51 protein-coding genes (1 of these 51 running past the window's edge) are annotated in these 57671 nt (G+C 31.9%); 36 read left to right on the top strand and 15 right to left on the bottom strand.

Annotated features, from left to right (window positions below):
- From M0M57_RS00260 to M0M57_RS00180, 16 genes are all read left to right on the top strand, one after another.
- Positions 1-324 carry the 3' portion of a glycosyltransferase family 2 protein gene (locus tag M0M57_RS00260; protein WP_248434298.1) on the top strand. 582 nt of this gene lie to the left of the window's left edge, so 324 of the gene's 906 nt are visible here — the last part of the coding sequence; its start codon lies beyond the left edge, outside the window; its stop codon occupies positions 322-324.
- Between the two features lie 105 nt (positions 325-429).
- Entirely contained in the window at positions 430-1875 is a 1446-nt protein-coding gene (locus tag M0M57_RS00255) for an MBOAT family O-acyltransferase (RefSeq protein WP_248434296.1), read from the top strand.
- Positions 1876-1882: 7 nt separating this feature from the next.
- The gene (locus tag M0M57_RS00250) at positions 1883-3013 is read left to right on the top strand and encodes a hypothetical protein (RefSeq protein WP_248434294.1); all 1131 of its coding nucleotides are present in this window, start codon (positions 1883-1885) and stop codon (positions 3011-3013) included.
- 133 nt (positions 3014-3146) lie between these two features.
- The gene (locus tag M0M57_RS00245; RefSeq protein ID WP_248434293.1) at positions 3147-4916 is read left to right on the top strand and encodes an asparagine synthase-related protein; all 1770 of its coding nucleotides are present in this window, start codon (positions 3147-3149) and stop codon (positions 4914-4916) included.
- Positions 4916-6010 carry a glycosyltransferase gene (locus M0M57_RS00240; protein ID WP_248434291.1) on the top strand — a complete coding sequence of 365 codons (1095 nt, stop codon included), beginning with the start codon at positions 4916-4918 and terminating at the stop codon, positions 6008-6010. The genes M0M57_RS00245 and M0M57_RS00240 overlap by 1 nt, the downstream gene beginning before the upstream one ends.
- Positions 6007-7056 carry a glycosyltransferase gene (locus M0M57_RS00235; RefSeq protein WP_248434289.1) on the top strand — a complete coding sequence of 350 codons (1050 nt, stop codon included), beginning with the start codon at positions 6007-6009 and terminating at the stop codon, positions 7054-7056. The genes M0M57_RS00240 and M0M57_RS00235 overlap by 4 nt, the downstream gene beginning before the upstream one ends.
- Positions 7056-8240, top strand: coding sequence for a hypothetical protein (locus tag M0M57_RS00230; RefSeq protein ID WP_248434288.1), 1185 nt, complete (start codon positions 7056-7058; stop codon positions 8238-8240). Before M0M57_RS00235 ends, M0M57_RS00230 begins: the two co-directional genes overlap by 1 nt.
- Complete coding sequence (locus tag M0M57_RS00225) at positions 8224-9336, top strand: hypothetical protein (protein WP_248434286.1); 1113 nt, start codon at positions 8224-8226, stop codon at positions 9334-9336. Before M0M57_RS00230 ends, M0M57_RS00225 begins: the two co-directional genes overlap by 17 nt.
- A complete protein-coding gene (locus M0M57_RS00220; RefSeq protein ID WP_248434284.1) occupies positions 9329-10480 on the top strand; it encodes a glycosyltransferase family 4 protein in 1152 nt (383 codons plus the stop codon). The genes M0M57_RS00225 and M0M57_RS00220 overlap by 8 nt, the downstream gene beginning before the upstream one ends.
- A gap of 104 nt (positions 10481-10584) precedes the next feature.
- Positions 10585-11940: a GNAT family N-acetyltransferase gene (locus tag M0M57_RS16750; protein WP_407647449.1), complete on the top strand. Its 1356-nt coding sequence runs from the start codon at positions 10585-10587 to the stop codon at positions 11938-11940.
- Positions 11924-12970 (top strand): aminoacyltransferase, encoded by a 1047-nt coding sequence (locus M0M57_RS00205; protein ID WP_248434282.1) that lies wholly within the window; start codon positions 11924-11926, stop codon positions 12968-12970. The genes M0M57_RS16750 and M0M57_RS00205 overlap by 17 nt, the downstream gene beginning before the upstream one ends.
- Positions 12971-12975: 5 nt before the next feature.
- Entirely contained in the window at positions 12976-13548 is a 573-nt protein-coding gene (locus M0M57_RS00200) for a sugar transferase (RefSeq protein WP_248434280.1), read from the top strand.
- Positions 13549-13569: 21 nt separating this feature from the next.
- Complete coding sequence (locus tag M0M57_RS00195) at positions 13570-14712, top strand: DegT/DnrJ/EryC1/StrS family aminotransferase (RefSeq protein WP_248434278.1); 1143 nt, start codon at positions 13570-13572, stop codon at positions 14710-14712.
- A 127-nt stretch (positions 14713-14839) separates the two neighbouring features.
- Positions 14840-16750 carry a polysaccharide biosynthesis protein gene (locus tag M0M57_RS00190; protein ID WP_248434276.1) on the top strand — a complete coding sequence of 637 codons (1911 nt, stop codon included), beginning with the start codon at positions 14840-14842 and terminating at the stop codon, positions 16748-16750.
- A 53-nt stretch (positions 16751-16803) separates the two neighbouring features.
- Positions 16804-17559: a polysaccharide biosynthesis/export family protein gene (locus tag M0M57_RS00185; protein ID WP_248434274.1), complete on the top strand. Its 756-nt coding sequence runs from the start codon at positions 16804-16806 to the stop codon at positions 17557-17559.
- Between the two features lies 1 nt (position 17560).
- Entirely contained in the window at positions 17561-19954 is a 2394-nt protein-coding gene (locus tag M0M57_RS00180; RefSeq protein ID WP_248434272.1) for a GumC family protein, read from the top strand.
- Here M0M57_RS00180 and M0M57_RS00175 read toward each other — a convergent pair.
- The 3 genes from M0M57_RS00175 to M0M57_RS00165 form a co-directional block, all read right to left on the bottom strand.
- Entirely contained in the window at positions 19934-20677 is a 744-nt protein-coding gene (locus tag M0M57_RS00175; protein ID WP_248434270.1) for a tyrosine-protein phosphatase, read from the bottom strand. The two genes, M0M57_RS00180 and M0M57_RS00175, sit on opposite strands and share 21 nt — an antisense overlap.
- 47 nt (positions 20678-20724) lie before the next feature.
- Positions 20725-20937, bottom strand: coding sequence for a hypothetical protein (locus M0M57_RS00170; RefSeq protein ID WP_248434268.1), 213 nt, complete (start codon positions 20935-20937; stop codon positions 20725-20727).
- A gap of 122 nt (positions 20938-21059) precedes the next feature.
- Positions 21060-22649 (bottom strand): peptide chain release factor 3, encoded by a 1590-nt coding sequence (locus M0M57_RS00165; RefSeq protein WP_248434266.1) that lies wholly within the window; start codon positions 22647-22649, stop codon positions 21060-21062.
- Between the two features lie 186 nt (positions 22650-22835).
- Between M0M57_RS00165 and M0M57_RS00160 the strand changes: the two genes are divergently transcribed.
- From M0M57_RS00160 to M0M57_RS00140, 5 genes are read left to right on the top strand one after another with little or no spacing between them, the layout of a single operon-like run.
- A complete protein-coding gene (locus M0M57_RS00160) occupies positions 22836-24803 on the top strand; it encodes a peptidylprolyl isomerase (protein ID WP_248434263.1) in 1968 nt (655 codons plus the stop codon).
- Complete coding sequence (locus M0M57_RS00155) at positions 24803-25654, top strand: hypothetical protein (RefSeq protein ID WP_248434261.1); 852 nt, start codon at positions 24803-24805, stop codon at positions 25652-25654. Before M0M57_RS00160 ends, M0M57_RS00155 begins: the two co-directional genes overlap by 1 nt.
- A complete protein-coding gene (locus M0M57_RS00150; protein WP_407647448.1) occupies positions 25638-27050 on the top strand; it encodes a peptidylprolyl isomerase in 1413 nt (470 codons plus the stop codon). The genes M0M57_RS00155 and M0M57_RS00150 overlap by 17 nt, the downstream gene beginning before the upstream one ends.
- Positions 27051-27085: 35 nt before the next feature.
- Positions 27086-28039 carry an AAA family ATPase gene (locus M0M57_RS00145; RefSeq protein WP_248434260.1) on the top strand — a complete coding sequence of 318 codons (954 nt, stop codon included), beginning with the start codon at positions 27086-27088 and terminating at the stop codon, positions 28037-28039.
- Between the two features lie 20 nt (positions 28040-28059).
- Positions 28060-29181, top strand: a complete 1122-nt coding sequence (locus M0M57_RS00140; protein WP_248434259.1) for an acyltransferase family protein — start codon at positions 28060-28062, stop codon at positions 29179-29181.
- Here the strand turns inward: M0M57_RS00140 and M0M57_RS00135 are convergent, their stop codons facing one another.
- The gene (locus M0M57_RS00135) at positions 29182-30321 is read right to left on the bottom strand and encodes a hypothetical protein (RefSeq protein WP_248434258.1); all 1140 of its coding nucleotides are present in this window, start codon (positions 30319-30321) and stop codon (positions 29182-29184) included.
- On the opposite strand from M0M57_RS00135, the gene M0M57_RS00130 reads away from it, so the two are divergent.
- The 3 genes from M0M57_RS00130 to M0M57_RS00120 all read left to right on the top strand — a co-directional run bounded on the left by M0M57_RS00130 (position 30320) and on the right by M0M57_RS00120 (position 35094).
- Positions 30320-31489: an acyltransferase family protein gene (locus tag M0M57_RS00130; protein ID WP_248434257.1), complete on the top strand. Its 1170-nt coding sequence runs from the start codon at positions 30320-30322 to the stop codon at positions 31487-31489. The genes M0M57_RS00135 and M0M57_RS00130 overlap by 2 nt on opposite strands.
- A complete protein-coding gene (locus M0M57_RS00125) occupies positions 31464-32579 on the top strand; it encodes an acyltransferase family protein (RefSeq protein ID WP_248434256.1) in 1116 nt (371 codons plus the stop codon). Before M0M57_RS00130 ends, M0M57_RS00125 begins: the two co-directional genes overlap by 26 nt.
- 247 nt (positions 32580-32826) lie before the next feature.
- Entirely contained in the window at positions 32827-35094 is a 2268-nt protein-coding gene (locus tag M0M57_RS00120) for an aconitate hydratase (protein ID WP_248434255.1), read from the top strand.
- A 76-nt stretch (positions 35095-35170) separates the two neighbouring features.
- Here the strand turns inward: M0M57_RS00120 and M0M57_RS00115 are convergent, their stop codons facing one another.
- From M0M57_RS00115 to M0M57_RS00090, 6 genes are all read right to left on the bottom strand, one after another.
- Complete coding sequence (locus tag M0M57_RS00115; RefSeq protein WP_248434254.1) at positions 35171-35812, bottom strand: lysophospholipid acyltransferase family protein; 642 nt, start codon at positions 35810-35812, stop codon at positions 35171-35173.
- Positions 35813-36766 carry a phosphatidate cytidylyltransferase gene (locus tag M0M57_RS00110; RefSeq protein WP_248434253.1) on the bottom strand — a complete coding sequence of 318 codons (954 nt, stop codon included), beginning with the start codon at positions 36764-36766 and terminating at the stop codon, positions 35813-35815.
- Positions 36759-37385 (bottom strand): CDP-alcohol phosphatidyltransferase family protein, encoded by a 627-nt coding sequence (locus tag M0M57_RS00105; protein ID WP_248434252.1) that lies wholly within the window; start codon positions 37383-37385, stop codon positions 36759-36761. Before M0M57_RS00105 ends, M0M57_RS00110 begins: the two co-directional genes overlap by 8 nt.
- A 225-nt stretch (positions 37386-37610) precedes the next feature.
- Positions 37611-37970, bottom strand: a complete 360-nt coding sequence (locus tag M0M57_RS00100) for a hypothetical protein (protein ID WP_248434251.1) — start codon at positions 37968-37970, stop codon at positions 37611-37613.
- A 71-nt stretch (positions 37971-38041) separates the two neighbouring features.
- Positions 38042-38767 carry a hypothetical protein gene (locus M0M57_RS00095; RefSeq protein WP_248434250.1) on the bottom strand — a complete coding sequence of 242 codons (726 nt, stop codon included), beginning with the start codon at positions 38765-38767 and terminating at the stop codon, positions 38042-38044.
- 81 nt (positions 38768-38848) lie between these two features.
- Positions 38849-40300 (bottom strand): glyceraldehyde-3-phosphate dehydrogenase, encoded by a 1452-nt coding sequence (locus M0M57_RS00090; protein ID WP_248434249.1) that lies wholly within the window; start codon positions 40298-40300, stop codon positions 38849-38851.
- 265 nt (positions 40301-40565) lie between these two features.
- Here M0M57_RS00090 and M0M57_RS00085 point away from each other — a divergent pair, with 265 nt between their 5' ends.
- On the top strand, positions 40566-41900 hold the full coding sequence (locus M0M57_RS00085) for a metal-dependent hydrolase family protein (RefSeq protein ID WP_248434248.1): 1335 nt from the start codon (positions 40566-40568) through the stop codon (positions 41898-41900).
- A gap of 57 nt (positions 41901-41957) precedes the next feature.
- Here M0M57_RS00085 and M0M57_RS00080 read toward each other — a convergent pair whose 3' ends face one another.
- Entirely contained in the window at positions 41958-43346 is a 1389-nt protein-coding gene (locus M0M57_RS00080; protein ID WP_248434247.1) for a S1C family serine protease, read from the bottom strand.
- A gap of 133 nt (positions 43347-43479) precedes the next feature.
- On the opposite strand from M0M57_RS00080, the gene dapF reads away from it, so the two are divergent.
- The 5 genes from dapF to M0M57_RS00055 all read left to right on the top strand — a co-directional run bounded on the left by dapF (position 43480) and on the right by M0M57_RS00055 (position 47502).
- Entirely contained in the window at positions 43480-44271 is a 792-nt protein-coding gene (gene dapF, locus M0M57_RS00075) for a diaminopimelate epimerase (RefSeq protein ID WP_248434246.1), read from the top strand.
- 1 nt (position 44272) lies between these two features.
- Positions 44273-44803 carry a GNAT family N-acetyltransferase gene (locus M0M57_RS00070; protein WP_248434245.1) on the top strand — a complete coding sequence of 177 codons (531 nt, stop codon included), beginning with the start codon at positions 44273-44275 and terminating at the stop codon, positions 44801-44803.
- Positions 44804-44813: 10 nt separating this feature from the next.
- Positions 44814-45854 (top strand): endolytic transglycosylase MltG, encoded by a 1041-nt coding sequence (gene mltG / locus M0M57_RS00065; protein ID WP_248434244.1) that lies wholly within the window; start codon positions 44814-44816, stop codon positions 45852-45854.
- Positions 45855-46760, top strand: coding sequence for a DUF2279 domain-containing protein (locus tag M0M57_RS00060; RefSeq protein ID WP_248434243.1), 906 nt, complete (start codon positions 45855-45857; stop codon positions 46758-46760).
- Positions 46761-46857: 97 nt separating this feature from the next.
- Entirely contained in the window at positions 46858-47502 is a 645-nt protein-coding gene (locus M0M57_RS00055) for a peptidoglycan-binding protein LysM (RefSeq protein ID WP_248434242.1), read from the top strand.
- A gap of 34 nt (positions 47503-47536) precedes the next feature.
- Here the strand turns inward: M0M57_RS00055 and M0M57_RS00050 are convergent, their stop codons facing one another.
- Positions 47537-47896 (bottom strand): helix-turn-helix transcriptional regulator, encoded by a 360-nt coding sequence (locus M0M57_RS00050; protein WP_248434241.1) that lies wholly within the window; start codon positions 47894-47896, stop codon positions 47537-47539.
- Between the two features lie 199 nt (positions 47897-48095).
- On the opposite strand from M0M57_RS00050, the gene M0M57_RS00045 reads away from it, so the two are divergent.
- The 6 genes from M0M57_RS00045 (at position 48096) to M0M57_RS00020 (ending at position 54832) form a co-directional block, all read left to right on the top strand.
- Positions 48096-49634 (top strand): vitamin K epoxide reductase family protein, encoded by a 1539-nt coding sequence (locus M0M57_RS00045; protein ID WP_248434240.1) that lies wholly within the window; start codon positions 48096-48098, stop codon positions 49632-49634.
- Positions 49635-49738: 104 nt separating this feature from the next.
- Positions 49739-49969 carry a hypothetical protein gene (locus M0M57_RS00040; RefSeq protein ID WP_248434239.1) on the top strand — a complete coding sequence of 77 codons (231 nt, stop codon included), beginning with the start codon at positions 49739-49741 and terminating at the stop codon, positions 49967-49969.
- 31 nt (positions 49970-50000) lie between these two features.
- Entirely contained in the window at positions 50001-50879 is an 879-nt protein-coding gene (locus M0M57_RS00035) for a hypothetical protein (protein WP_248434238.1), read from the top strand.
- Positions 50834-51343: a TlpA family protein disulfide reductase gene (locus M0M57_RS00030; protein ID WP_248434237.1), complete on the top strand. Its 510-nt coding sequence runs from the start codon at positions 50834-50836 to the stop codon at positions 51341-51343. The genes M0M57_RS00035 and M0M57_RS00030 overlap by 46 nt, the downstream gene beginning before the upstream one ends.
- Before the next feature lie 5 nt (positions 51344-51348).
- Positions 51349-53541 (top strand): peptidase domain-containing ABC transporter, encoded by a 2193-nt coding sequence (locus tag M0M57_RS00025; protein ID WP_248434236.1) that lies wholly within the window; start codon positions 51349-51351, stop codon positions 53539-53541.
- Position 53542: 1 nt separating this feature from the next.
- Positions 53543-54832 carry an HlyD family secretion protein gene (locus M0M57_RS00020; protein ID WP_248434235.1) on the top strand — a complete coding sequence of 430 codons (1290 nt, stop codon included), beginning with the start codon at positions 53543-53545 and terminating at the stop codon, positions 54830-54832.
- Positions 54833-54989: 157 nt separating this feature from the next.
- Here M0M57_RS00020 and M0M57_RS00015 read toward each other — a convergent pair whose 3' ends face one another.
- From M0M57_RS00015 to dnaA, 3 genes are all read right to left on the bottom strand, one after another.
- Positions 54990-55712 carry an SAM-dependent methyltransferase gene (locus M0M57_RS00015; protein ID WP_248434234.1) on the bottom strand — a complete coding sequence of 241 codons (723 nt, stop codon included), beginning with the start codon at positions 55710-55712 and terminating at the stop codon, positions 54990-54992.
- A gap of 1 nt (position 55713) precedes the next feature.
- The gene (locus M0M57_RS00010) at positions 55714-56178 is read right to left on the bottom strand and encodes a low molecular weight protein-tyrosine-phosphatase (protein ID WP_248434233.1); all 465 of its coding nucleotides are present in this window, start codon (positions 56176-56178) and stop codon (positions 55714-55716) included.
- A 65-nt stretch (positions 56179-56243) separates the two neighbouring features.
- Positions 56244-57671 (bottom strand): chromosomal replication initiator protein DnaA, encoded by a 1428-nt coding sequence (gene dnaA / locus M0M57_RS00005; protein WP_248434232.1) that lies wholly within the window; start codon positions 57669-57671, stop codon positions 56244-56246.

Genomic DNA, 57671 nt, shown 5'->3' with positions numbered 1-57671 from the left:
CATTACACCATAGATTACGTTGATGAAGCAGTAATGAAATATTATATCCATCCAAACAATATAAGTAAACAACATGGTGATAAATTAGAATATATGGTTGTTTTTATGGATCGTTATCGCAATGAGTTAAAGAAGCCTTCTCTGCGTTGGAGTGAAGTTAATGAAAGATTAGCCGAATTATATGCTATTAACGGTTATCGAACTAAAGCTGTGAGAACTTTTTTAATTGCTTATGTAAATAGACCAAAACGATTTTCAATTTTGGTTAAAGCCACAATTGCTCTGTTAGGAAGTAAAATGTATAAAAAAATAAGAAAGGTTTAAGTATTGATATAATTTTCAATAAAACTGACTTTAAATCCAGTTTTAAACATTTACACAGAAAAAAAAATTACGAGCAAACCTAAAACAACACAGATAAAATAAAATATGCTTTTTAATTCAATAGACTTTGCTATATTTTTACCAATAGTTTTTATACTTTATTGGTTTGTGACAAATAAAAATTTGAAACAACAAAATTTACTCATAGTACTAGCGAGTTATCTTTTTTATGGTTGGTGGGATTGGCGATTTTTGTCTCTTATTCTCTTTAGTAGCATCGTTGATTATGTAATTGGATTACAGTTATTAAAGCAAGAAAATATTACTAAAAGGAAAATACTTTTATGGACAAGCATCACCGTAAATCTTGGATTTCTAGGTTTTTTTAAATATTATAATTTTTTCTTAGATAATTTTGTTTCTGCATTCTCTTTTTTTGGTATGGAAATAAAAGCCAGTTCTTTAAGTATCATTTTACCCGTTGGAATAAGTTTTTACACATTTCAAACATTAAGTTATAGCATTGATGTTTATAAGAGAAAATTAGAACCAACCAAAGATTTCGTTGCCTTTTCGGCTTTTGTTAGTTTTTTTCCACAATTAGTTGCTGGACCAATTGAAAGAGCAACCCATTTATTGCCTCAGTTTTATAAAAAGAGAACTTTCAATTATTCAATTGCCGTTGATGGACTCCGTCAAATTCTTTGGGGGTTGTTTAAGAAAATAGTCATTGCAGATAATTGTGCTGAGTATGCAAATTTAATCTTCAATAATTCTTCAAACTACTCAGGAAGTACTCTGGCTTTAGGAGCTTTGTTCTTTACATTTCAAATTTATGGAGACTTTTCGGGTTATTCCGATATTGCTATAGGTACCTCGCGACTTTTTGGTTTTGATCTTATGAAAAATTTTAATTTCCCTTACTTTTCAAGGGATATTGCAGAATTTTGGAGACGTTGGCATATCTCGCTTTCCACATGGTTCAGAGATTATCTTTATGTGCCACTTGGAGGTAGCCGAGGAGGAACTTGGATGAAAGTTAGAAATACTTTTATCATTTTTATCGTAAGTGGGTTTTGGCATGGTGCCAATTGGACATTTATTGTTTGGGGAGTTTTAAATGCAATTTATTTTTTACCACTTTTATTAACGAATAAAAATCGAAATAACTTAGAAACAGTTGCAACAGGAAAACTATTTGCAAATGTAAATGAGCTTGGTTCTATTCTAATTACATTTGGCCTAACCGTTTTTGCATGGATATTTTTTAGAGCAGAAAATATTGCTCATGCTGTTCAATATATCTCAGATTTGTTTAAAAATCCGGATTCATTTTTATCCATTAATATATATTGGAAATATAAGAAAACTATACTTTTAATAGTCTTATTTGTTTTTATTGAATGGCTAGGTAGAGAAGGACAGTATGCGATTTCAAATTTAGGTCTAAAATGGAAACGTCCGTTCAGATACGCACTATACTATGCTATTATTATGGCAATATTTTGGTCTAGTGGTAAAGAACAAGAATTTATTTATTTTCAATTTTAAGTAACAAATGAAAAATTTTTTAAATAAAATAATAGTATTTTGTATCCCAGTATTTGTTTTTTTCTCAATTCCTTCATTATTTTTATATAAAACAGGAGAAAATTATAAATCTTTGGATGATATAATATTAAGTAAACAAGATTATCTTATTGGATATGCTTATAATGAAGATAATTATAAATATTTAAAATGTAAAGAATTGCAAACTAAAAGTAAGCAGTCAGTAATTGGATTAGGCTCCTCAAGAATGTTACAGTTTAGAGATAAAATGTTTACAAAACCTTTTTACAATGCAGGTTATACTGTGTCAAGTATATCCGATTTTGTGCCTTTTATTGATACTAATATACTAAATAATAAGCCAGAAGTACTTCTCATTACGTTAGATCAATGGATGTTCAACGAAAATTGGGATAAATTATCCGAATATAATCCTTCTAATAAATATTATCAGGTAGGTTTTAATAAAAATGCATCAATTCCAACATTATATAATGTTTGGTCTGATTTATTCAAAAGCAAATATGGATTTGAAATTCTACACAATTCTGATAAAATTGAAAACACTAAAAAAATTGGACTAAATGCAATAGTTAACAATAAAGGATTTCGTAAAGATGGAAGTATGTATTATGGTGAACAAATTTATAAACTTATTGAAAATGATAGTAGTGCCAATGATTATAATTATTCGGATACATATAATAGAATCGAAAAAGGTATTAACCGATTTGAATATGGTAAAAAGACAAATGAGAAAGCATTTATCGTTTTAGAAGATCTTTTGAAATATTGTCAAGAAAAAAATATTTATGTCATTGCTATTATACCCCCTTTTGCAAATCAAATTAACTCAAAATTAAATGAAAGTAAAAAGTATAGTTATATAGAAGATATTTTTACTACTTCAAATATGATTTTTAAAAAATACGATTTTGAATTATGGGATATGTCAAATTTGAGTAAGTATGGTTCTAACGATAAAGAAACGTTAGATGGTTTTCATGGAGGGGAAGTCACTTATTTGAAAATGTTAATTCATATGCTTGAAAACGATTCAAAATTGAACAACTATTCAAGTATTGAACAGCTTAAACTTGATTTAACAAATAAAAAAAATAATTATCAGGTATATTAAAACTATTAGTTCTTGAGAGTTTTTTAGTTTTCAAATTTATAACTAATAGAAATAAATTAAATTATCAAAAAATAAAATGTGAATTATAATAAAATTAACCTTCATGTTTTATTTAAAAAAAACAACATAAATCATGCACATTTGGATTTTAAAATATTCTGACACAAATTTCTCAACCGATTTCATTGCAAAGGCGAATGAGGTGGCAGAAAGCATAAATCAACTTAAAAACAGAAATTGTTGGCAAAAAAGTTATGGAAAGTTCCATCTACTATCATTTACCACACAATTTGACTATTCTCAAAAGAGCTATCTTCAAGAAAGAGAAAAATCTACCGTAGCCTATTCTGGTTTACTCATTGGTAAGGAAACGGCAGAAACAGATTTGAGAGATATAAAAAATATCGAAATAAATCGCCCAGAAAAATATAATGGTCAGTTTGCTTTGTTTGAACTTACAGAAAATTCATTTTCTTGTCTAGCGGACAACTTTGGTTTTCATAAAGTTTTTTATGGTCAAATTGATAACGAAATTTATGTTTCTAATTCATTAGATTTTTTAAAAAAATTAAATAAAATCAAGGTGAATTCAGATAAATTGATTCTTGATTTTTTAACAGTTCGATTTGGCGTTTATCCCGGTAATGACACAATTTTTGAAGATTTTTATACTTTGCCGGAATACGGTAGGTTGAATATAATAAAGGGGCAATTAACAGTCGACACCTATAAGCCCATTTCTGATTTGTTAGTTCCAAACGGAGATTTTGAATCTAAATTACAAGAAACTATAGCCGATTTTAAAATGGCAGCTAACTATTTGAGAAAATACCATCATACGGTAGTGCCCCTTTCAGGTGGTTTTGATGGTAGAACAATCTTGAGTTATTTTTATAAAACAGAAGGTAAGCCATTGGAAACAATGACCTACAATAGAGCGGGAAAACTAGATTTTTATATTGCAGCTAGATTAAGCAAAGCTTTTGAAGTGCCACATAGAAAAATACATATTTCTAAATCTATTGTTGATTTTGAAGCAAAAATACCTGAAGTAAAAAAAATTGATGATGATCCTTTTTACAAAGCATTTAGCGAATCAATAAAAGGTTTTTATAATCAAGGCACTTGTTTTAAAGTAAGTTTAGGCGGTAATGGTGCAGACACAGATTGGGAATTTGGAGAAAAACAACTCAAAAAATTAGATCAATCTAACTTTAAAGCATTTGTAAAGTCTTATTCAGCTCTGATAACACAACACCCTTTTCTAAATAAAGAGGTTTCGGAGCGGTTTGCTTTAAAATTGGAAAACTATTTTCTTGAAAAATATAGTGTTTTTCAAAATAAATCAAATTTCATGCAACTTTTAGCCTCTTCTTTTTTTCATCTGGAAAGATTTAGAAGTGAGCAAGGCTTTGGATATTCACAGTTTTTTAATCAAAAATATGATATTTTTCTGCCTTATGCGACTGAAAGTTTAAATCAAACGGTTTTTTTAGCATCAAAAAGACAACTAAATAGAGGGGTTCGTGATGGTATAAATTATAAAATTTATCAAACTATGACCGAAGGTAAAATGCCATACGCACCAATTTTAACCGCAGATAATGAATTTGGAAAGAATTTTATTCAAAAATCACTCAATAAAATTTTTCCCTATTTGCCCAAAATTATATGGAAACTGAACAATGGAGACACCAATGGCAATTTAAGGAAACAGTATACTGCAAAAGTAACAACTCTTTCCAGTGAATATATTCTTAAAAGTGATGAAAATGTAATTTGGAATTATTTAGATGCCTCAAAAATAAAAGAAACAATTCAACAACCCAATTATAATGGAAACTTAAACGAAGTAGCAAAAATGCTTAAGTTTATTGATGATATGAATAAAAAATCAAATTAATGATTGTCTTTTTTCTACCCAACCTCAGACCCGGAGGTGCCGAGCGAGTAATGCTTAATGTGTTGCTTAGCTATCATATAGCGTATCCGAATACTAAATTGGTTTTATTGTTAGGTGAAAAAACGGGTCCTTTACTTGCAGAAATACCCACTACTATTCCGATATACAGTTTAGGAGCGGCCAATGCAACCAAATCGATTCGTCCACTAATAAAATTTTGCAAAGAACACCAACCACAAGTTGTTTTCAGTAGTTTAGGTTCAGCTTTGGCAGCTAGTGTAGCGAAACGATTCGTTTCTTCTAAAATTGTTTTTATTAACCGTATTGGCAACACCATTGGGGCAGAAAAATTACTGTTTAAAAATCCAATTAAACGAGTAATGTATTTATTAGCTAATCGTTTTATTGGAAAAAATTCTAATCATATTGTGTTTCAATGTCATTACATGGCGAAGGATTACATCAAAGAAACAGGCGTAAACCCAAAAAATCAGAGCATTATCTACAATCCGGTTCAAGTTGAAAAAGTAGAACAACTGTCTAATGAAAAAGTAGAAAAAGAATTTACTTTTATCGCCGTGGGAAGACTTAATCCGCAAAAAGATTATAAAACCTTGCTTGATGCTTGTGCAATTTTAAAAACAAGAAATTCAACATTTACGTTAGGTATAATTGGAGATGGAAACCTAAAAGAAGAATTACAATCTCAATTAAAAAGCTTACAATTAGAAGAGAATGTATTTTTGATGGGTTTTCACGCCAATCCGTATCCTTATATGAAAAAGGCACGTTATCTCGTATCTTCTTCATTATACGAAGGATTTTCAAACGTAATCATAGAAAGTTTGTGTTTAGGAACCCCAGTGATAGCTACCAATTGTCCGGGCGGAAATGCTGAGGTAATTCACGACGGAAAAAACGGTTGGTTATGTAAAGTTCATGATGCGACAGATTTATCCAACGTAATGGAAAAAAGTTTAGACCAATCTGTTGAATTGGATACTAAAACAATTGCTGAAAATGCACAAGCTGTTTTTCATGCAGACATCATTTTCAAACGCTACGAAGAGGTTTTAAATCAGTATATTAAATGAAAATTTTATACTTTACCAAATACACCAGAAAAGGAGCCAGCAGTAGATTGCGGTCGTTTCAGTATTTTCCTTTTTTGGAAAGTCAGGGAAATCAAGTTACTGTAAAACCACTTTTTGATGATGCTTATTTGGAAAGTTTATACCAAGGAAAAAAAGATAGTATTGGAAGTTTAAAAGGTTATTTCAAACGCTTTTTTTTACTATTTACTGTGTTTCGGTATGATAGGGTAGTGATAGAAAAAGAATTATTTCCCTATATACCAGCAGTTTTTGAACGAGTATTGGCATTGTTTGGCGTTAACTATGTTGTTGATTATGATGATGCTATTTTTCATAATTATGATAGGCATCCCAATCCGGTTATACGATTTGTTTTAAAAAATAAAATCGATGTAGTCATGCAAAAATCAGGAACAGTTATTGCCGGAAATTCCTATTTAGCAGAAAGAGCTCAAAATGCCGGAGCTAAGAACGTGGTTATTATTCCCACCGTTATTGATACTAATCGTTATCAAATCAAAGAGTTTACAGATTCTAAACCATTTGTGATTGGCTGGATTGGTTCGCCATCTACATTCAAATATTTAAAACCGCTTCAACCTGTTTTTAAAAAATTAGCTCAAGATCATGCTATTGCTCTTCATATTGTAGGAGCAACAGAATCCCTTGGCTTACCTTCCATCGAAAAACATATTCCATGGAGTGAAGAAACAGAAGTAGCCTCTATTTTAACGTTTGATGTAGGTATCATGCCACTGAACGACACACCTTGGGAAAAAGGAAAATGCAGTTATAAACTCATTCAATACATGGGATGCGGAATTCCCGTAATTGCTTCTCCGGTTGGGATGAATGTGGAAGTGGTGAAAGAAGATGTTAATGGTTTTTTAGCCACAAACGAAGCAGAATGGTTAAACTCATTTTTACATTATCTTAGTAATGCTGAACAACAGCACTTACACGGAAAAAATAATAGTATATTTGTTGAGTATCACTTTAGTTTAAAAAGTGCTCAGCATAATTATTTCAAAGCAATAGCTAACTAATGGATATACTTTTTTTTATTATTATTGTTATTTTAGGTTTAGGTTTTGTGAATCTATTTAAATCACAATTACCTGATAATGAAATGAGTATTTTGAAAAAGTTGTGGTTTTTTCACATGTTAGTAGGAACTGGCTATTACTTTTTAACCAAAGATGGTGGAGGAGATGCTTGGGGTTATTGGAAAAGAGCAAAAGCGATGGATTCAGAAGATTTTTGGTTCAATTTATTAGAATCACAAGGAACCGGATTTATGAATGCCTTTAATTATTTTCCATCTAAAGTATTGGATTTAGGTTTTTTTACCAATACGATGTTTTATACTTTACTTGGTTTTTTTGGCTTTGTTTTCTTTTATCTACTTGCTTATCAGCTTATTCCTTTCAATTCAAAGTTCAAAGGATATGTTTTATTTCCTCTAGTGTTTTTTATGCCCAATTTACACTTTTGGTCTTCCGGTATTGGAAAAGATACTATTTTGTTTTTTTGTATCGGTATGTTTTGTTACGGACTTTTAAATATTACAAAACGATTACCTTTACTTCTTTTAGCCTTATTTCTTTCTTATTTGGTTAGACCTCACATAACGTTGTTTTTAGTGGTAAGTTTTGGCTTAGCCTATGTGTTTGGAGGAAAGGTTTCGGCAGGAAAAAGAATCTTCTTTTCTTTAATTCTTATTGGTGTTGGAATTGCCATCTTGCCAACTGTAATGGAATTTGCCAAAATTGAAGAAGCTACCGTAGAAAGTTTTGATGAGTTTTCAGAAAAAAAAGTAGATTTGTTAAGTCGTGGACACACCGGTTCAAGCTTAGATATTTCTTCCTATCCATTTCCTTTAAAAGTTTTTACCTTTTTGTTTCGCCCGTTGTTTTTTGATATTAATGGAATTCCTGCCGTAGTAGCTTCCTTTGAAAACCTATTACTCTTGATACTTTCGTATATCGTAGTTTTTAAAAATAATTTTAAATCAACGTTTAAAAACGCTCCATTTGTGATTAAGGGAATGCTTTTTTTTCTCATCATCGGAACATTAGCTTTCTCTCAATCATTAGGTAATTTGGGAATCATGATAAGAATGCGTAATATGTTTTTGCCCGGATTAATTATTTTTATTCTTTGGTCGTTTTCATATCAACAAGAGTTAAAAAATAAATCAAGAACTATTCAGGATGAAATTGAAAATTGATGAACATTTTTATTTTCTTCTTTTTTTAGGAATATACCATCTATTTTTTGTTTTCATTTCTTTTGATTATGTAACAAAAAATGGTGGCGATGCTTTTTTATATTGGCTTCAAACCGAATCTACTCAACATAAATCGTGGTTCGATTTCTCTAGTTATGGTACTGATGCGGTTTTGTTTCTAAATTATCCTTTTGCAAAATTACTTTCCATTTCGTTTTTTTTTGGATTTGTGCTTTATGCTTTGATAGGATTTTTTGGGTTTATACAACTTTATCGGTTAGCATTACTTATGATGAAAAGTGAGGAAATGACCAAAGCTTCAAAATACTTACTTTATGCTTTTCTACTTTTACCCAACACACATTTTTGGACGGCAATGATTGGAAAAGAAGCCATCATTTTCGCTGCTTTATCAACATTATTTCTAAAAGCCTATCAACAAAAATTTACTTCTGTTGCATTTGTTTTGTCTTTTTTAATCGTTTTTATCATCAGACCGCATTTGGCCTTTATGTTGCTTTTAACTTTGTTAATTGTACTGCTTTTTTCTTCAAAAATGAATTGGAAGCAAAAAGCAAGTACTTTTGGAAGTGTTACCGTACTATTGGGAATTAGTTTTTATATGTTTTTGCAATTATCAGAAATCAAACGATTGGATTGGAGCAGAATTAAGCGATTTAATTTAGGTTCTTTACGTTCGTTTGAAGGCTCCGGTTCCTTTGTGCCAATTGAAAATTATTCTTATCCCATGAAACTTTTTACATTTTATTTTAGACCTCTTTTTGAAAACTCGGACAACCTCATTTATTGGGTGTTGAGTGTAGAAAATAGCTTCTTACTTATGCTTCTTTCAGTAGGAGTATTTTTGGTTGTAAAATACCGTTCGATTTTCTGTAAAGATGATTTTTCAAAATTTATTATCCTTTTTTGTTTAATCGGCGGATTATTATTTACCCAAAGATATTCCGGATTAGGTATCTTTGTACGAACAAAAATAATGTTCTTACCTTATCTTGGCGTTGTATTAATTGCCTTTATCAATAAGTTTTGGAATGAAAAGTATAAGCCAACTCTTGAAAACATGACTAATGACTAAAAAAAAATTAATTCGAATTACTACTGTACCCGTTTCCTTAGACAAACTTTTGGAAGGACAGCTAAAATTCATGCAACAACACTATGAAGTTATAGCCGTTTCTTCTGAAAAAGGTTATTTAGAAAAAATTGGTAAGAGAGAGGGGGTCACCACTTTTCATCTGGAAATGACCAGAAAAATCACTCCTTTGTACGATCTTCTCGCTGTGATAAAACTTACTTGGTTTCTGCTCAAAACAAGACCTGCAATTGTGCATTCGCACACCCCTAAAGCAGGTATTGTAGGTATGATGGCCGCTTTTTTGGCACGCGTTCCGAACCGGTTTCATACCGTGGCGGGTTTACCTTTGTTAGAAGCAACCGGAAGAAAACGAAAAGTACTTGATTGGGTTGAAAAATTGACTTATGCCTTTGCAACCAAAGTCTATCCAAATTCAAAAGGCTTGCATGATATTATTTTAAAATATGATTATTGCAAAAAATCAAAATTAAAAGTATTAGCCAATGGTAGTTCTAACGGAATCAGTACTATTTACTTTTCTAACAATCATTTTTCATTTGCTCAAAAAGAGGAATTAAAAAACCAATTAGGAATTCAGCAAGGAGATTTCGTGTTTGTATTTATGGGACGATTAGTTTCTGATAAAGGAATTAATGAACTCATTTCAGCTTTCAAAAAGTTAAAAATTAATCATCCAACTGCAAAATTGTTATTGGTTGGTCCTTTGGAAAGTGACTTAGATCCGTTGTTGCCCGAAACACTTGAAGCAATAGAAAATGTAAAGGAAATTATCGCTGTAGGTTTTCAACAAGATGTAAGGCTCTATTTTTCAATCTCTACCTGTTTAGCTTTTCCAAGTTATCGTGAAGGTTTTCCCAATGTAGTGATGCAAGCCGGTGCGATGGAATTGCCTTCGATTGTCTCCAATATAAATGGCTGTAATGAAATTATTATTCACAAAGAAAATGGATTAATTATTCCTGTGAAAGACGAAAAAAAACTACTCGAAACGATGTCGGCCGTTATGGAAGATACAGTTTTATATGAATACCTTCGATCCAATGCACGTTCTATGATTGTGAATAGATATGAACAAAGAGTTGTTTGGGAAGCTATGCTCAATGAGTATAAAAAAATTGACTAATTCGTTTTCAATTTACATCAAAATAAGATAATGTTAAAGTTAAATAGGGATTATCAAGTGATATTTCACTACTTTTGCATCAAAATTGACACCTTATAAATCGTATGTATAGAACATATATCAAAGGTATTTTAGATTTTACCGCCGCCTTTGTAGGACTAATTCTACTGTCTCCGATAGTTGTTCTCACGATTATATTTCTTTATTTTGCCAATCAAGGAAAACCGTTTTTTCTTCAACCTCGTCCGGGTAAGAATGGTAAAATTTTTCATATCATCAAATTTAAGACGATGAATGATAAACGGGATGAAAGAGGGAATTTATTACCAGATGCAAAACGTATCACTAAGATTGGAGGGTTTGTTCGAAAAACATCAATGGATGAAATTCCTCAATTGATCAATGTAATAAAAGGCGAGATGAGTTTAGTGGGACCAAGACCTCTTTTAATTAAGTATTTGCCTTTTTATTCAGAAAGAGAAAGTTTGCGACATTCGGTTAAACCGGGAATAACAGGCTGGGCACAAGTGAACGGAAGAAATACTTTAAATTGGGACTCTCGTTTAGAACATGATGTATATTATGTTCTAAACTTGTCATTTCTGTTTGATGTTAAGATTTTGATTGAAACCATTAAAAAAGTGGTAAAATCAGAAAATGTAGTAGTTGATACTAATTCGTTTTTTAAAGATTTGAACGAAGAGAGAGAAATCAATTTTAAAGAAATTAAAAAACCTTATCAGTTACAATCAATTATCAAATTACATCAATTAGTTCTTAAAGGAACATTGTTAGAAAACAAGAATATTTATTATGATTCTAATTATGAAAAGTTTTTAACGAAAGTGTTTGAATTGCCAAATAATCACTTTTTTGTTGTTGAAAAAAACAGTATAATCAAAGGTTTTGCACATTTTAAAATAATTGATGATTTTATCTTTTTAAATAACATTGCAATATGCGAAGATGTAAACAATACCGGATTGGGAAAAAAATTATTATTTTATTCATATAAAAATTTAATAAGTCAATACAATCAAATAAATAGTTTTAAGTTGGATGTTTTTCAGAGTAATAAAAAAGCATTGAATTGGTATAAAACAATGGGTTTTGAAGAAGAAAACCGACATTATTGGTATCAACTTAATTCAAAATTAAATGTCTCAGGATCTAATGATTACGCAATTGTTTCTGACCAAAATGGTTTTCTTGGACTATATGATGGAGAAGTGAAATTTGGTACTATTGTGAATAATAATTTAATTTTACACCAAAGTGATTATATTTATAAAATTGATAGTAAAAGATTTGACAGTGTTTTAACAAATGATAATTCATTTATAAACAATACTTTATTTAAAGATGATAGTATAAATTATGATTTAGCTGATTCATCTATACGAATGAAGATTAGTGTAAAGAACTTAAATCAAAATTATTTTAATGAAAAACAAAATTAAATTTCAAGAAATTGAGATAGGTTCGAAGGAATGGGATAGGGTAGTTAAATCATCTCTTTTTTATGATTTTTATCAAACAGAATTATATCATAGTTTAGAAGTAAGTGAGAATGAAAAAGCTATTCTTTTGCATGGAGAATATAATAGTCAAACAATTTCTTTACCTGTAATAATAAGGAAAATTCAAAATTCAGAATATTTTGATGTAACATCTGTTTATGGCTATTGTGGTCCGATTTCTTCCCATGATTTTACGCAATTGTTAGATGAATTTGTACAACTTTACCAAACCGAATTAATCAACTTTTTTAAAAGAAATAATATAATTTCGGTATTCTCAAGGCTTCATCCTTTAATGAATCAAGTATCATTTTTTTTAAATTTCGGCAAAGTGTTGGGCATCAATAAAACAGTAGCCATTGACTTAAAAGAGCCTGTTGATATTCAAAGGCAAGGATACAGTAGGGCTTATAAAAATCAAATTAATAAATTAGCAAGGAAAGGATATACCACTCGATTTTTGGAGTTAGATGAGATTGATGAATTTATATCAATCTACTACGAAACAATGGATAGGGTTGAGGCAAAGGAATATTATTATTTTAAGAAAAATTATTTTTTAAAATTTCTTCTAAACAATGATTTTGATTCTAAAATTATTATTGCAGAAAATGAATTAGGAGAAATAACAAGTGGAGCCATATTCACTATAACAAATAAAATAATGCAGTATCATTTGGGTGGCACTAAAAATAAATTTCTTGTAGATACACCCATAAAAATTGTGATGGATCATGCTCGGCTTTATGGTTCCGAGTTACAACTTGATTATTTACATTTAGGCGGAGGTGTTGGCGGTAGCGATGAAGATTCATTATTTAGATTTAAATCAGGCTTTTCAAAGGATTTTTTTCAATTTAGTGTTTGGAATTTGATTACAAACGAAGAAAAATATAACGATTTAGTACAACAAAATGGTGTTAAGTTAGAGGATTTTCCAAATTTTTTCCCATTGTACAGAGCTAGGTGATTCATATGTTAAAACGAATATTCGATATTTTTTTTTCAATAATCTGTATAGTTTTTACTATTTTCATAATTGTAATTTTTTTATTAATAGCAGTTTGGGACACAAAAACGAATGGTATATTTACACAAAAACGAATCGGTAAAAATGGAGTGCCATTTACGATTTATAAATTTCGAACCATTAACCCAATAACGGAAACTATTTCACCATTTGGTAAGTTTTTACGAAAATATAAAATAGACGAAGTTCCGCAGTTAGTGAATGTATTAATAGGAGATATGTCTTTTGTTGGTCCAAGACCGGATATTGAAGGGTATTATGATAAATTAGAGGGAGAAAACATAAAAATACTCGAATTGAAACCTGGAATTACATCGCTTGCAAGTATAAAATATTCTAATGAAGAAGAAATTCTTAAATCAGTAGACAATCCAATCGAATACAATGATGAGGTAATTTTTCCTGATAAAGTAAAAATGAATTTGGATTATTATTATAATAAAAGTTTAGGGCTAGATATTAAGATAATCGTTCAAACTGTGGTTAAAGTAATTAGTTCTATAAATAAAAAACAGTAAAGAGCTATAAAAATAAAATAAATGAATAAACCAAAAATATGGCTTTCTTCACCTCACATGGGGGGACGAGAGCAACACTATGTGAATGAGGCATTTGAAGCCAATTGGGTAGCACCTCTTGGACCAAACGTAACGGGTTTTGAGTTAGATTTAGAAAGCTATTTAGGCGATACACATCACGTGGCTGCTTTGAGTTCCGGTACAGCTGCTTTGCACTTGGGTTTGATTCTGTTGAATGTTCGACCGGGCGATGAGGTAATTTGTCAAAGTATGACTTTTTCTGCTTCAGCTAATCCGATTGCTTACCTTGGTGCAATTCCGGTTTTTGTAGACAGTGAATCGGAAACATGGAATATTTGTCCAATTGCTCTTGAGGAAGCTATTGTTGACCGAATTGCAAAAGGAAAGAAACCAAAAGCCATTATTGCGGTGCATTTATACGGTATGCCTTTTAAAGTGAAAGAAGTGATGGCAGTTGCACAAAAATATGATATTCCCGTTTTAGAAGATAGTGCAGAGGCTTTAGGAAGCACCTACCACGGAAAAAAATGTGGCACTTTTGGTCAATTGGCCGCTTTGTCTTTTAACGGCAACAAAATCATAACCACATCAGGAGGAGGTGCATTAGTTACTTCTACAAAAGTTGATAAAGAAAAAACAGTTTTTTTAGCTACACAAGCCCGGGATGCTGCCCCACATTATCAACACAGTGAAATTGGTTATAATTATCGTTTGAGTAACATTTGTGCAGGAATCGGACGTGGTCAAATGGAAGTGCTTGATGACCATGTTGCGTTGAGAAGAAAAATGCACGATTTCTACAAAAATCTATTTTCCTCGATTGATGGCGTTACTGTTTTTTCTGAACCTAACGAGCACTATTTTTCCAATCATTGGTTAAGTTGTATTGTGATAGATGCTAATCAAACCAATGGCGTAACTAGTGAAAAACTTCGTTTAGCGATGGAAGCAGAAAACATTGAGTGTAGGCCTCTGTGGAAACCAATGCATTTGCAACCAATTTTTGAGAAATATCCATATTATGGAGGGAAAATTTCTGAAAATTTGTTCTTAAATGGACTTTGTTTGCCTTCTGGCTCAAACTTATCAGATCAAGATAGAGCTAGAATTACGGATTTAATTAATGATGTTTTTAAAAATTAAGATTTTTTTAAGAATTAAAAAAATAAATCTTACTTTTACATGTTAAAATGGTTTGAATAAAGAATAAATTTTGAAAGAGAAGAATAACATAATCAGCGATATACTAAATTATTTTAATAATTTAAGAATGAGTTTCAATATTAAAAATCTAGGTTATTTACCTCGATGGGTTGTATTGTTACTAGATCTTTCCTTTGTTATGTTTGCCGGTTTGGTTACCTACTTTTTTCTAAATCAAGTAGATGAAAAATTTTTTTATATTCGTTCTGAAAATTTTCCGTTTGCTGTTCCACTCTATGCTTGTGTAAACGTTTTCTTTTTCTGGTTGTTTAGAACTTATTCCGGAATTATTAGGCACTCCTCATACATTGATGCGTTAAAATTATTTTTTTCACAATCCTCTGTTTTGGCATTTTTTGCTGTTTTTAATTTTGTTTTTCTTGTTAGTGGCTATCAAAAAATTTACTTAAACACGGGGATTTTCATCCAAGCTATTTTGTCATTTTGCTTATTGTTTTTTTACAGAGTAGTAGTAAAACAAGTATTTGAAAAATATTTTACAGTCTCTCAAGAAGGCCCTAAAGCAAACGCATTGATTTATGGAACTGATGCCAATGCAATTGCTGTTGCTAATGCCTTGAAATCTGAGGTTCCACAACGATTTAAGTTAATTGGTTTTATTGATAAAAAAAATCAAAATAACACCAAACGTATTTTAGACTTGCCAATTCTTCAATATAAAAGAAGAATTCCTGTTTTAATGCGATTAAATAAAGCCGAAGCCCTTATTATAGCCGATAAAAGTTTGAACAAAGAAGAACGGTCACAAATTGTAGATGAATGTATTGACTACAATTATAAAGTTTATACCATTCCACTCATTACCGACTGGGAAAATGAAAAAGAGATTTCTAAAAATATTAAAAACTTTGAAATTCAGGATTTGTTAGAGCGAAAACCAATCGTTTTAGATACCAATTCTATTTCAAATAAATTGAGAGGAAAAACCGTTTTAATTACAGGAGCAGCAGGTTCTATTGGAAGTGAAATTGTTCGTCAGGTACTAAGTTTTGATCCTAAATTAATTGTTTTATTAGATCAAGCCGAAACGCCCTTGCATAGTTTAAACCTGGAAATTGCCGAAATTAACAGTAATTGTCCGGTTAGATGTTTAGTAGGCGACATTCGTAACTTTGAATATTTAGACAAGAAATTTACCAAGTATAAACCGGATGTTGTTTATCATGCTGCAGCTTACAAACATGTTCCTTTAATGGAAGAAAACCCAGCTCAGGCTATTCATACCAATGTGTTAGGAACCAAAAATGTGGCAGATTTGGCTCACAAACATAAAGTTGAACGTTTTGTAATGATTTCAACTGATAAAGCTGTAAATCCAAGTAGCGTAATGGGTGCAAGCAAACGAATTGCAGAAATGTATGTTCAATCGATGCATTTTAAACATCAAAAATCCTCAGATAAAAACCAAACAAAATTCATTACAACCCGATTTGGAAATGTATTAGGTTCAAATGGTTCAGTAGTACCTTTATTTACTAAACAAATTCAGGAAGGTGGGCCAATAACCATCACTCACCCAGAAATTATTAGATATTTCATGACCATTCCGGAAGCTTGTCAGCTGGTTTTAGAGGCCGGAGCTATGGGCAATGGTGGCGAAATATTTATTTTTGATATGGGTCAACCCGTTAAAATTATTGATTTAGCCAAAAAAATGATTCGTTTAGCAGGTTATTCGCCAGATAAAGAAATCAAAATCAAAATTGTTGGATTGCGTCCGGGAGAAAAGTTGTATGAAGAATTGCTGAATAATTCGGCCAAAAACTTAGCTACACATCATGACAAGATAATGATTGCTCAAGAAATATGTGATGAGTTTGATGTAGTGAGTGATTTAGTTGAAGAGTTAATTATTGATGCTCATCTTAAATCAAATGACATAATTGTCTCCAAAATGAAAAGAATTGTACCTGAATTTAAAAGCATGAATTCTGTTTTTCAGGAATTGGATAGTTAAAAAAAAAAAATAATAAAGTTAAGTTTATAGTTCAAAATATTTATTTCAATAATATGAAGATTAAATCTGTTCTCGTTCTTGTTTTACTGGTTTTTATGGTTTCATGCGTTCCTCAAAAAGACGTTATCTATTTTCAAGGAATTGACCAATCACAGTCTAACAATAACTCAAATTATGAACCCGTTATCAAGGCTGATGATGTATTGTATATTAATGTTTCAACATTTGAACCAAAAGCGTCTGCACCTTTTAATATTGGTATTGGTACGGAAGGTATCTCTAGCGGTCTACAATTACAACGAAATACTTATTTGGTAGATAGTGAAGGATTTATTCAGTTTCCCGTTTTTGGAAGTATCAAAGTTGCTGGGTTAACAAAATTGCAAACAATTGAATTGCTAAAATCAAAAATTGTAACATTAGCAAAAGATCCTGTAATCAATTTACGTATTATGAATTATAAGATAACTATTTTGGGTGAAGTTTCAAGCCCAGGTAGTTATACAATTCAAAGCGATAGAATAACTATTCCTGAGGCTCTTGCATTAGCTGGCGATATGACTTTATTTGGGAAACGAGAAAATATTCTAATTTTAAGAGAAGATCAAGGAGTTAAAACTTCTGTTAGAGTCGACATGACTGATCCAGCTATAATTAATTCACCTTATTATTACCTAACACAAAATGATGTATTATATATTGAACCCAATAAAAGAAGAATTAATTCAACAGCTATAGGACCAAATATTTTAGCAGGAATTTCTATTCTCGGGTTTGCCATAACTACAATTTTATTATTAACAAAATAACATGCAAAATACCCATTCTAATTCCACTGAAACTGTAGATTCAAGTGTTAATATAACAGAACAAATATTTCGTTTTCTAAAACATTGGAAATGGATTGTATTATCCGTTTTAGTAAGCATGCTAATTGCATATTTCTATTTGAGATATGAAGTTAATCAATATGGGTTAGCAACTACTATTTTAATTAAAGATGATAAAAAAGGAGGAGCATCTGAAATCGATGCTTTTGGAGATTTGGGCGTTTTAGGTGTTAAAAAAAGTAACCTTGAAAACGAAATACAAATTCTAAAATCAAGAACACTTTCTCAAAATGTTATCAAAGAACTAGGTTTTAATATAGCCTATTTTGCTGAGGGAAGAATTTTAACTCCAGAGTTATATGATGATTCACCTATTACCGTTGTCTTTGAACAGAAAACAGATAAGCTATACGAAGGATCTGGCACATTTTATTTTAACTATTTGGAAGGAAATAACTTTGAAATTCTCAACGCCAAAAAAGAAAATGCAAGAAAATATTCATTTAATGAATCAATAAAAACGCATTTAGGTGAAATGAGAATTTTAAAAAATTCTAATAACAGCCTTAATACCAATACAATAATTATCAAAATTAGCCCAGTAGTTTCTTTGGCATCATCTTACCAAAATAGAATGACTGTTACTCAAATGGGAGATAGAACCAGTATTATTCAACTGTCAACAGTTAATCCTTTGCCTAAAAAAGGGATGGACTATCTGAATACAATGGTTACGAAATTCAATGAAGATGCATTGATGGATAAAAACTTGATCGCTAAAAATACTCAGGATTTTATTAATGAAAGATTAGGTATTATCACTGGAGAACTTGATACTGTTGAACGTTATGCCGAGCGTTTTAAAAGAGAAAATCGTTTAACCGATTTGATTTCTGACGCTGGATTAAATTTGTCGACTTCATCAGAGTATGAAAAGGAATTGGTTGAAAACGGAAAGAATTTAAGTATCATAGATTTTATGCTAAATTCAATCAAAGATTCTTCTGTTGAGCAAACCATCCCATCTAATATTATGCCGATTGATAATACTGCTTCTGAGCAAATTAATGAACATAACCTGTTAGTTTTAGAGAGAAATAGATTTATAAAAGGAGCATCTGTTAATCACCCAACTATCATTAACTTAGATCAACAAATTACTTCCTACAAACAAAATATTAGAGAGAGTTTAAAAAATTTGCAAAACTCGTTATTAATATCAAAGAGACAACTGCAACAACAAGAGTCCAAATACAGTGGAAAAGTATCACAAGTTCCAACTTTAGATCGTAAGTTTCGATCAATAGACAGACAACAAAACATCAAAGAAGCATTATATCTTTACTTAAGGCAAAAACAAGAGGAAACAGCCATTTCATTAGCTGTTACTTCACCCAAAGCAAAAGTTATTGATACTTCTTACTCGTTGGGAGTAGTGTCGCCTAATAGAAAAAATATTTACTTAATAGCTTTTGTTATAGGTTTACTTATTCCAATTCTAATTATTTATATTGCTCAGATGCTGGATACAAAAATCCACTCACGCACTGAGTTGGAAAAACACCTAAATTTACCCTTCTTAGGAGATATACCTTTGTCTGAAACCAGTGATGAAATCATGACTTCAGATAGTAGATCAAGTACCGCAGAATCATTCAGAATTTTATTGGCAAATCTTGATTTTATGTTGGCATCAACACCCGAAGGTAAGGCGAAGACAATTTTTGTGACCTCTACAATTCCTAAAGAAGGAAAAACATTTGTTGCTGTAAATATAGCTAGTACACTATCTTTATATGGCAAAAAAGTGCTGTTAATTGGAATGGATTTAAGACATCCCAAAATTACAGAATATATTAAAATAAAGGGAAATGTTGGATTAAGTAATTATTTGTCTAACGATAAATTAAAAGTAGAAGATATCATTTTTAAACAAGAAGGGCACAAAGATTTTTGGGTAATGCCTTCCGGTGTTATTCCACCAAATCCAGCCGAATTACTAAATAGTAAAAAAATAGCCGAATTGTTTGAAAAATTAAAAGCAGAATATGATTATATTGTCGTAGATACTGCTCCAGTTAGTTTGGTAACAGATACTTTGTTAGTTAGTAAATTTGCAGATGTATTTATCTATGTAGTTAGAGCTAATTACTTGAAAAAACATTCATTATTAATTCCAAAATCATTAAACAAAGATCATAAACTACCGAACATGGCCATGATTTTAAATGGAACTGATCCAGCTAAGACTTACGGTTATGGTTATGGCTATGGATACGGATACGGTTACGGATACGGTTATGGCTATGGACCAGACAAAGAATTTGAAAATTTACCTTGGTACAAAAATATATTAAATAGAAAATCTAAATAATTGATTGTTATGAATGGCTTCTTTTAAAGGAGCCATTTCTTTTATGATTAATTTTCCACTGAGTGCATCAATATGTCGTTGATTGTGAATGTCAGAACCCACAAAGTCAATGAGTTCTTTCTTTAATAGTTTATCACTTATTTCAGCAACATGTTTTCCATAATAACCAACCGTGGAAAGTAAATTTAGTTGAAAAAGACAACCTGACTTTTTTAATTGTAAATAAGCATCAAAGTTATTGTGATAGAATAAGTAACGTTCCGGATGTGCTAATATGGGTTTATATCCCTCCACTTGAAGCATGTAGATATAGTCCAACAATTGGATTGGCGGATTTAAATAGGACATCTCAACTAATAAATAGTTGTCTTTTAAGGTTAATAGTTTTTCTTTTTTTATTTTTTCAAAAAGAGAACTATCAAGCATATATTCTGCTGCTGCTTTAAAATAAACTTTATTATCAACTGATTTTAGAACTTCAAGTAATGATAATTCACCTTCTTGTATAATTTGTTTGGTATTATTCCAAACAAAAGGCAAAACATGCGGAGTGGTAATAATTTGTGAAAATCCAATTTTTTCTAACTCTCCAATTAACTTGAGAGAATCTTTAATAGTTTTAGCTCCATCATCAATTCCTGGAATTAGATGCGAATGAATATCTACAAAGTCATCAGGAATTAAATCTTTTAAAATCGTTTTTTTTTTACTGAAGAATATCAAAATAGAAATTTATGAGTAGTTAAAAAAAAACTTTTAAAAGGATTGTGTTAATCAGCTTTTTGAACTCTTTTGTTGAAATAGTAAAATGCAAACAAAATACTAACTATTGCTAACCAAATTAGTTTTCCGTTAATAGGAGCTGCCGGAGTGTCATCTCCTTCAAGTCCACCGCTACCATCATCGTCACCAGGTTGTGCAAAAAGAACGAAATCAGACAATAATAAGAATGTAAGAATGTAAATTTTGTAAATACTTTTCATAAATCATTTTAATAAGTTGCAAATATATAAATCATTTTCTGAAAAAGTTCGATTAAAAGCTCTTTTCGTGAAAAAAATGATGTAAAATTAATTCTACATTAATGTAGAATAATTCTTGTAACCTATTCCATTTCAGAGGTAAAAAACATTTTTACTGTCGGAAATTTGCTTTGCGTCATTTGAATAGTGAATTCTGAATCGGCTAAAAACACCAATTGACCAAATTTATCATGAGCCAAAAATTTCTGTTTAATTCTTCTAAACTCTGCAAACTCCTCACTTTTTGGATCTTGTGGTTTTATCCAGCAGGCTTTATGTGCAGGGAAATTTTCATACGAACATTTTGCTCCATACTCATGTTCCAATCGATACTGAATAACTTCGTATTGTAGAGCTCCAACCGTTCCAATAATTTTCCGGTTATTCATTTCTAAGGTAAACAACTGAGCAACACCTTCATCCATTAATTGGTCAATTCCTTTTTCCAATTGTTTAGACTTCATCGGGTCAGCATTATTGATGTATCTAAAATGTTCCGGCGAAAAACTCGGTACACCTTTAAAATTCATTACTTCTCCTTCAGTTAATGTATCACCAATTTTGAAATTTCCTGTATCATGTAAACCTACAATATCACCCGGATAAGAAATATCAACAATCTCTTTCTTCTCTGCAAAAAAAGCATTTGGACTCGAAAATTTCAAACTTTTATTCAATCGCACATGCGAATAGGGTTTGTTTCTTTCAAAAGTTCCGGAAACAATTTTAATAAAAGCCAATCTGTCTCTGTGTTTCGGGTCCATGTTGGCGTGAATTTTAAACACAAATCCAGACATTTTTTGTTCCGTTGGTTCAACCATACGTGTGTCTGAATGCTTTGGTCGTGGAGAAGGAGCAATTTCTATGAAACAATCCAACAATTCGCGAACACCAAAATTATTTAAGGCAGAACCAAAAAATACGGGTTGCAAATCGCCTTCCAGATATTCTTCTCGGGAAAAAGGAGGGTACACTTCATCAATCAATTCTAATTCTTCTCTCAGTTTTATTGCTGCTTTTTCGCCAACAATTTTATCTAATTCCGGATTATTAATGTCTGAAAATGCAATAGTATCTTCTATATTTTTTCTACTATCACCACTAAAAAGGTTGATGTTCTTTTCCCAAAGATTATAAATTCCTTGAAAATCATAGCCCATCCCGATTGGAAAACTCAATGGTGTTACTCTAAGTTTTAGTTTTTGTTCCACTTCGTCCATCAAATCAAACGCATCTTTTCCTTCTCGGTCTAATTTGTTGATAAAAACAATCATCGGAATGTTACGCATTCGGCAAACTTCTACCAACTTTTCAGTTTGTTCCTCAACACCTTTTGCAACATCAATTACCACAATCACACTGTCCACAGCCGTTAAGGTTCTAAACGTGTCTTCGGCAAAATCTTTGTGACCAGGCGTATCTAAGATGTTGATTTTTTTGTTTTTATAATTAAAAGCAAGTACCGATGTAGCCACAGAAATTCCACGTTGCCGTTCAATTTCCATAAAATCGGAGGTAGCTCCTTTTTTAATTTTGTTATTTTTAACAGCACCAGCTTCCTGAATTGCACCACCAAAAAGCAACAGTTTTTCGGTTAAGGTTGTTTTTCCGGCATCGGGGTGCGAAATAATTCCAAAAGTTCTTCTTCGCTTGATTTCTTCTGTAAAACTCATATCTCTTTATAAAGGTTTGCAAAAATACTATTTCTTAGTCAAAAAAGTATAAACATTTTTCGTTAATAAATTTTTGTTAATAGTAGCAGCTATACTTGTATAATGTATCTGAATTGTTAATTTTGTGGGTTGCAATAGGTCAAACTATAGCTAATTGATATAAATCTTAAATTAAATTTTTTGAAAATGAATAAAAAACATTTTTGTTTGGGAATTTCAATTCTTTTTTCTGTTTTTGCATTTGCACAATCATCCAAAAAAGTACTTTTTACAGTTGATGAAAATCCTTATTATACCGATGAATTTGCTCGTGTTTACAACAAAAATTTAGATTTGGTTAAAGATGAATCGCAAAAAGACTTAGATCATTATTTAGAACTTTTTGTGGGTTATAAATTAAAAATCAATAAGGCTAATAAGTTAGGTTTACAAAATAATTCCAAATACCAAAACGAATTAAAATCATACCGCACACAACTTTCTAAAAATTATTTAACTGATTCTAAAGTCACTAAAGAACTGCTTGAAGAAGGTTATGTTCGTTCGTTAAAAGAAATCAAGGCTTCTCACATATTGTTAACCGTTGATGAAAATGCAAAACCGGAGGATACATTAGCAGTTTACAAACAAATTTTAGATTTAAAAAAAAGAGCTGATAACGGTGAAGATTTTGGTGATTTAGCTCAAAAATATTCGCAAGATCCAAGTGCTAAAGAGAACAAGGGTGATTTGGGGTACTTTTCTGCTTTTAGAATGGTTTATACTTTTGAAACAGCGGCTTACAACACCAAAGTGGGTGAGGTTTCAAAGCCGGTTCGAACTCGATTTGGTTATCATTTAATTAAAGTAAACGACATTCGTAACAACAGAGGAGATGTTACGGTTGCACATATTATGTTGATGAATCCTGCCGAAGGAAATGCAGAAGAAGCAGAAAAAAACAAAACCACTATCAATGAAATTTATGCTAAAATTCAACAAGGAGAAGAATTTGAAGCCTTGGCAAAACAATTTTCGCAAGACAAATCATCTTCGGCAAAAGGTGGTGTTTTAAATCGTTTTGGTTCCGGTCAATTGAGTTCGGAAGAATTTGAAACCGTTGCTTTTTCATTGCAAAAACCCAATGAAATTTCAAAACCATTTCAAACACAATTTGGATGGCATATTATGAAATTAATCGAAAAACATCCGGTTAAAACATTTGAAGAAGCCAAAGCGGATATGGAAACCAAAATTAGCCGTGATGAACGTTCAAGAAAAATTACGGAATCGTTGAACGAAAAATTAAGAGCAAAATATACGGTGAAACGAAATGAAGCAATGTATGCAAAAATCAAAAAAGCCGTAACAGATAAATATTATGAATTAACTTGGGAATTGCCTTCTGATACAAAAGCATTTGATGGAGAGTTAATTTCTTTCGGAAAAACAAAAGTAACCGGAACGCAATTTTTGAATTATTTATTTTCTCAACAAAAAAATCCAAATCAACCAAAACCGGTAGCAAAATTAGTCGATTTTCATTATTCAACTTTTGTTGATGCTCAATTGAATCAATATTATAATGATAATTTAGAAAATGAATTTCCTGAATTTGCCGCAGTTATGGAAGAATACCGTGATGGTTTATTGCTTTTTGATTTGATGGAAAAAGAAATTTGGGAAAAATCGAAAACCGATACATTAGGATTAGAAGCATTCCATAAAGCCAATTCCGGAAAATATTTGTGGAAAAAACGATATGATATACTTGTTATCTCTTCAACAAAAGCCGACATTGCTAAAAAAGCCCATAAGTTAGTAAAACAAGGAAAAAATATAGACGAGATTAAAGCTGCTCTAAACACCAAAGGAGTTATCAATGTAATGGCAACTTCGGGTGTTTTTGAAGAAGGTAGTGAAGCATTACCCAAAACAATTCCTTTTAAGAAAGGACTTTCAGATGTTGTAAAAGAGGACAATTATTATTACGTTGTTCAAGTGAATGACATCAAAGAAGCCGGTCCGAAATTACTAGACGAATGTAAAGGAAGAGTTATCAACGACTACCAACAATATTTAGAAGAAAATTGGGTAGCCAATTTGAAGCAAGAGTTTAAAGTGTCTGTAAACAAAGACGTGTTTGAAGATGTGAAAAAGCAAATTAAAAAATAATGAATAAACTGCCGGCAATTGTAATGCTGTATTTTGTTTTAACTTCCTGTTCCTATTTTAAGCCGGAAGAAAAACCACAAGCTGTTGCAAGAGTGGGCGAAAGTTATTTGTTTAAAAGCGATTTGGTTGATTTGGTTTCTGAAGGAACTTCTAAAGAAGACAGTATTTCTATTGTGCGAAGCTTTATAGACCGATGGGCAACTCAAAAACTGTTGATTAAAGCTGCAGAAGTTAATATTTCTAAAGAGCAACAGGAAGAATTTGACAGACTCATTCAACAATATAAAGTAGATTTATACACCAAAGCATATTTAGAGCAAATTGTGCAAAGAGAGGTAGATACGGTTGTTTCTACCGCAGAAATAAAATCGTATTACGATGAAAACAAAGATAATTTTAGAACAAATGGTTCGTTAATAAAGTTGCGATACATTAATTTGCCAAAAGATCATCCTAAGTTTGAATTGATAAAAGGTAAGTTTTTTGACGCTAAAAAAAGTGATGCTAAGTTTTGGGAAACCTATCAATTGCAATTTAAAAGTTCGGCACTAAATGATTCTGTTTGGGTAGAAATGAATCAGATTTATAGAAAATTGCCATTTATTACACCCGACAATAGAGAAAATTATATTGTGGAAGGAAAAGCAATTCAACAACCCGATTCACTCAACATCTATTTTGTAAAAATTAGAAACGTAATAGATAAGAATGAAGTTAGTCCGTTTGACTATGTTAAACCAACCATAAAAGAATTAATAATAAACAAAAGAAAACTAGATTTAATTAAAAAATTTGAGAAGGAAATCACCGATGATGCTATTAAAAACAACAAATATGAAATTTATAAATAAAATTGCAATAACCTTTATTCTAATGGTTTCTTTTGCATTTTCAAGTCAAGCACAAGAAATTATTAGCGAGCAAGCTCCGGTAAAAAAGGATACTGTTGAACCTTTTAAAAGAAAGAAAATCGACGGCATTATTGCAACTGTTGGAGAGTATATTATATTAGATTCAGATATTGACATGGAATATATTGAGCTTTCCAGCCAAGGAATTTCAGTTGAAAACGTTTCTCGTTGCGAATTATTAGGCAAATTAATGGAAGAACGTCTTTATGCTCATCAAGCATTGCAAGACAGTACCATAGTGGTAAAAGATTCTGAAATAAACAATATGATGGAAGAACGTGTTGGTTATATGCTTAGTCAAATTGGTTCAATGGAAAAAATGCTTAAATTTTATAACAAGAAAAATGAAGAAGATTTCCGTTCGTTCTTTTTTGATGTGTTAAAGCAGAACAAACTTTCCTCGGAAATGAGAAATAAAGTGGTAGACGAAGTGGAAATTACTCCGGAAGAAGTGCGTACTTTTTTTAAAAAAATCCCCAAAGAAGATTTACCAACTTTTGGTGCAGAAATGGAGGTTTCTGAAATTGTTATTGAACCCAAAATTTCAAAAGAAGAAAAACAGAAAGTAATTGATAAATTGAATGAAATTAGAGATGATGTGTTGAATAATAGAGCAAGTTTTACAACGAGAGCTGTACTTTATTCAGAAGATCCGGGTTCTAGGTCAATAGGTGGTTTTATTAAAATGAACCGTAAAACACAGTTTGTAAAAGAGTTTAAGGAGACTGCTTTTAGTTTAAATGAAGGTGAAATCTCTAAGCCCTTCGAAACAGAATACGGTTTTCATATTATTTTAGTAGAAAAAATCAGAGGGCAGGAAGTTGATTTAAGGCATATTTTGATAGCTCCAAAAGTTTCAGATGATGCTCTAAGAGAAGCAAAAGAAAAAGCTCAATTAGTACGTAAACGAATTATGGATGGTGAATTATCTTTTGCAGATGCTGCTAGATCATTATCTGATGAAAAAGAAACCAAAGCAAATGGTGGTGTTTTGTTGAATCCGAAAACAATGGATTCAAAATTCGAATTAACCAAAATGGATCCAACACTATATGGCTACGTCTCAAATTTAAAAGACAATGAAGTTTCTGTGCCGATTTTAGATGAAGACCATAGAAAAATGAAAAAATACAAATTATTGATGGTAACCAATAGAATCGATTCTCACACAGCCGATTATGCCATCGATTATACTAAAATTAAAGATTTGGCTTTAAAAGAAAAACAATTTGATGCCATTGGAAAATGGGCTAATGAAAAAATCATGGAAACGTATATCAAAATCAATGGCGAATACCGAAACTGTGAATTTATGAACAACTGGCTAAAAAAATAATCAAACAAATTTTTTAAATCTATACCACTCTCATTATGTCTGACGTAACCGCAATTCAAAATTTAGTTCAAAAAAGAAAAGACTTAAAACAAGAAATTTCTAAAATCATTGTGGGTCAAGACCTTGTGGTTGATCAGATTTTATTGAGTATTTTTTCCGGAGGTCACGCACTTTTAGTTGGTGTACCCGGTTTAGCAAAAACATTGATGGTCAACACCATTGCTCAAGCATTGGGATTAGATTTTAAGCGAATTCAGTTTACACCGGATTTAATGCCTTCCGATATTTTGGGAAGCGAAATTTTAGATGAAAACAGAACATTCAAATTCATCAAAGGGCCAATTTTTTCCAATATTATTTTGGCCGATGAGATCAACCGTACACCACCAAAAACACAAGCGGCTCTTTTGGAAGCCATGCAAGAACGTGCGGTAACGATTGCAGGTCATAACTATAAATTGAGCTTACCTTATTTTGTATTAGCAACACAAAACCCAATCGAGCAGGAGGGAACCTATCCGTTGCCGGAAGCTCAATTAGACCGTTTTATGTTTTCTATAAAATTAGATTATCCGTCTTTTGCAGAAGAAGTTCAGGTGGTAAAAAGTACCACTTCTGACCATAAACCTGAGATTAATCCGTTGTTTACGGCTCAGGAAATTATCGATTTTCAACACTTAATTCGTCGAATTCCTGTTGCAGATAATGTAATTGAATATGCTGTAACTTTAGTTACCAAAACACGGCCGGATAGTAATTTAGCAACCGATTTTATCAAAAATTACATCGATTGGGGTGCAGGACCAAGAGCTTCGCAAAACTTAATTTTAGCTGCTAAGGCACACGCTGCTTTTAACGGAAAATTTTCACCCGATATCGAAGATGTTAAGGCTGTAGCCGAAGGAATTCTGCGTCATCGTGTAGTTAAAAATTACAAAGCCGATGCAGAAGGACTTACGATAGAAAAAATCATTGAAAAGTTATTCTAAAAAATCAAATAAATAGCTAAATGCTAGGACTCAAAATCGATTTAGAAAAAAGAGTTCCCGGGTTAGATTTAGCTCGATCCATTGCTATATTTTTAGTTGTTTTTTCGCATTCGTTATGGATTAGTGAAAATTATCCACCCTACATTAAATGGTTCATGAATTTTACAGCAACCATTGGTGTTGAAATATTTTTTGTAATCAGTGGATTTTTGATAGGAAAAATTATTTACCGAATCATTCAAAAGGATGATTTTTCATTTAAAGATGTACGAGAGTTCTGGAAGCGAAGATGGTTTAGAACACTTCCCAATTACTACCTTGTTCTAATTATAAATATCATTCTTTGGTATTTAATCTACGGCAAAATCCCTGAAAAAATAGGGTTGTATTTCGTTTATCTACAAAACTTTTTCTCACATTCTCCCGACTTTTCAAGAATATCTTGGAGTTTATCTGTGGAGCAGTTTTGCTATATTCTCGGACCAATTTTGCTTTATTTGTTGATTAGCTTTTTTCCTAAATTGAATCGAAAAAAGCTTTTTTTATGGGTTACGTGCTTCATCATATCGGTTGTAATTTTAATTCGATTTTGGTTTCATTCAACGCATGAATTAGATTCTATTTATGAATGGAATGAAAACCTTAGAAAAGTATCAGTCTATCGATTGGACGCTATTTATTATGGGTTTTTGGCTTTTTACCTTTATGTAAATTTCCCAATAAATCTGACGCTTAATAAATTACTATTTACAATTGGTATGTTTGGAATTTTCACGCTTCACCTCTTTATTTTCTATTTCGGAATTACGTTTGAAACCAATCCGGGCTTTTTCAATATCTTTTACTTATCTCTAAATTCCGTTGCCATTTGTTGTTTGATGCCTTTTTTGTTTACAATTAAAATTCAATCGATGTGGGTTTTAAAAATCATTACTTTATTGAGTCTTTTGTCCTACAGCATTTATTTGTTGCATTACACGATCATTTTGCATAGTATGAAAGTTTTAGTTCCTTCCGATCATTTAAGAGGGATTCCGTTATTGATTTACACCTTAACGTATTGGTTGTTAATACTTGTCTTTTCGTATTTATTGTATCGCTTTTTCGAAAAAACAATGACTAATTTGAGAGATAGAAAATAATTATTTAAATTTCGAATTCACTATCAAATCCATTTCTTCATCATAAAAAAACAAAAACATACTTCCCATCATATCTTGTTCTTCTTTTGACGTATTGTTTACCTCCAACACAATTTCATATTCCTGATTTTCATACAACCAAATTCCCTCTTTGGAAGTATAATTTTCAATGTTAGTCAAACCAATACTGTTTTTATGATTGATAACTTCACTAACAAACACAGGTTTTTGCGTAGTTTTATTAAACAACATAATTCGTGTGGCAAACGGGTGAACATGAATGGCAGCGGCATGCAATCGCAAACTGTCTTTGATTCCCAATTGATGATTAATGTCGCTTCGATACGTGTTTTTTCCTATCGGAATTACCCAATGTCCGGATAATTTATTGCCACTTCCATCGTCGTAACTATGGTTTTTGGTTTCTACAGGAATGCAAAAATCGGCACCCGGATCAATCGGACTTTTATACGGATCATATTTGTCATACGGCAACATGATAAAAGCCGTTTTGCTCATTAACGGTTTTATATTTTTATCTTCTTGATAGGTGATTGAAACTTGGTGCTTCACTTTGTAATACGCATCTTTTATGTTGTGATTCAATGTTTGCGTTGTTACAAAAAGCAAATCATTTCCTTTCATCGGCACACCGTAACCTTTCGGAAAATCAAATGTCTCCATTCCATGCGAAAGCGAAGTCAATCTCGGATATTGTTTGCCAATCCGATCTTCTAATCCAAAATTAGAATAATATTTCGAGTCATTCATATCCACATTCATGTGACAAATAAAATCATTCGACATTTTTTCGCCCGTTTTTGCGTCTTGAGCAACTACCTTAAATCCGGTAATCCAGAGCAATGTAGAATCTTGCGAAAGCATAACATAATTGGATGCTTTTGGCCCTTCCATCGATTTATAAATATCATCCACAATAAATGTGGGCGATAGCATATTGTACTCTTTTCTAATGTTTTCTACTTGCCAATCGTTATCAACCAAACCGGTTTTGTGCAACAAAGTCGTCTTCACGATTGCTTTGTGGCGATTGGATAATTGTGCATACCAAATCACTCCTCCCACAATCGAGAGAAGTAGTAGCAGTGATAAAATTTTATATATCTTTGTTTTCCGCATGACCGCAAATTTAAGTATTTCTATGATTGATAATCAAATTGTTGCGTCGAAAAGAATTTTCGGATTAGATTTTCTCAGGTCATTATCAATTTTGTTGGTGCTTTTCTCCCATATTTCTTGGATTTACAACTCAGACGGCATTATCGGAAAAATGCAAGATTTCTCAGGTTTAATTGGAATTGAGCTGTTTTTAATGTTGAGCGGTTATTTGGTAGGAAGCATCATTTTAAAACAATTTTTAACCCAACAATACACGTTTAAAGAAGTTAGCAATTTTGTAAAAAGACGTTTGTTTAGAATCTTACCAAGCTATTATCTCATTTTAATTATCAACATAATTATTGGCGTTTGTGTCGGACTTTCCATTTCCGAATGGTGGAAGTATTTTTTATTTATTCAGAATTTTGCAACACCAATTCCGCCCTTATTTCCCGAATCTTGGAGCTTGCCGATAAAAGAATTGAGTTATGTTTTGGTTGTCATCATTCTTTTTGCTTTTGCGAAACAAATCCGTTTGAACTTTAGAAAATCATTTTTTTTATTGATTGTGTATGGATTATTATCTCTTTCAATTATTTTAAAAATCATTTACCATATTGAAAATCCGGAATTTTCATTACTAAAATGGACGGCAGAGGTTCGTTCAGTCGTTATTTATAGAATTGATTCGGTGATGTTTGGAATTTTATTCGGCTATTATTATGCTGAATACAAAGAATTTTTTCAACAAAAGAGTTTTTTACTACTGTGGATGGGAATTTTGCTAATGCTCATTTTCATCATTTTGCTCTTGTTTTTTAATTTGAATACACTCGCCTGGTTTTGGAATATTGTTGTTCTACCATTCATTTCGTTGATAGTGTTGTGCTTTTTACCTTCTCTACTTTTATGGAAAAAGGCTTCGGAAAAACTCAGTAAAATAGTTACGTTTTTGTGTAATTTATCGTATTCTGTTTATTTGATTCATTACAGTATTGTGCTGTTTTTGATGAAATACTTTATCGATACGAGTACTTTTTCATTAATTCAATTGCATATATTTACATTAGTTTATCTGCTGATAACGTTCACGTTGGGTTACTTTTTTTATACTTATTTTGAAAAACCAATCAATACTTTCAGAGTATCTAATTTTAAACTAAATGGAAAAAAAATCTTCAAGCGATAACATTTTTGGATTGGATTTTATGCGAACAACTGCCATTTTAATGGTTTTGTTCGGACATTGTTTGTCCATTTATCCACCTAATCAAAGTTTGATTTATCAAGTTGGGATTTTTTCCGGTTTTTTTGGAGTAGAAGTTTTTTTTGTTTTAAGCGGTTTCTTGGTGGGAAGAATTTTATATCAATTGTATGTTGAAGATGATTTTTCGATAAAAAAAGTACTAGAATTTCTCAAACGAAGAAGCTTCCGAATTTTGCCAAACTATTATTTAGTTCTGATTTTAAACATCATCATTAGTTTTATTCTTGGGTATGCCGTAGCCGATTGGTGGAAATATTTCTTCTTTCTTCAAAATTTCAGTTCAACGATGTTGCCATTTTTCCCGGAATCGTGGCCTGTTTCAATTGGTGTGTTTGCATTTTTATTACTTCTCATTGCTCTTTATCTCAAAACAGCCATTGTGAAGCCGAGCAATAAACCATTGTTTTTTCTTTTAGTCGTTTTAGGACTAACGCTATTTTTTGTTTTTACCAAAATTTATTATGCGTTTACAACTCAAAACACAACTTTAGATCAGTGGAATTTAGAACTAAAAGCTTTGGTTATTTATCGTTTAGATGCTTTTTTTATCGGAGTTTTAGCTGCTTGGATTTCATTAAATCGTTTACCTTTTTGGAAAAGAATCCGCTTACCTTTTGCCTTTTTAGGAATGCTTTTATTTGGATTTATGTTTGTCGGCGTTGGTTTTTTTCAACTTACAATTGATCGATTTCCTCACTTTTGGAACATTTTCTATTTGCCGCTAACTTCGTTGACTTGTCTATTATTTCTTCCGATTTTATCACAATGGAAATCAACAACATTCACTTTTCTTCAAAAACCGATTGTTTTTATTAGTTTGATTTCCTATTCCATTTATTTGCTTCATTATGGTGTAATTCTTCAGTTGCTTCAATTTTATTTCCCAACGGATGATCTTTCAATGAATCAATTGCATTTGTATTCACTTTGTTATTTTCTAATTACATTTTTATCGGCTACATTATTGTATAAATTCTTCGAAAATCCACTCCGAAAATGGAGTAATCAGTAAAAAACTTGTCGAAAGTAGCTGATTTGAAGAACTTTTTCAGAATTGATTTTACGATATTGATAATTTAGGTTTCTAATTTTGCCATATTTGTATTTTAATGGCTGAATATTGCTTTTTGTTGAAAATAATATCTAAAAAACAGAATTTCTGTAAAAAATGATTTCTAAAAGATATATTTCACTAATAATTTTACAATGTTCTAACGTTTTCGTAAATTCGCACCACAAACAAATAACACTTATTTATTATGGCATTTGATATAGAAATGATTGAAAAGGTCTATGCTAATCTAGCCGATCGTGTAGAAAAAGCACGTGAGTTAGTTGGAAGACCGCTCACCTTATCAGAAAAGATTTTATATTCTCATCTTTGGGAAGGAACTCCAACCCAAGCATTCACAAGAGGAAAAGATTATGTTGATTTTGCACCGGATCGTGTGGCGTGTCAAGATGCTACTGCTCAAATGGCGTTATTGCAATTTATGCATGCGGGAAAAAGCAAAGTGGCTGTACCAACAACCGTTCATTGTGATCACTTGATTCAAGCAAAAGTAGATGCAAAAACCGATTTAGCTCGTGCAAAACAACAAAGCAATGAAGTTTTTGATTTTCTTTCTTCTGTTTCCGATAAATACGGAATCGGATTTTGGAAACCGGGAGCAGGAATTATTCACCAAGTTGTATTAGAAAATTATGCTTTTCCGGGTGGAATGATGATTGGAACCGATTCACACACTGTAAACGCAGGTGGATTAGGAATGTTAGCCATCGGAGTAGGTGGTGCTGATGCCGTGGATGTGATGTCAGGAATGGCGTGGGAATTGAAATTTCCAAAATTAATCGGAATTAAACTAACCGGAAAATTATCAGGTTGGACAGCTCCAAAAGACGTAATTTTAAAAGTAGCCGGAATTCTTACTGTAAAAGGTGGAACCGGAGCTGTTGTAGAATATTTCGGAGAAGGTGCAACAGCAATGTCGTGTACTGGAAAAGGAACCATTTGTAACATGGGTGCAGAAATTGGAGCTACCACATCAACCTTTGGGTATGATGCTTCAATGGATCGCTATTTACGTTCAACCGGAAGACCTGATGTGGCTGATGCTGCTAACAAAGTAGCTCAACATTTAACGGCTGACCCAGAAGTTTATGCTAATCCGGAACAGTATTTTGATCAAGTAATAGAAATCAATTTATCGGAATTAGAACCACATTTAAACGGACCTTTTACACCGGATTTAGCTACGCCAATTTCTAAAATGAAAGAGGAAGCCATCAAAAACGATTGGCCTTTACGAATTGAAGTGGGATTGATTGGATCTTGTACAAACTCATCTTATGAAGATATTGCTCGTGCGGCTTCATTGGCCAAACAAGTAGCTGATAAAAACCTAAAAACTAAAGCTCAGTTTACAATCACACCGGGTTCTGAAACTGTTCGTTACACGATTGAACGTGACGGATTTATCGATACGTTTGATAAAATTGGTGCCACTGTTTTCGCTAATGCGTGCGGACCTTGTATCGGAATGTGGGATAGAGAAGGAGCAGAGAAAGAAGAACGTAACACTATCGTTCATTCCTTCAACCGAAACTTTTCTAAACGTGCCGATGGAAATCCGAATACGTTAGCATTCGTAGGTTCTCCAGAGTTGGTTACCGCTTTGGCAATTGCCGGAGATTTAGGATTTAATCCGTTAACCGATACCTTAATTAATGAAGACGGAGAAGAAGTGAGATTAGATGAACCAACCGGAGACGAATTACCTCCAAAAGGTTTTGATGCCGAAGATCCGGGTTATCAAGCTCCTGCCGAAGATGGTAGCGGAGTGCAAGTAGCGGTGAGTCCAACTTCAGAACGTTTACAATTATTGGAGCCATTTTCTCCTTGGGATGGAAAAAACATTACAAACGCAAAATTATTAATCAAAGCATTTGGAAAATGTACCACAGACCACATTTCGATGGCGGGTCCTTGGTTGCGTTTCCGTGGTCATTTGGATAATATTTCAAATAATATGTTGATTGGAGCGGTGAATGCTTTTAATCAAAAAACAAATACTGTAAAGAATCAATTAACCGGTGAATATGATGCTGTTCCAGCTGTGCAAAGAGCTTATAAAGCGGCCGGAGTTCCTTCGATTGTAGTGGGAGATCACAATTATGGAGAAGGTTCATCAAGAGAACATGCGGCTATGGAACCTCGTTTCTTGGGTGTAAAAGCGGTTTTAGTAAAATCATTTGCTCGTATTCACGAAACGAATTTGAAGAAACAAGGAATGTTGGCATTAACATTTGCTAACGAAGCTGATTATGACAAAATCCAAGAAAACGACACCATCAATTTTGTAGATTTAGTGAGTTTCACGCCTGGAAAACCTTTAACATTAGAATTCGTTCATGCTGATGGAAGTAAAGATGTGATTATTGCCAATCATTCGTACAATGAAAGCCAAATTGGTTGGTTTGTTGCCGGATCTGCTCTTAACTTAATTGCAGCTGCCGGAAAAGCTTAAATCTTAGTATGCCATTTTATAGAAAAACTCCTGAGCAATCGGGAGTTTTTTGTTTTTAAAAAAATATAAATAAATTTTAGTTAGGATGTTTTTTCATTTTTAAATTATTGAAATCTTGTTCAATTTGAGCAAGTATTTCGCTTATTTCTAAAGAAGAAATTTGGGTGGGTTCGCCAAAAGATAAAGTAGAACTATGGGGAACAATTAAATTATCATCTTTTGGCATAGCTTTACCCATTCCTGTCATATACGCAGGAATATAGTTGATGTGCGGTTTACTTTTTAAAACATATGCAACACCCGGTTTTAAAGGTTGTTGGATTTCCGGTTCGCCTCTTGTTCCTTCCGGAAAAATGATGAGCGAATAACCATCCTCAATGGCTTTAATCATTTTGTTTATCGGATCATTTTCAGGATTTTCAAGGTCTCTTTTTCGTTGAATTAATAATGTATTTACAAAATAATTGGTAAGTTTTTCTTTCAACTTTGTTTTACCGAAATGATCGGCGGCCGCAACAGGTTTAACTTTATCAATAATTTTACTTGGAATTGATGCCAAAAGGGTCATCGTATCTAAATGACTATTGTGGTTGGCAACAATGATGAATTGTTTTTCGTTCAATAGAAATTTAGCATTATCAAATTTAACCCCGACGATTAATTTCAGAAAAATTCTGACGGCAAAACTATAGGTTAATTGTAAAATTATTTTTTGCATTTAATAGGCAATGTAATAAACAAGATGAAAAAAAACTGGAGCCGTGTAAGCCAAAGAATCTATTCTATCCAAGACACCACCATGACCGGGAATCGAATTACCCATATCTTTTACACCAATATCTCGTTTGATGGATGACATCACAATATCTCCAAAGAAACCCGAAATCGCAATCATAAAACTCACAAAAATTAAATGTCCGGTTGATAAAGGTGTCAAAAATCCTAAAAAGTAACCTATAATTGTTGTACTAATTACTCCGCCAATAAATCCTTCCCACGTTTTATTGGGACTAACTTTTGGAATTATTTTGTGCTTACCTACTAATTTTCCCCAAGTAAATTGCATCACATCATTGATTTCAGTTAAAAACACCAAAAACAACAATAATCCTCTTCCGCCACTTGAAAAACCTTCAATTTCTGGAAGAGAAAGTAAATAGGCCATATGACTAATACCAAAAACGGTTAACATTAAAATCCAATGAAGTGAAGCCATCGACTTTATAATTCCGGTAGTATCTCCTTTCAAAACAAGACGTAACGGAAGAAACAAGAACATCACTATGGGAATAAAAATAATATAAGCACCATACCATCCTATAAATGCTAGATAATATTGAATTGGTATTGCAATAAAAGCCCAAAAAATTGCTCTTCTGTCAGATTGTCTAAATCCTAATACCGAATATAATTCTCTAAAAGCCATAAAGGACAATAATCCAATAGCGATATAAGAAATCGTTGTATTAATTAAAGTTGCTCCAACAAAAATTGTTGCCATTACCCACCACGATTTTGTTCTGGATTTTAGTTCAGTTAAATTGGCATTTGGTTTTAATTTTCCAATTACGAAAAACAGAATTGTTGCAAAAGTGAGAATACCAAAAATCAAAAAAACTACAATGAGCAGTTCTTTTTTTTCTATGAAATCAATCTTAATTAAATCATTCATTCTTTAAAAAAATTACAATTTTAAGCAATCTGTTCACACAAGTAATTATTAATCCAATATTCATAATTATCAATGCATAATAAAAGGCGGGGAGATACCAAATGCCAACAATACAACCCAAACAAATAAGAACCATTCGATGTTGTTTTGCCATTGGTCCACTAAAAAAATGTGGTGAATTTAATGAGGCTCCTAAAGTTCTAATGTATGCCGTAAAGATTGATAAGATAATCGCTAAATAACTAAGATGGATGCCATAAGGAAAATCCATTGTCAATAGTCCTGCACCAAAAATAATAACTGAATCACTGATTCTATCCGGAACTTCATTGAATAATCCGCCAACGACAGATTTTTTATCGTGCTCAATGGCTACCATTCCGTCTAAGAGATTCATTAACAATCTCCCTTGTATGCCCACGATTGCGATTATCATCAATACGGCATGATTATACATTAATTGACTATCGAGATAAAATACCAAGAGTGAGATTGCAGAAAACACAATACTCAATAGAGAAATAAAATTTGGGGATAAGCCATTTTTAGCACACCATGATGCAATTTTTTTAACCAACGAATTATCTCTGGTAGTGACCGGTCTTCTGTTTTGATTCATTACATTAGTCTTTTCAAAAAATTAATTTAATTAATGAAATTAGTTGACTAAAGTAATAAAATTATTAATAATGTATGAATAATTGTAAAGAATTACTCAAATTATTCATAACTAATCTATTGTAAAGTTAATAGTAGCTATTGGAAAACCTTAAATCGTAGTATGCCATTTTGTAGCAAAACTCTCTAGCAGTCGGGAGTTTTTTTATGAATATAATTTTGAATTCTATTTTCCATATACTTCAACCATTCCGTTATGCCAAAAAACTTTGTCATAATAAAATTCAATACTGGTTAGGTTGTGTTTCTTTTTAATAAAGCATTTACCAACAACTTTTGCTTCTTTTCCTAAAACAGTAAGTACTGAATTATGCTTGATTTTATTTTGTTGATAGAGCGAATATAATTTTTGAGCAATGTCTTGACGAATCGTCATTTTAGCATTGAACGTACTCACGACTACTGTACCGGTTTTGGTTTTAGCAATCAATTCCATGCTGTTCTGACCATGTTGATAGGCAACAGGTTTGTTTTGTGAATACGACAAATTACAGGTGAATAGCACCATAAATAGTAGGTTTTTCATAATAGATTCTTGGGTTAAATCTGTATTGAAATAACTCAAAAATCAAGAATCTATTGTTCTACTACTGAAATTTATTCATACGAAACAGAAATCAATTCATAATGATATTCCATCGCATAAATAGATTTTACACCATAATTGGCATTTTCAAATAAAGGAATAGGACTAACCAGTTTTGGCAATTCTTTCTGAAAAATAACAACATTCAACTGTTTATCGTCTATTTTTTCGGTTGTATCATATTGCCCAATGGTTTGTTCCTCATTTTGCCAAAGAATTTTATTTTTAGGAATAGTTTTCAGTTGAGTTGAGCCATTTGAATAAATTTCTAGTTGAGAAAAATTCTTTTTATAAGTGTAATAATAGGAACTATTTAATTTATTTTGAGGAAAATTAAATAGTTGATAGGCATAATCAGTTTCCAGAGAACTGTGATCTACTGAAAATTGAACTTTATTTTTCTTAAGATCAACCGATCCAAAAATGACTGTGTTGTGTTGAGTCATCTTTTCTAAAATCATTTTTTGATGATAAATGTTTAATTTGGTAAATGGTACAAAACCAATGATTGCTCCACTTTCGGTAGACATTTTTTCATATTCCAGATAAGGAAACATTACGTTAAACTGTGTGGTATCTGCATAAAATCCTTTTTCATCTAACCTGAAATTTGATTTTTTCTGATAAACAAACTTAATTTTTTTATAGGACTTTGGAGTTGGCTGAATTTGACTAATTGCTATAAATGGCATTATCAAAAAAAGTAGTAGTAGTAAAATGGATTTATTATCTTTCATTAGAAATATTTTAATAAATGTATAAAAAAATCCGCTTCAAACGAATAGAATGAAACGGATTTTTACGACTATATAACCTGATTAATAATAAGCGTAACGTTGCACTTTAGAAATATATTTTGCCAAACGAATTACTTGGTGACTGTAACCAAATTCGTTGTCGTACCATACGTACAGTACCACATTTTTTCCGTCGGCAGAAACAATTGTAGCATTGCTGTCATAAATCGAAGGAGCATTTGTGCCCACAATATCCGAAGAAACCAATTCGTTGTTGAGCGAATATTTAATTTGCTCTACCAATTGACCTTCTAAAGCATATTTTTTCATGATTTCATTCACTTCTTCTACCGAAGTTTCTCTGCTTACTTCCAAATTTAAAACTACCAAAGAACCATTCGGAACCGGAACTCGAATAGCATTTGACGTTAATTTTCCGGCTAAACTTGGTAAAGCTTTGGCAACAGCACTTCCAGCACCGGTTTCGGTAATAACCATATTTAACGCAGCAGCACGACCTCTGCGGTATTTATTATGCATATTGTCAACCAAATTTTGGTCATTTGTGTAGGCATGAATGGTTTCTAAATGACCTTTTACAACTCCCAACGTATCTTCAACCGCTTTTAAAATAGGAGTAATGGCATTGGTAGTACAAGAAGCCGCCGAAAAAATATCAACGTTATCAGGATTGTGCTCTTTGTGGTTCACACCATACACAATATTTGGAACTCCTTTTCCGGGAGCAGTTAACAATACTTTAGAGGTTCCTTTGGAAGTAAGATGTCTTTTCAACGCTTCTTCTGTCGTAAAAGCTCCTGTGTTATCAATAACTAAGGCATCTTCAATACCATAAGCAGTATAATCAATTTCTTCCGGTGAATTGGCAGATATAATATGAACCGTTGTTCCGTTAATTAACAGAGCATTGTTTTTTGGATCGGCTATCACAGAACCTTGAAAATCACCGTGAACCGAATCATATCGCAATAAAGAAGCTCTTTTTTCTAAAATCGTAGCATCATTTTTATCTCTTGTCACAATCGCACGAAGGCGTAATTGGTTTCCTTTTCCTGTTTTAGACATCAATTCTCTTGCCAATAAACGACCAATTCTTCCAAAACCATATAAAACAACATCTTTTGGTTTTATGGAATTTGATTCTTTTGCTTTTCGCAATTTGTCAATTACAAACGATTTGGTGTTGTGGTATTTATCATCTTCCAAGTGATATTCATATGTCAATTTACCAATATCTAATTTTGATGGTGGTAAATCCAACGACAACATTTCTCGGGCAATTTCAACCGAATCAAAAATAGAAATTGGTTTCCCAACAAATTCTCCTGCATATTCGTGCAAGTTTAAAATTTCAGATACGTTTTTGTCTATCAATTGATTGCGAAAAAGCACCATTTCGATTGATTTGTCATACCACAAATCGCTAATGATTTTGATAAATTCAACGCCGGCTCTTCTGCGGTCTGCCTGAAACGAAAGCTCTTTTTCGTATAAAGAAGGATTGTTGTTCATACTTTAAAAAATTAGTTGGTGTTGTAAAATTTTGTGCAAAAGTATAGATTTCAAACGTTTTCGTAAACTTTTTTTGAAGTTTTTTCAATTTTTTATTTGAATAAATTGATAAATCAAAATCGTCATCTGCTTTTCAAATTAAATTATAATGAAACAATTGTTAATATTCTCATGGAGAATAAAATATGATACTATTTTAACTAAATTTACTATGAATATTAATTTTTGGAAAATTTAAAATTTGTCCAACTTCATCTTTTTGATTATGAAAAAAAACATAATTCTTTTTTTATGCATTCTATTGCATTTTTCTGTTTTGGATGCTCAAAATTACATTCTCATCAATAACGTTTCCATTTTTAATGGAAAAGAATCGAAATTACTTGTTGGTAATGTATTAATCGAAAATAATCTGATAAAGACAATTTCAACAAGTCCAATTGTGACTAACAAAAGTGGAAGAACAACAATTATTGATGGAAAAGGAAAATTTTTAATGCCTGGGTTAATTGATGCTCATGCTCATATGTTGATGGATGCGATGCCTATTCAAGTATTGATGACTGCTGATTTTTCATACATTAATTTATATGCAGGAAAAGCAGCAGAACAACAATTAATGCGAGGTTTCACAAGTGTACGTGATGTGGGGGGAAATTCATTTGGGTTAAAAAGAGCCATTGATGAAGGTTTTGTTACCGGACCACGAATTTTCCCAAGTGGAGCTACAATTTCTCAATCAGGTGGTCACGGAGATTTTGGTTTTCCTACTGATGTACCTAGAAAATTTGGTCGAGATTTATCCTATATGGAAATTAATAATATGACCCAAATTGCCGATGGGCCGGATCAAGTTACGATGAGAGTTCGTGAACAGTTACGTCAAGGTGCTTCCCAAATTAAATTGATGGCGGGCGGGGGAGTGTCATCGCATTACGATCCCATTGATGTAACCCAATATTCGGAAGCCGAATTTAAAGCAGCTGTTGATGCCGCCGAAAATTGGGGAACGTATGTTACGATTCACGCCTACACTCCAAAAGCAATAACCAGAGCGATAAATGCAGGCGTAAAATGTGTAGAACACGGTCAATTAATTGATGAACCTACAGCGAAACTGATTGCAGAAAAAGGAGCTTGGTTGTGTCTTCAACCTTTTTTAGATGATGAAGATGCGAATCCTCAACCGGAAGGAAGCGAAAATAGAGCAAAACAACTTATGGTTTCTAACGGAACTGACAATGCTTATAAGTTAGCTAAAAAATACAATATAAAAGTAGCATTTGGTACCGATTGTTTATTTAATGCTAAACTTGCTGCTCGTCAAGGAGCAAAATTAGCGAAGCTAACAAAATGGTACACACCTTTTGAGGTTCTGAAAATGGCCACTTCAACCAACGGAGAATTGTTGGCTTTTTCAGGTTTACGAAGTCCATACCGTCAAGGGAAATTAGGCGTAATTGAAGAAGGAGCTTATGCCGATTTACTATTAGTGGATGGAAATCCAATAGAAAATATCAAATTAATAGAAGATCCGGAAAAGAATTTTTTATTGATAATGAAAAATGGAACAGTTTATAAAAACACATTGCCAGAATAAAAAAATCCTGCAAAATCAAATTCCGACTTTGCAGGACTACCCTAACTTTAACCTAATTTATAATATCACTCGCATTACTTGACCATTTCTGAGCATTAGTTCAACACGAACGCCTTCTTTTTCGGTTTTGCTTCCTAAGCCTCTTGAAATAGTTTCAACATCGATGGCTTTCACACCATCAATACTCAAAATGATACTTCCTTTTAATTCTTCGGCATAAGGTACCAATTTTTCATTGGTAATATCTTTGATTTTAACGCCTTGTTTTAATTTGAATCGTTGTTTATCGGCTGGTTCCAAATCTTCCAATTCCAATCCGTAAAATTCATAATTCAATAATTCTTTTTTGGTTAATTTCACCGGAATTACTAATCTTCTTCCATCACGATTCACTGTTACATTTATTTCATCATTCGGTCGTTTCGTATTTACATAACCGGAAAGTTCTGCAAACGAAGTCACATTTTGATTGTCTAATTTCAAAATCACGTCACCTGATTTGATTCCTGCTTTTTCTGCACCGGAATTTTTTGTTACTTTATTCACATAAAATCCTTGGGATTCGGTAAGATTCAATTCTTTGGAAGCTGCACCGTTTAATTCTCTTCCTTCAATGCCCAAAATTCCACGTTGAACATTTCCATATTCCATAATATCTTCGATAATTTTTCGAGTAATATTAGAAGGAACAGCAAACGAATAACCAACATAACTTCCGGTGTTTGATGAAATCATCGTATTGATTCCAACTAATTCGCCACGCGTGTTCACCAACGCACCACCACTGTTTCCGGGATTTACAACTGCATCGGTTTGAATGAACGATTGAATTCCACTTGTATCTAAATTTCTGGCTTTCGCCGAAACAATTCCGGCCGTCACAGTAGAGTTTAGGTTATATGGATTTCCAACTGCCAAAACCCATTCGCCCACTTTAACTTGATCTGAATCAGCAAAAATGGCATAAGGTAATTTTTCATCGGTTTCCACTTTAAGCAACGCAATATCCATTTTAGAATCGGTTCCAATTAATTTGGCGGGATATGTTTTTTTATTGTTTAAGGTAATTTCTAATTCAGTTGCCCCTTGAATTACGTGATTATTTGTCACCACATAACCATCTTCTGAGATAATTACGCCCGAACCGGTCCCGATTTGTTGTTGCTGTTGACCACCTCTGTGACCGTACATAAATTCAATTGGATTATAAACGGTTCGGTATGAAACATTTTTAACGTGAACAACTTGATTTAAAGCTGACCCGGCCGCTTCCGTAAAATCGACAGTTTCTGCTGAAAGGCCAACATTTTTAGTCGCAAACATCGGTGCGGTTGTCACAATGTTTTTGCTTGTAATTGAATTTTCTTCAATAAATAATTTGTACGTTCCTAACGTGATAACACCACTAAATAAGGATACTAAAAATAAATTGGTTACGTTTTTCATAGATAATCTAATTTTAGTTTATTAATGTAAATTTATATGTTTTATTGTTTCGATAAATTAGGTTTAACGCTCTTTAACAGACCTTAACTTTTCTTTAAAATAATTGTACTTTTGTATTCTATATTATTCAAAAATGACCATTCAATTTTTTAAATACCAAGGAACGGGAAACGACTTCATTATGATTGATAATCGTCAAGAAGTTTTCTCCAAAAATAATACCAAACTCATCAAACAGCTCTGCGACAGACGTTTCGGAATCGGTGCTGACGGTTTGATATTACTCGAAAATGACAAAATTTCAGATTTTAAAATGGTCTATTACAACTCGGATGGTAATGAAAGTTCGATGTGCGGAAACGGTGGCCGATGTATCGTGGCTTTTGCGAAGCAATTGAATGTCATTGATAACGAAACTACTTTTATAGCAGTGGACGGAGAACATTATGCCAAAATTTCAGTTGATGGAACAGTTTCGCTTCAAATGAAAAATGTGGATGAAATAAAAATGACTTCTGATTATGTGTTTTTGAACACCGGATCGCCTCATCATATTACGTTAGTGGACGATGTAAAATCGGTTCCTGTAAAAGAAATTGGTAGCCAAATTCGATACAGTGATTTGTATGGAAAACCGGGAAGTAATGTCAATTTTGTGGAAGCGATATCTGATTCGTTATATGCTGTCCGAACGTATGAAAGAGGAGTAGAAGATGAAACTTTATCGTGTGGAACAGGCGTTACAGCAGCAGCCATTGCGATGAATGCTATCGGAAAAACAACTTCCAACGAAATTTCATTATTAGTAGAAGGTGGCGAATTAAAAGTCACTTTTAATAAAGAAGGAAATAATTACACAGATGTTTTTCTAATCGGACCGGCAACCTTTGTTTTTGAAGGAAAAATTGAATTAGCTACGATATAAAATGAGTTCATTACAAGGAAAACACGTCTATTTAAGAGCTTTAGAACCCGATGATTTGGAGTTTGTCTATCGATTGGAAAATGACACTTCTGTGTGGGAAGTTAGTCAAACACAAATGCCATACAGTATGTTTTTAATCAAAAGTTATCTGGAAAATGCTCACAAGGATATTTACGAAGCCAAGCAATTGCGTTTAGCCATTTGTAAAAATGAAACGTTTGAAGCCATTGGTTTGATTGATTTATTTGATTTTGATCCAAAAAATAATCGAGCCGGAATTGGAATTGTCATCCAAAATCCAGAAGATAGAAGTTTAGGTTTTGGAAAAGAAGCGTTGGAATTACTCATTGCTTACGCGAAAAATTATTTGCACATTCATCAACTTTTTGCCAATATTTCTGTGACTAATTTGGCTAGTAAAACCTTATTCACTTCCTTTGGTTTTGAATTGATCGGAATAAAAAAAGATTGGATTTTTAGTGACGGAGATTATTCAGACGAAGCATTATATCAATTAATTATAAAAAAATAGTTTAGTAAAAATGAATTTTAAAAAGATAATTCTCTATATATCCTTAGTGATTTTATTGGTAGTTGCTTATTTTGGTTTTAAAGTCTATCAAATTGTTTTTACACCAAATACAAGCTTTTCGGAAGAAAAAGTAACTGTTTTTGTTCCAACAAATGCCAATTTTGAAGAAGTAAAAGCCATCGTTTCTCCATATTTAAAAGATATGGATAAGTTTGAAACCTTGGCCAATCGCAGAGGATATTCCACGGAAGTGAAAGCCGGAAAATTTGAATTAACTAAAAATATGAATACCAACTCCATTGTTTCTGCTTTGCGAAGAAGTGTTCCCGTTCGAGTAACTTTCAACAACCAAGAACGATTGGAAAATTTTGCAGGACGAATTTCTTCTCAAATTGAAGCAGATAGTATTCAGCTATTGCAAGCTTTTAAAAACCCAAAATTTTTAGAAGAAAATGGTTTTACTGAAGAAACGGTTTTTACATTATTATTGCCCAACACATTTGAATTTTACTGGGATACCTCAGCAGAAAAATTCAGAAATCAAATGGCAAAAGAATATTTTCGATTTTGGAATGATGAACGAAAAGCCAAGGCTGAAAAATTGGGTTTAACGCCAATTGAAGTTTCTATTTTAGCCTCAATCGTTCATAAAGAAACAGCAAAAGTGGAAGAAAGACCTCGAGTTGCAAAAGTTTATTTGAATCGAATGAATATTGGAATGCCTTTGCAAGCTGATCCAACGGTAATTTATGCTTATAAATTAGTAGCAAATGACTTCAATCAAGTGATCAAAAGAGTGTATTATAAACATTTGGAAGTTGAATCTCCATACAATACCTATCGAAATGCAGGCTTGCCACCCGGACCTATTTTTATGGCAGATGTCAATGCTATTGATGCCGTTTTAAATCCCGAACAACACGATTTTATTTATTTCTGTGCCAGTGTCGAACGTTTTGGTTATCACGAGTTCGCGACCACATTGGAACAACATAATGTCAACGCCAGAAAATACGCTGCTTGGTTGAATGCTCAAACTTCCGGTAACTAATTGAAAAATTCTGTTTTCATAGTTTTTATAATTTTTTTGCTATTTTCAAATAGTTCAGTTGCTCAATCTGGTTTAAATGAATTCTTAGAACCTTCCGATACCTTAAATCTAAAAAGAAGAAATTTAGTTATCGTTTCAGAAGCAGTTTTAATTTCTGCTGCTTTAATTGGATTAAACCAACTTTGGTATGCGGATTACGAAAAATCGTCCTTTCATTTTAAAAATGATAATGCTGATTGGCTTCAAATGGACAAAGCCGGACATGTGTATTCTTCCTATCATTTAGGTCGAATGAGTGCTGAAATGCTCGCTTGGAGCGGAGTTTCCAAAAAAAATCAGTTGATTTATGGTGCCGGTTATGGCTTTGTTTTTCTGACAGCCGTTGAGGTTTTTGATGGTTACTCCGCCGAATGGGGATTTTCTTGGGGTGATGTAGCTGCCAATGCTACCGGAACCGCTTTATATGTTTCTCAAGAATTAGTGTGGGATGAGCAACGGATTATTCCGAAATTCTCTTTTCATACAACCAAATACGCAATTCAACGACCGGAATTATTGGGTGAAAGTTTCAGCGAACAAATTCTGAAAGATTATAATGGTCAAACGTATTGGTTGTCAGCGAATATTCATTCGTTTGCGAAAAAATCAAAGATACCAAAATGGTTAAATTTAGCTGTTGGGTACGGAGCAGAGGACATGCTATCTTCTCAAAAAAACAATTTGTTTCTAAATGACGACAGATTTCGTCAATTCTACTTGAGTTTTGACGTTGATTTATCTAAAATTGACACCAATTCACATTTTTTAAAGACCATTTTTTCACTTTTTAATACCATCAAAATTCCAGCTCCAACGTTTGAAATCAATAGTTTAGGGAAGTCTAAATTTCACATTTTCTACTTTTAGAAAAGTTTAACTTGTTGATAGTCAATTTTCTAATAAAAATACGTATATTTGCACCGTGAAATTCAAGATGGTGACAGAGCTTGAGAAATAAACATATATGTCGAAAAAATGGTATTTTTATTCTTGTATAGCCTTGATTGTAGGCGTAATTACTACAGGTTTTAAACCATATAAATTTGAGAATTTGAATTGGTTTTATGTAAATGAATCGGATGAGGTTTTACATTACACCGTTCCCACTGCAGAAGAATTGGAATATACAAACGTAATATTCCCACAAACCGGAAAAACCTATGCCGGTTTTAAACAGGCCTTAGCTTTTAAAGAATCACAAGGAAAATATCATTTGGTAAATTCCTTTGGATATATGGGAAAATACCAATTTGGTATGGGAACATTGCGAACTATTGGTGTTCGTGATAGTCTAACATTTATGAATTCTCCAAAACTACAAGAAAAAGCATTCAACGCCTTAGCTTCGATAAACAAATGGATTCTTCGTGATGAAATTGAAAAATATGAGGGTAAAGTTATTAAAGGTGTAACAATTACCGAATCCGGATTGCTAGCTGCTGCTCACTTAGGCGGAGCAGGTTCTGTAAAGAAATTTTTAAAAAGCAACGGAAACCGAAGTATTACAGACGGTTTTGGAACTTCTATCAAAAGTTATATCAAAAAATTTGGAGGGTATGACACATCGCATATTGTGGCAAACAAAAATGCGAAAGTGAAAAGCAATTAAATATTAATATTGAAGATAAAGTTAGCAGGTTAATTTAAAATTGACCTGCTTTTTTTATTTCATTTTTTAATTTTTCGTTTTCTTCTTCGAGTTTCTTATTATATTTCAAAATAGTATCTAAAACTTCTTGAGGTATAGAAATAAATTGTATTCCAATGCTATTGTATTGAAAAGTACAATGTTCATTTTTTAAATTTGGTTGTTGACTCTCTTTTATTTCTTCAACAGTTACATCGAGTGTTTTCGCAAATCGTTGCCATTCTTCATCCGATATTGGCGATTTACCTCTTTCCTTTCTTGAATAAGTTGTTTGTTCCATAGCAATATTTGAAGCCATTTGTTCTTGAGTAAATCCTTTCGATTTTCGAGCTTGAATGAGTTTTTGATGTTCCATTATATAACTTATTTTCACAAAGATATTATTATCTCATTATGCAATATTATGCAGGAATAGGTGCATAAAAAAATCATAGGAATTTCATTTTATTTTTTTGCATGCTATTATTTTTTATTTATTTTTGAAATAACAAAGCTATTCTTACTTTTAAGATAATTTGTAGCTTTGTTAAAGTTTAAGCCAAAATGGGAATTAGATGTTAAATGTTGTTTCAAAATACTTGAATATTAATAATTATTCTGATTTAATAGATAATTTCAGAGATTTATATTTGTCTCATCCCAACTACCCAAGTCTTTATGCAATTACAGATTCTTTTGATTCTCTGAGAATTGAGAATATTGCTGCTTATGTTCCAAAAGATAAGTTTGTTGAATTGCCTCAAAAGTTTATGACCTTTTTTGGAAATGAGTTTGTTTTAGTTTCAAAGCATAACGATTTTGTTTTAATTGAATCTGATAATTTAAAAGAGTTTCAATTTAAAAAGGATGATTTTATAGTAAATTGGGATGGATTGTTTGTTGGAATTGAACCTAATGAGAAAGAATCGAAAGGTTTACATTATAATAAGACTTTTAATTATCTAAAAAATGGACTACTCGTTTTTATACCATTTCTATTACTATTATTTTTTAAAGAACTTGATATTTACAGTTTGCTAATAACTTCTGTCGTTGTGATGGGTTTTTTGCTTAGTATATTGATTGTTAATGAGAGTTTTGGTATTAATGAAAAATTAGTTTCAAACTTTTGTAATTTTAATTCATCTGTTTCGTGTAATAAAGTATTTGCTTCATCTTATTCTAAGATAAACAAATGGTTGAGTTTTATTGACTTGCCAATAATCTTTTTTGGGGCAGGATTTCTTAGTATATTTTTTGAAACAGGGATAACTAATTTGATTGGATTTATTAGTTTGTTTGCATTTCCAATAATCCTTTATACAATTTGGATTCAGAAAATTAAATTAAAAAAATGGTGTACACTTTGTTTATTGATTTCTTTTAGTTTACTTTCTTTAGGGATGTTTTTTATAATTTATTCATCAATATCTAGTTTGACATTTCAAGGTTTAATTGTATATATCTTATCAACTTTAGCGGTTAGTTTATTATGGTTTTTAATTAAAGATAATTTAGAGAAAATAAACAAACAAAGTAATGAAATTTATCAATTGAGAAAGATTAAAAGAAACTATAGTGTCTTTAATTTTTTAACGAAACCAATTTTAAATGCAGAAGCATTTAATAGTTTAAAGAAAATCAATTTGGGAAATTCGAATGCTCCAATAAAAATATGTTTATTACTAAGTCCATCATGTTTTCATTGTCATAAAATATTTAAAGATGTAATCACACTAATACAAAATAATTCTGATTCAATTACTGTGGATATTATTTTTAATATAAACCCAAATAATAAAGAAAATCCATTTAACGTTGTCGTAGAAACTTTGACAGAGATGAATATTACTAAATCAGACAAGCTTTTTGAAGCCATTTCTGATTGGCATATTCACAATTTTGAATTAGAAAAATGGAAAAATAAATGGAAAATAAACAATGTTTCTAGTGAAACTGTTAATTTGATGCATGAGTATTATGATTGGTGTTTGTTAAATAACTTTAGTTATACCCCTGTAATAATTATCAATCAAAAACTATTTCCAAAAGAATATGAACTCCAAGATTTGAACTATTTTATTACAGATTTAATAGAAGAAAATAATCATTGAAAATAATCAAAAACCATTAGATAAAAATATTCTTGCAAGAGTAGTCAGAAACTCAACTGACTTTAAAGGATTGAGGAAAAATTTAAATAAATAATTATTAGATTATGAAAAAATCAATTTTGAATTTAGAAGGGGTTACAGTTTTGAATAAAACTGAATTAAAAAAGATTGAAGGAAGCGGAAGAAGAAATTGTACATTAACTGGGAATGAACAAATAATTTACAGTGGTGGAGAAGCTGTTGGTTATTCTTGTGAATGGACATGTACTAGAACTTTTTTGGGTATTGGAATTGGAGAGGTAACTGGATGGGGAGGTTGTAGTGTTTGGGGTTAATAATTTTAGTTCTTTAATAAATAGAGGTTTTTTGAAAAATAGAAAACCTCTATTTTCTCTATTACTTTTTTTTTGTGCCCTTATAGTTTATTCTCAAACTGAAAACTATAAAATTTTAAATAAAGTGAATGAAGAACTTTTATATGATGTAAATATTGTTTTTCTAAAGAATCTAGATACAATTAAAGTTTTTAACAATGATAAAGATGGAATATTTAATATTTCATCTATAAAAGATTATGATAAGATTTGTTTTTCACATGTTAGCTTCATAAAGGTTTGTATTGAAAAGCAGAATTTAAAAAACTACAATAATGTAATTTATTTATGGCCTAAAACAGTTTCACTAGATGAAGTTGTTTTAAATCAAAAACAGAAGCAAAGATTAAATATAAATCCATTACCTTATCATGTTAATTTGTCGCATAATACTAAAATAGCTAATCTAATTAAACCAAATAAACTAGATATTAAAGACTCTTTAAGTCTAACTAAAATTAGAAGAATTAAAATAAAGCTTATTGATTTATACGGAGCTAAAAATTTAAAATACCTCCCTTTTAGATTAAAATTATTCACAACTGATGATAATTATTATTTACCAGATCAGCTTTTATATGATTTTGGAATATTGAGAAATGATTATAATAAGAATAATTGGTTTACACTGGATGTTGAAAATCTTGATATTTCTGTTCCTAAAAAGGGGGTTTTTATTGTTTTTGAGACATTGGATGATGCTGATTATCCACAACAGTTTATATCCACAAGAGAAGGAATAATATCGGCAGTTCCATCTGTTAGCACAAAAAGAAAAAGGAATGAAAAGCATAAATCATTTATATATAACTCAAATAAATTAGAATGGATTTTACAAAAAAACTTTTACTTTCAAATGTATTTAGAATAATTATTTTTTTACTTTTTGTTCATAATGTTAATTATGCACAAATAGATCCATCATTTAAGCCTAAGGAAACATATAGCTCGATTCTAAAAAAGTATGAAGGAAAAGTTATCTATGTTGATTTTTGGGCAAGTTGGTGTGCTCCTTGTAGAAAGGAGATAAAAAAAATGAAAGAGATTAAGAAAGAATATCCTCCGGAAGATGTTATATTTTTATATATAACCATGGACTTAAACAAGGAAGATTGTGAAAAAGCAATAAAAAAAGACGGTATCATTGAGTCTGATAGAAATTATTATATAATTGAAATTGAAAAGGATGAGTTATTTAAAAAAATTAAACCTAAAAACGAAATCCCATTTTATTTGATTTATAATAAAAAGGGTGAGTTGGTAAATTCTGATGCACCACGACCATCGGAAAGAGAAAAGTTATACAAAGAGATAAACAAATATCTAGCAGAATAATTTTAATGTCAAACTTTCCCTTTTACAAACAACCCGACTCAAAAGACTGCGGTCCCACCTGCCTAAAAATAATCGCCAAGCATTATGGCAAAACAATTAATATCCAAACATTACGTCAACTTTCTGAAACTACCAGAGAAGGAAGCAATTTGTTGTTATTAAGTGAAGCAGCAGAACAAATAGGCTTTAGAACATTAGGTGTAAAAGTATCCTTAGAAAAACTTAAAGAGGCTCCATTACCTTGCATACTTCATTGGAATAACAATCATTATGTAGTACTTTATAAAATAAAAAAAAGCAACTATTTTATCTCTGATCCTGCCCACGGATTAATTGAATATAACCAAGAAGATTTTTTAAAATGCTGGATTGGAAATAATGCCACTACAACCACCGAAGAAGGTATTGCCTTGCTATTAGAAACTACACCAAAGTTTTATCAAGAATCGTTTGAAAAAGAAGAAAATAAATCCTTTGGATTTCAATTTTTATTCCAATATGTTTTTAAATACAAATCTTTTCTGATTCAATTGGCTATTGGATTGTTAGCGGGTAGTTTATTGCAGCTAATTTTTCCGTTTCTTACTCAAAGTGTAGTAGATGTTGGAATTCAAAATCAAAATATACATTTTATTTATTTGGTTTTAATCGCTCAGTTGGTTTTATTTTTTGGTAAAACGGCTTTAGAATTTATTAGAAGTTGGATTTTATTGCACTTATCAACTCGTATAAATATTTCTTTGATATCTGACTTTTTTATCAAATTAATGAACTTACCCATTTCTTTTTTTGATGTGAGAATGACCGGAGATATTATGCAACGGATCAACGATCACAACCGAATCGAACGAATTCTAACCAATTCATCACTCAACGTTTTATTTTCGGTTGTGAATATGATTATCATGGGCGGTGTTTTGGCATATTATAATTTAAAAATATTTGCTGTTTTTTTCATCGGAAGTTTTTTCTATTTTTTGTGGATTATTTTATTTTTAAAAAGAAGAGAAACGCTAGATTATAAACGTTTTGCCGAGGTAAGCCAAGAGCAAAGCAAAGTAATTGAACTCATTAACGGAATGCAAGAAATCAAATTGCACAATGCCGAAAAACAAAAACGTTGGGGCTGGGAATATGTTCAAGCACGATTATTTAAAGTTTCGATGAAGAGTTTAGTGTTGGAGCAAACGCAAAACATTGGTTCCAATTTTATAAATGAACTTAAAAATATCATTATCATTTTTCTATCTGCTAAATTGGTCATAGACGGTCAAATTACCTTAGGGATGATGATGGCCATTACCGCAATTGTTGGAAATCTAAACGGACCAATTGTTCAGCTTATAAATTTTATTCGCGAAGTGCAAGATGCCAAAATATCACTTGTTCGATTGTCTGAGATACATGATAAAGAAGATGAAACGGCAAATAGTGAAAAGCAAGTAACTGAAATCCCTGAAAATGCAGACATTGTTTTAAAAGATGTTACTTTTCGCTATACCGGTTCAGATACTCAAGTATTGGAGAATCTTATTCTAACGATTCCCGCAAACAAAGTCACAGCCATTGTAGGCGTGAGTGGAAGTGGTAAAACAACGCTCATGAAACTGCTTTTAAAGTTTTATGAACCTATTTCAGGTGAAATTAATTATGCAAACTTTAATTTGAATACTATTTCCCAAAAAACTTGGCGAAGTCACATCGGTACCGTGATGCAGGAAGGTTATATTTTTAACGATACAATCGCTGGAAATATAGCTATTGGAGTTGACGTTATTGATAAAAAAAGACTGCAATATGCGAGTGATGTAGCGAATATAAAATCATTTATTGACAGTTTACCATTGGGTTACAACACAAAAATTGGAGCAGAAGGAATTGGAATGAGTACAGGTCAAAAACAACGATTACTCATCGCAAGAGCTGTTTATAAAAACCCGGAGATGTTGTTTTTTGACGAAGCTACCAGTGCTTTGGATGCTAATAATGAGAAGGAAATCATTGAAAAATTAGATTCATTTTTCAAAAACAAAACCGTCGTAATTATAGCTCATCGATTGAGTACCGTAATGAATGCAGACCAAATTGTGGTTTTAGATAAAGGAAAAATCATTGAAACTGGAACGCATAAAGAGTTGATTTCTCTCAAAGGAAATTATTATGAATTAGTTAAAAATCAACTTCAATTAGGAAATTAATATGCCTGACTATAAAGAAATAGAATTAAGAAGCGAGGAAGTACAAGAAATCTTAACACGAATACCTCATTGGATGATTCGATGGGGAAATCTCGTTATTTTAGCACTGCTACTTTCGTTATTTTTAGTCTCGTGGTTAGTTAAATATCCAGATATTATAAAAACTGACATCATTGTAACTACAACACTTCCACCGGAAAAGTTAGTAGCAAATAGTTCAGGAAGGATTGAGAAAATTCTAATTACTGACCGTCAGAAGATAGAAAAGAATACCCCGCTTGCGGTTATTGAAAATACGGCTAATTATAAAGATGTTTTTTTATTGAAAGCTCATATTGATTCGGTGAAAATAAATGCTGATGGTCTTTCGTTTCCTTTTGAAAATCTTCCTCCTTTGCAATTAGGAAATATCGAAACTGCTTTTGCTTTATTAGAGAAAGAATATTTGAACTACATCCAATATAAAGATTTAAAACCCTATTCTATTGATGGAAACGCTCAACAATATGAATCGAAACAACTCAAAGAACGTTTACAATTGTTATTAGAACAAAAAGAAATTGGTCAAACTGAATTAAGTTTAAAAAAGAAAGAATTAGAACGTTTTAAATTGTTGCATCAAAAAGGCGTGATTTCAGCACAAGAATGGGAAACCAAAAATATTGATTACCTGCAACAGGAGAAAAATATCAGAAATCTATCTTCACAAATTTCTCAAACAAAATCATCCATCAATGATTTGAATAAAAATAGTCAAAATACTCAAGTAAATAAATCAAAAGATGATATCAACCTTTACCGAAATACAATCCAAGCCTTTAATCAACTCAAAAAATCAATTTCAGATTGGGAGCAAGCATATGTTTTGCGATCCACAATAGCAGGTGAAGTAACCTTTTTGCAAGTTTGGTCAGAAAATCAATTTGTAAATATTGGTGATAATGTGTTTTCTATTATTCCTACAACTCATAAAAATTTTGTTGGAAAAGTAAAGGCACCTGCTCAAAATTCAGGAAAATTAAAAATTAATCAGGAAGTTCAAATCAGATTAGCCAATTATCCCGACAGAGAATTTGGAATTATAACAGGGAAAGTAAAATCAATTTCGTTAATTCCAGACAAGGAAGGTAATTTATTGCTTGATATTTCTTTACCCGATGGTTTGCAAACTTCATATCAAAAACAAATCAACTTTCAACAAGAAATGTCTGGAACAGCAGACATCATTACAGAAGATTTAAGATTAATCGAACGTCTTTTATATCAATTTAGGGATGTTTTTAGACGCTAATCAAGATTTTTTGAAACTTACAAGGTTGTAGGTATTTAAATTAGATTTGCTTAAAATTTGCTGAAATAATCTTTCATACTCGAATATTTTTATCATAATTTAAAATTATCTTCTATACTTGATTCTTTTTCATATGTGTCGAATAAAAAAGGACTTTCTACGATTTTTGTATAATAAAAATAGTAGGTCGGTTGTGTAAATCGACCTTTGTTTTTTTCCAGTCGTTTATAGAAAGTGTTTTAATGAATTCGGTTGGTAAAGTAATATCCGTTGCAATACAAAGTCGAGTAGAATTTTGAAGCGATTGCAAAATATCTTCTAATAATTTGTTGTTACGATAAGGAGTTTCAATAAATAGCTGAGCCTGATTTTTTTCGAACGATAATCTTTCCAAATTTTTTAAGGCTGATTTCTTTTCACTTTTATCAATTGGCAAATAGCCATTGAAGGCAAAACTTTGTCCGTTCATTCCGGAACCCATTAAAGCGAGTAGGATAGAAGATGGTCCAACCAAAGGCACTACTTGAATTCCTTTTTCGTGAGCTAATTTTACAATTACAGCTCCCGGATCGGCAACACCTGGGCAACCTGCTTCACTCATTAAACCCACATTTCTTCCTTCTAAACACGGTTTAATCATTACGTTGTGTTCTGAAATCTCGGTGTGCTTATTCAATACATTAATTCTGAGATTTGCTTGCACTTTTTCAGGATTGATCGATTTGATGAATTTACGTGCAGTTTTTTCGTTTTCCACCACATAATCATTGATGAAATCTATTGCTCTTTTTACAGTTTGCGGCAGCACATCATCAGGAGCAACTTCACCTAAAGTGGTTGGAATTAAATATAGTTTTCCTAAAAAAGTGATGGGTTTCATATTATTTCTTTTCTAAAAGCTTATTCGCAATGCTATCACAAGCCTCGTCTAACATTTCAAAAACCTGATCAAAATTACTTTGAATACCGTGGTATGGATCTGGAACATCGACATTTTCACCGGGAAAAAGTTCATCTAAAATGAGTTGAACTTTCATTTTCTCATCCTCATTTTTTGCCATTTTAATTACATCGGCATAATTATTCGTGTCCATTACATAAATATAATCATATTCTTTAAAAAAAGAAGGTTTGAATAATTTCCCACGTTGATTGGTGATATCAATTCCGTTTTTTTCTGCCGTGAGTATAGATCTTTTATCAGGTGGATTGCCAACATGCCAATGACCCGTTCCGGCGGAATCAACTAAAAAGTCATTTTTGGGAAGTTTAGAGGCCAAAATGCCTTCTGCCAATGGCGAACGGCAAATGTTTCCCAAACAAACCATTAAAATTCTAGTAGGCATAAATGTAGATACTTTAAAAATAATTTCAGTATTCAAAGGTAGTAAGAATACTGAAATTATTTTTTTTATAAGGAAAGTTTTTTGTGAATATCTTCCACAAATTTTCTAAACTGTTTATCTGTAGTAACCAAATTGTCAACGGTTTTGCATGCGTGTAAAACGGTTGCGTGATCGCGATCGCCAATTTGAGAACCAATATTTGCTAAAGAAGCCTTCGTGAATTTTTTAGCAAAAAACATCGCTAATTGTCTGGCTTGCACCACGTGACGTTTTCTGGTTTTGGATTGCAATGTATCAATGTCTAATTGAAAATAATCGGAAACTACTTTCTGAATATAATCGATAGAGATTTCTCTTTTTACATTTTTAACGAATTTCTCAACAACTCCTTTTGCTAATTCTAAGGTAACTTCTTTTTTATTGAAAGAAGATTGAGCAATTAAAGAGATGATAGCACCTTCTAATTCTCTTACATTTGATTTAATATTACGAGCAACATATTCTATAATTTCGTCAGGCATTTCTACACCATCACGATATAAAATATTTTTTAGGATTGAAATTCGTGTTTCATAATCAGGTTGGTGCAATTCTGCTGATAATCCCCATTTGAAACGAGACAACAATCGTTGTTCAATATCCTGCATGTCAACCGGAGCTTTGTCTGAGGTTAAAATAACCTGTTTTCCGTTTTGATGTAAGAAGTTAAAGATATGAAAAAATACATCTTGCGTTCCTGATTTTCCTGATAAGAACTGCACATCATCAATAATCAACACATCAATTAATTGATAAAAATGAATGAAATCATTTCGAGTATTCTTCTTAACCGAATCTATATATTGTTGTGTGAAAACTTCAGCAGAAATATATAAAACCGTTTTATCCGGATATTTATCTTTGATTTCTACGCCAATTGCATGAGCTAAGTGTGTTTTTCCTAAACCAACACCACCAAAAATTAATAATGGATTAAAAGAAGTCCCACCCGGCTTGTTGGCCACCGCCATACCGGCAGAACGGGCTAATCGGTTTGAATCTCCTTCTAAAAAGTTATCAAAGCTGTAATTGGCATTTAATTGTGATTCGATTTTTAAATTACGGATTCCCGGAATTACAAAAGGGTTTTTAAGTTCTGGACTTAGGTTTTTAAAGGGAGCGTCTACGTCTTGTGGTTTAACCGGACTACGATGGGCACTTGGCAATTGTTCCGTAAACGGTTGTTTATTGCCGTAAGTGTTTTCCATTTTAATTTTATACAGTAACTTTGCGTTTTTTCCAAGTTCTTTGGTCAAGGCCACTTTAAGTAATTTTACATAGTGTTCCTCTAACCATTCATAGAAAAATTTGCTTGGTACTTGAATGTATAAAGCATTGTCTGTGAGTTCCACTGACTTAATCGGTTCGAACCAAGTTTTGTAAGCTTGCTCCTGAATATTGTCCTTTATAAATGATAGACAGTTCTCCCATACCGATTCCGCAGTTTTGCTCAT

The organism is Flavobacterium azooxidireducens, from assembly GCF_023195775.1.
Lineage (GTDB): Bacteria > Bacteroidota > Bacteroidia > Flavobacteriales > Flavobacteriaceae > Flavobacterium > Flavobacterium azooxidireducens.
The sequence above is the reverse complement of the archived record's forward strand: the minus strand, read 5'-3'. Positions and strand labels throughout refer to the sequence as shown.

What these genes read in the sequence shown, in the direction of transcription:
- M0M57_RS00045 (WP_248434240.1), top strand. Translation starts at nt 48,096, where the DNA reads ATGTTAAATGTTGTTTCAAAATACTTGAATATTAATAATTATTCTGAT.
- M0M57_RS00125 (WP_248434256.1), top strand. Translation starts at nt 31,464, where the DNA reads ATGGAAAAAAAATCTTCAAGCGATAACATTTTTGGATTGGATTTTATG.
- M0M57_RS00220 (WP_248434284.1), top strand. Translation starts at nt 9,329, where the DNA reads ATGACTAAAAAAAAATTAATTCGAATTACTACTGTACCCGTTTCCTTA.
- M0M57_RS00025 (WP_248434236.1), top strand. Translation starts at nt 51,349, where the DNA reads ATGTCAAACTTTCCCTTTTACAAACAACCCGACTCAAAAGACTGCGGT.
- M0M57_RS00050 (WP_248434241.1), bottom strand. Translation starts at nt 47,896, where the DNA reads ATGGAACATCAAAAACTCATTCAAGCTCGAAAATCGAAAGGATTTACT.
- M0M57_RS00055 (WP_248434242.1), top strand. Translation starts at nt 46,858, where the DNA reads ATGTCGAAAAAATGGTATTTTTATTCTTGTATAGCCTTGATTGTAGGC.
- M0M57_RS00160 (WP_248434263.1), top strand. Translation starts at nt 22,836, where the DNA reads ATGAATAAAAAACATTTTTGTTTGGGAATTTCAATTCTTTTTTCTGTT.
- dapF (WP_248434246.1), top strand. Translation starts at nt 43,480, where the DNA reads ATGACCATTCAATTTTTTAAATACCAAGGAACGGGAAACGACTTCATT.
- M0M57_RS00240 (WP_248434291.1), top strand. Translation starts at nt 4,916, where the DNA reads ATGATTGTCTTTTTTCTACCCAACCTCAGACCCGGAGGTGCCGAGCGA.
- M0M57_RS00010 (WP_248434233.1), bottom strand. Translation starts at nt 56,178, where the DNA reads ATGCCTACTAGAATTTTAATGGTTTGTTTGGGAAACATTTGCCGTTCG.
- M0M57_RS00205 (WP_248434282.1), top strand. Translation starts at nt 11,924, where the DNA reads ATGAAAAACAAAATTAAATTTCAAGAAATTGAGATAGGTTCGAAGGAA.
- mltG (WP_248434244.1), top strand. Translation starts at nt 44,814, where the DNA reads ATGAATTTTAAAAAGATAATTCTCTATATATCCTTAGTGATTTTATTG.
- dnaA (WP_248434232.1), bottom strand. Translation starts at nt 57,671, where the DNA reads ATGAGCAAAACTGCGGAATCGGTATGGGAGAACTGTCTATCATTTATA.
- M0M57_RS00040 (WP_248434239.1), top strand. Translation starts at nt 49,739, where the DNA reads ATGAAAAAATCAATTTTGAATTTAGAAGGGGTTACAGTTTTGAATAAA.
- M0M57_RS00085 (WP_248434248.1), top strand. Translation starts at nt 40,566, where the DNA reads ATGAAAAAAAACATAATTCTTTTTTTATGCATTCTATTGCATTTTTCT.
- M0M57_RS00170 (WP_248434268.1), bottom strand. Translation starts at nt 20,937, where the DNA reads ATGAAAAGTATTTACAAAATTTACATTCTTACATTCTTATTATTGTCT.
- M0M57_RS00100 (WP_248434251.1), bottom strand. Translation starts at nt 37,970, where the DNA reads ATGAAAAACCTACTATTTATGGTGCTATTCACCTGTAATTTGTCGTAT.
- M0M57_RS00140 (WP_248434259.1), top strand. Translation starts at nt 28,060, where the DNA reads ATGCTAGGACTCAAAATCGATTTAGAAAAAAGAGTTCCCGGGTTAGAT.
- M0M57_RS00020 (WP_248434235.1), top strand. Translation starts at nt 53,543, where the DNA reads ATGCCTGACTATAAAGAAATAGAATTAAGAAGCGAGGAAGTACAAGAA.
- M0M57_RS00130 (WP_248434257.1), top strand. Translation starts at nt 30,320, where the DNA reads ATGACCGCAAATTTAAGTATTTCTATGATTGATAATCAAATTGTTGCG.
- M0M57_RS00090 (WP_248434249.1), bottom strand. Translation starts at nt 40,300, where the DNA reads ATGAACAACAATCCTTCTTTATACGAAAAAGAGCTTTCGTTTCAGGCA.
- M0M57_RS00225 (WP_248434286.1), top strand. Translation starts at nt 8,224, where the DNA reads ATGAAATTGAAAATTGATGAACATTTTTATTTTCTTCTTTTTTTAGGA.
- M0M57_RS00150 (WP_407647448.1), top strand. Translation starts at nt 25,638, where the DNA reads ATGAAATTTATAAATAAAATTGCAATAACCTTTATTCTAATGGTTTCT.
- M0M57_RS00120 (WP_248434255.1), top strand. Translation starts at nt 32,827, where the DNA reads ATGGCATTTGATATAGAAATGATTGAAAAGGTCTATGCTAATCTAGCC.
- M0M57_RS00230 (WP_248434288.1), top strand. Translation starts at nt 7,056, where the DNA reads ATGGATATACTTTTTTTTATTATTATTGTTATTTTAGGTTTAGGTTTT.
- M0M57_RS00195 (WP_248434278.1), top strand. Translation starts at nt 13,570, where the DNA reads ATGAATAAACCAAAAATATGGCTTTCTTCACCTCACATGGGGGGACGA.
- M0M57_RS00105 (WP_248434252.1), bottom strand. Translation starts at nt 37,385, where the DNA reads ATGAATCAAAACAGAAGACCGGTCACTACCAGAGATAATTCGTTGGTT.
- M0M57_RS00185 (WP_248434274.1), top strand. Translation starts at nt 16,804, where the DNA reads ATGAAGATTAAATCTGTTCTCGTTCTTGTTTTACTGGTTTTTATGGTT.
- M0M57_RS00110 (WP_248434253.1), bottom strand. Translation starts at nt 36,766, where the DNA reads ATGAATGATTTAATTAAGATTGATTTCATAGAAAAAAAAGAACTGCTC.
- M0M57_RS00190 (WP_248434276.1), top strand. Translation starts at nt 14,840, where the DNA reads ATGAGTTTCAATATTAAAAATCTAGGTTATTTACCTCGATGGGTTGTA.
- M0M57_RS00200 (WP_248434280.1), top strand. Translation starts at nt 12,976, where the DNA reads ATGTTAAAACGAATATTCGATATTTTTTTTTCAATAATCTGTATAGTT.
- M0M57_RS00015 (WP_248434234.1), bottom strand. Translation starts at nt 55,712, where the DNA reads ATGAAACCCATCACTTTTTTAGGAAAACTATATTTAATTCCAACCACT.
- M0M57_RS00235 (WP_248434289.1), top strand. Translation starts at nt 6,007, where the DNA reads ATGAAAATTTTATACTTTACCAAATACACCAGAAAAGGAGCCAGCAGT.
- M0M57_RS00255 (WP_248434296.1), top strand. Translation starts at nt 430, where the DNA reads ATGCTTTTTAATTCAATAGACTTTGCTATATTTTTACCAATAGTTTTT.
- M0M57_RS00245 (WP_248434293.1), top strand. Translation starts at nt 3,147, where the DNA reads ATGCACATTTGGATTTTAAAATATTCTGACACAAATTTCTCAACCGAT.
- M0M57_RS00165 (WP_248434266.1), bottom strand. Translation starts at nt 22,649, where the DNA reads ATGAGTTTTACAGAAGAAATCAAGCGAAGAAGAACTTTTGGAATTATT.
- M0M57_RS00135 (WP_248434258.1), bottom strand. Translation starts at nt 30,321, where the DNA reads ATGCGGAAAACAAAGATATATAAAATTTTATCACTGCTACTACTTCTC.
- M0M57_RS00070 (WP_248434245.1), top strand. Translation starts at nt 44,273, where the DNA reads ATGAGTTCATTACAAGGAAAACACGTCTATTTAAGAGCTTTAGAACCC.
- M0M57_RS00155 (WP_248434261.1), top strand. Translation starts at nt 24,803, where the DNA reads ATGAATAAACTGCCGGCAATTGTAATGCTGTATTTTGTTTTAACTTCC.
- M0M57_RS00095 (WP_248434250.1), bottom strand. Translation starts at nt 38,767, where the DNA reads ATGAAAGATAATAAATCCATTTTACTACTACTACTTTTTTTGATAATG.
- M0M57_RS00250 (WP_248434294.1), top strand. Translation starts at nt 1,883, where the DNA reads ATGAAAAATTTTTTAAATAAAATAATAGTATTTTGTATCCCAGTATTT.
- M0M57_RS16750 (WP_407647449.1), top strand. Translation starts at nt 10,585, where the DNA reads ATGTATAGAACATATATCAAAGGTATTTTAGATTTTACCGCCGCCTTT.
- M0M57_RS00180 (WP_248434272.1), top strand. Translation starts at nt 17,561, where the DNA reads ATGCAAAATACCCATTCTAATTCCACTGAAACTGTAGATTCAAGTGTT.
- M0M57_RS00115 (WP_248434254.1), bottom strand. Translation starts at nt 35,812, where the DNA reads ATGCAAAAAATAATTTTACAATTAACCTATAGTTTTGCCGTCAGAATT.
- M0M57_RS00030 (WP_248434237.1), top strand. Translation starts at nt 50,834, where the DNA reads ATGGATTTTACAAAAAAACTTTTACTTTCAAATGTATTTAGAATAATT.
- M0M57_RS00145 (WP_248434260.1), top strand. Translation starts at nt 27,086, where the DNA reads ATGTCTGACGTAACCGCAATTCAAAATTTAGTTCAAAAAAGAAAAGAC.
- M0M57_RS00080 (WP_248434247.1), bottom strand. Translation starts at nt 43,346, where the DNA reads ATGAAAAACGTAACCAATTTATTTTTAGTATCCTTATTTAGTGGTGTT.